Annotated in this window: 55 protein-coding genes (1 of these 55 only partly in view); 29 read left to right on the forward strand and 26 right to left on the reverse strand. The window is 68.1% G+C overall.

Going from position 1 to position 56,262, the window contains the following annotated elements; genetic code table 11:
• Positions 1-152 precede the first annotated feature (152 nt).
• From ABIB15_RS11510 to ABIB15_RS11550, 9 genes are all read right to left on the reverse strand, one after another.
• Positions 153-878, reverse strand: coding sequence for a TIGR04282 family arsenosugar biosynthesis glycosyltransferase (locus ABIB15_RS11510; RefSeq protein WP_354478539.1), 726 nt, complete (start codon positions 876-878; stop codon positions 153-155).
• A 43-nt stretch (positions 879-921) separates the two neighbouring features.
• On the reverse strand, positions 922-1,917 hold the full coding sequence (locus ABIB15_RS11515; RefSeq protein ID WP_354478542.1) for an Rv1681 family radical SAM protein: 996 nt from the start codon (positions 1,915-1,917) through the stop codon (positions 922-924).
• A gap of 44 nt (positions 1,918-1,961) precedes the next feature.
• Positions 1,962-2,774 carry an Rv1680 family SBP-like protein gene (locus tag ABIB15_RS11520; RefSeq protein WP_354478545.1) on the reverse strand — a complete coding sequence of 271 codons (813 nt, stop codon included), beginning with the start codon at positions 2,772-2,774 and terminating at the stop codon, positions 1,962-1,964.
• Positions 2,771-3,940 carry an Rv1679 family acyl-CoA dehydrogenase gene (fadE16, locus tag ABIB15_RS11525; RefSeq protein ID WP_354478547.1) on the reverse strand — a complete coding sequence of 390 codons (1,170 nt, stop codon included), beginning with the start codon at positions 3,938-3,940 and terminating at the stop codon, positions 2,771-2,773. The genes ABIB15_RS11520 and fadE16 overlap by 4 nt, the downstream gene beginning before the upstream one ends.
• Positions 3,937-4,338 (reverse strand): Rv1678 family membrane protein, encoded by a 402-nt coding sequence (locus ABIB15_RS11530; RefSeq protein ID WP_354478549.1) that lies wholly within the window; start codon positions 4,336-4,338, stop codon positions 3,937-3,939. The genes fadE16 and ABIB15_RS11530 overlap by 4 nt, the downstream gene beginning before the upstream one ends.
• Complete coding sequence (locus ABIB15_RS11535; RefSeq protein ID WP_354478552.1) at positions 4,335-4,871, reverse strand: DoxX family protein; 537 nt, start codon at positions 4,869-4,871, stop codon at positions 4,335-4,337. The genes ABIB15_RS11530 and ABIB15_RS11535 overlap by 4 nt, the downstream gene beginning before the upstream one ends.
• Positions 4,872-4,985: 114 nt before the next feature.
• Positions 4,986-5,993, reverse strand: coding sequence for a tryptophan--tRNA ligase (gene trpS, locus ABIB15_RS11540; protein WP_354478555.1), 1,008 nt, complete (start codon positions 5,991-5,993; stop codon positions 4,986-4,988).
• A 29-nt stretch (positions 5,994-6,022) separates the two neighbouring features.
• Positions 6,023-6,868 carry an exodeoxyribonuclease III gene (locus tag ABIB15_RS11545; RefSeq protein ID WP_354478558.1) on the reverse strand — a complete coding sequence of 282 codons (846 nt, stop codon included), beginning with the start codon at positions 6,866-6,868 and terminating at the stop codon, positions 6,023-6,025.
• 9 nt (positions 6,869-6,877) lie between these two features.
• Entirely contained in the window at positions 6,878-7,906 is a 1,029-nt protein-coding gene (locus ABIB15_RS11550; protein ID WP_354478560.1) for a YihY/virulence factor BrkB family protein, read from the reverse strand.
• Positions 7,907-8,066: 160 nt separating this feature from the next.
• Here ABIB15_RS11550 and ptsP point away from each other — a divergent pair, with 160 nt between their 5' ends.
• Positions 8,067-9,719, forward strand: coding sequence for a phosphoenolpyruvate--protein phosphotransferase (gene ptsP, locus ABIB15_RS11555; RefSeq protein ID WP_354478771.1), 1,653 nt, complete (start codon positions 8,067-8,069; stop codon positions 9,717-9,719).
• 72 nt (positions 9,720-9,791) lie between these two features.
• Here the strand turns inward: ptsP and ABIB15_RS11560 are convergent, their stop codons facing one another.
• The 5 genes from ABIB15_RS11560 to ABIB15_RS11580 all read right to left on the reverse strand — a co-directional run bounded on the left by ABIB15_RS11560 (position 9,792) and on the right by ABIB15_RS11580 (position 14,590).
• Complete coding sequence (locus ABIB15_RS11560) at positions 9,792-10,547, reverse strand: succinate dehydrogenase iron-sulfur subunit (protein WP_354478563.1); 756 nt, start codon at positions 10,545-10,547, stop codon at positions 9,792-9,794.
• Positions 10,547-12,376: a succinate dehydrogenase flavoprotein subunit gene (gene sdhA, locus ABIB15_RS11565; RefSeq protein ID WP_354478566.1), complete on the reverse strand. Its 1,830-nt coding sequence runs from the start codon at positions 12,374-12,376 to the stop codon at positions 10,547-10,549. Before sdhA ends, ABIB15_RS11560 begins: the two co-directional genes overlap by 1 nt.
• The gene (locus ABIB15_RS11570) at positions 12,373-12,831 is read right to left on the reverse strand and encodes a succinate dehydrogenase hydrophobic membrane anchor subunit (protein WP_354478568.1); all 459 of its coding nucleotides are present in this window, start codon (positions 12,829-12,831) and stop codon (positions 12,373-12,375) included. Before ABIB15_RS11570 ends, sdhA begins: the two co-directional genes overlap by 4 nt.
• 3 nt (positions 12,832-12,834) lie before the next feature.
• Positions 12,835-13,227 carry a succinate dehydrogenase, cytochrome b556 subunit gene (sdhC, locus tag ABIB15_RS11575; RefSeq protein WP_354478773.1) on the reverse strand — a complete coding sequence of 131 codons (393 nt, stop codon included), beginning with the start codon at positions 13,225-13,227 and terminating at the stop codon, positions 12,835-12,837.
• 175 nt (positions 13,228-13,402) lie between these two features.
• Entirely contained in the window at positions 13,403-14,590 is a 1,188-nt protein-coding gene (locus ABIB15_RS11580) for a glycosyltransferase family 4 protein (protein WP_354478571.1), read from the reverse strand.
• 109 nt (positions 14,591-14,699) lie between these two features.
• On the opposite strand from ABIB15_RS11580, the gene ABIB15_RS11585 reads away from it, so the two are divergent.
• From ABIB15_RS11585 to ABIB15_RS11625, 9 genes are all read left to right on the forward strand, one after another.
• Complete coding sequence (locus tag ABIB15_RS11585; RefSeq protein WP_354478574.1) at positions 14,700-15,821, forward strand: mannose-1-phosphate guanylyltransferase; 1,122 nt, start codon at positions 14,700-14,702, stop codon at positions 15,819-15,821.
• Entirely contained in the window at positions 15,821-16,888 is a 1,068-nt protein-coding gene (locus tag ABIB15_RS11590) for a BMP family lipoprotein (protein WP_354478577.1), read from the forward strand. Before ABIB15_RS11585 ends, ABIB15_RS11590 begins: the two co-directional genes overlap by 1 nt.
• 119 nt (positions 16,889-17,007) lie before the next feature.
• Positions 17,008-18,174, forward strand: a complete 1,167-nt coding sequence (locus tag ABIB15_RS11595) for a BMP family lipoprotein (RefSeq protein ID WP_502908956.1) — start codon at positions 17,008-17,010, stop codon at positions 18,172-18,174.
• Positions 18,175-18,280: 106 nt separating this feature from the next.
• The gene (locus ABIB15_RS11600; protein WP_354478582.1) at positions 18,281-19,816 is read left to right on the forward strand and encodes an ABC transporter ATP-binding protein; all 1,536 of its coding nucleotides are present in this window, start codon (positions 18,281-18,283) and stop codon (positions 19,814-19,816) included.
• The gene (locus tag ABIB15_RS11605) at positions 19,813-21,099 is read left to right on the forward strand and encodes an ABC transporter permease (protein WP_354478585.1); all 1,287 of its coding nucleotides are present in this window, start codon (positions 19,813-19,815) and stop codon (positions 21,097-21,099) included. Before ABIB15_RS11600 ends, ABIB15_RS11605 begins: the two co-directional genes overlap by 4 nt.
• Positions 21,096-22,382, forward strand: a complete 1,287-nt coding sequence (locus tag ABIB15_RS11610; protein ID WP_354478587.1) for an ABC transporter permease — start codon at positions 21,096-21,098, stop codon at positions 22,380-22,382. The genes ABIB15_RS11605 and ABIB15_RS11610 overlap by 4 nt, the downstream gene beginning before the upstream one ends.
• The gene (locus tag ABIB15_RS11615; protein WP_354478590.1) at positions 22,379-22,795 is read left to right on the forward strand and encodes a cytidine deaminase; all 417 of its coding nucleotides are present in this window, start codon (positions 22,379-22,381) and stop codon (positions 22,793-22,795) included. The genes ABIB15_RS11610 and ABIB15_RS11615 overlap by 4 nt, the downstream gene beginning before the upstream one ends.
• 10 nt (positions 22,796-22,805) lie before the next feature.
• The gene (locus tag ABIB15_RS11620; protein WP_354478593.1) at positions 22,806-24,107 is read left to right on the forward strand and encodes a thymidine phosphorylase; all 1,302 of its coding nucleotides are present in this window, start codon (positions 22,806-22,808) and stop codon (positions 24,105-24,107) included.
• Positions 24,104-24,424, forward strand: coding sequence for a hypothetical protein (locus tag ABIB15_RS11625; protein WP_354478596.1), 321 nt, complete (start codon positions 24,104-24,106; stop codon positions 24,422-24,424). Before ABIB15_RS11620 ends, ABIB15_RS11625 begins: the two co-directional genes overlap by 4 nt.
• A 114-nt stretch (positions 24,425-24,538) precedes the next feature.
• On the opposite strand, the gene ABIB15_RS11630 is transcribed toward ABIB15_RS11625, so the two are convergent.
• Both ABIB15_RS11630 and uriH read right to left on the reverse strand, forming a co-directional pair.
• Positions 24,539-25,456, reverse strand: coding sequence for a putative endonuclease domain-containing protein (locus tag ABIB15_RS11630; protein ID WP_354478599.1), 918 nt, complete (start codon positions 25,454-25,456; stop codon positions 24,539-24,541).
• Between the two features lie 178 nt (positions 25,457-25,634).
• Positions 25,635-26,582, reverse strand: coding sequence for a uridine-preferring nucleoside hydrolase UriH (gene uriH / locus ABIB15_RS11635; protein ID WP_354478602.1), 948 nt, complete (start codon positions 26,580-26,582; stop codon positions 25,635-25,637).
• Positions 26,583-26,629: 47 nt separating this feature from the next.
• Between uriH and ABIB15_RS11640 the strand changes: the two genes are divergently transcribed.
• The 5 genes from ABIB15_RS11640 to ABIB15_RS11660 are packed head-to-tail and all read left to right on the forward strand — an operon-like array spanning position 26,630 to position 30,410.
• A complete protein-coding gene (locus ABIB15_RS11640) occupies positions 26,630-27,817 on the forward strand; it encodes an adenosylhomocysteinase (protein ID WP_354478605.1) in 1,188 nt (395 codons plus the stop codon).
• Positions 27,817-28,563, forward strand: a complete 747-nt coding sequence (locus ABIB15_RS11645) for an IclR family transcriptional regulator (protein WP_354478607.1) — start codon at positions 27,817-27,819, stop codon at positions 28,561-28,563. Before ABIB15_RS11640 ends, ABIB15_RS11645 begins: the two co-directional genes overlap by 1 nt.
• Before the next feature lie 10 nt (positions 28,564-28,573).
• Complete coding sequence (locus ABIB15_RS11650; RefSeq protein WP_354478609.1) at positions 28,574-29,692, forward strand: adenosine deaminase; 1,119 nt, start codon at positions 28,574-28,576, stop codon at positions 29,690-29,692.
• Between the two features lie 2 nt (positions 29,693-29,694).
• Positions 29,695-30,141: a PTS sugar transporter subunit IIA gene (locus ABIB15_RS11655; protein ID WP_354478612.1), complete on the forward strand. Its 447-nt coding sequence runs from the start codon at positions 29,695-29,697 to the stop codon at positions 30,139-30,141.
• Positions 30,138-30,410: a PTS sugar transporter subunit IIB gene (locus ABIB15_RS11660; protein WP_354478615.1), complete on the forward strand. Its 273-nt coding sequence runs from the start codon at positions 30,138-30,140 to the stop codon at positions 30,408-30,410. The genes ABIB15_RS11655 and ABIB15_RS11660 overlap by 4 nt, the downstream gene beginning before the upstream one ends.
• Positions 30,411-30,769: 359 nt before the next feature.
• On the opposite strand, the gene ABIB15_RS11665 is transcribed toward ABIB15_RS11660, so the two are convergent.
• Positions 30,770-32,437 carry a phospho-sugar mutase gene (locus ABIB15_RS11665; protein WP_354478618.1) on the reverse strand — a complete coding sequence of 556 codons (1,668 nt, stop codon included), beginning with the start codon at positions 32,435-32,437 and terminating at the stop codon, positions 30,770-30,772.
• A complete protein-coding gene (locus ABIB15_RS11670) occupies positions 32,434-33,267 on the reverse strand; it encodes a purine-nucleoside phosphorylase (protein WP_354478620.1) in 834 nt (277 codons plus the stop codon). Before ABIB15_RS11670 ends, ABIB15_RS11665 begins: the two co-directional genes overlap by 4 nt.
• Before the next feature lie 80 nt (positions 33,268-33,347).
• Between ABIB15_RS11670 and ABIB15_RS11675 the strand changes: the two genes are divergently transcribed.
• The gene (locus ABIB15_RS11675) at positions 33,348-34,784 is read left to right on the forward strand and encodes an NAD(P)H-quinone dehydrogenase (protein WP_354478623.1); all 1,437 of its coding nucleotides are present in this window, start codon (positions 33,348-33,350) and stop codon (positions 34,782-34,784) included.
• Positions 34,785-35,174: 390 nt separating this feature from the next.
• A complete protein-coding gene (locus ABIB15_RS11680; RefSeq protein WP_354478625.1) occupies positions 35,175-36,074 on the forward strand; it encodes a hypothetical protein in 900 nt (299 codons plus the stop codon).
• 231 nt (positions 36,075-36,305) lie between these two features.
• Here the strand turns inward: ABIB15_RS11680 and ABIB15_RS11685 are convergent, their stop codons facing one another.
• A complete protein-coding gene (locus tag ABIB15_RS11685; protein ID WP_354478628.1) occupies positions 36,306-38,057 on the reverse strand; it encodes an acetyl/propionyl/methylcrotonyl-CoA carboxylase subunit alpha in 1,752 nt (583 codons plus the stop codon).
• Between the two features lie 96 nt (positions 38,058-38,153).
• On the reverse strand, positions 38,154-38,792 hold the full coding sequence (locus ABIB15_RS11690; RefSeq protein WP_354478631.1) for a Maf family protein: 639 nt from the start codon (positions 38,790-38,792) through the stop codon (positions 38,154-38,156).
• Positions 38,793-38,812: 20 nt separating this feature from the next.
• Here ABIB15_RS11690 and ABIB15_RS11695 point away from each other — a divergent pair, with 20 nt between their 5' ends.
• From ABIB15_RS11695 to ABIB15_RS11710, 4 genes are all read left to right on the forward strand, one after another.
• Positions 38,813-40,084, forward strand: a complete 1,272-nt coding sequence (locus ABIB15_RS11695; protein ID WP_354478633.1) for a class I SAM-dependent RNA methyltransferase — start codon at positions 38,813-38,815, stop codon at positions 40,082-40,084.
• A 113-nt stretch (positions 40,085-40,197) separates the two neighbouring features.
• Positions 40,198-40,902 carry a response regulator transcription factor gene (locus tag ABIB15_RS11700; RefSeq protein WP_354478636.1) on the forward strand — a complete coding sequence of 235 codons (705 nt, stop codon included), beginning with the start codon at positions 40,198-40,200 and terminating at the stop codon, positions 40,900-40,902.
• 154 nt (positions 40,903-41,056) lie between these two features.
• Positions 41,057-42,193, forward strand: a complete 1,137-nt coding sequence (locus ABIB15_RS11705; RefSeq protein ID WP_354478639.1) for a sensor histidine kinase — start codon at positions 41,057-41,059, stop codon at positions 42,191-42,193.
• Positions 42,190-43,242, forward strand: coding sequence for a DUF8320 family protein (locus tag ABIB15_RS11710; protein WP_354478642.1), 1,053 nt, complete (start codon positions 42,190-42,192; stop codon positions 43,240-43,242). Before ABIB15_RS11705 ends, ABIB15_RS11710 begins: the two co-directional genes overlap by 4 nt.
• A 441-nt stretch (positions 43,243-43,683) precedes the next feature.
• On the opposite strand, the gene ABIB15_RS11715 is transcribed toward ABIB15_RS11710, so the two are convergent.
• Together ABIB15_RS11715 and ABIB15_RS11720 are read right to left on the reverse strand one after the other, a co-directional pair.
• Complete coding sequence (locus ABIB15_RS11715; RefSeq protein ID WP_354478645.1) at positions 43,684-43,917, reverse strand: acyl-CoA carboxylase subunit epsilon; 234 nt, start codon at positions 43,915-43,917, stop codon at positions 43,684-43,686.
• Positions 43,914-45,515: an acyl-CoA carboxylase subunit beta gene (locus tag ABIB15_RS11720; RefSeq protein WP_354478647.1), complete on the reverse strand. Its 1,602-nt coding sequence runs from the start codon at positions 45,513-45,515 to the stop codon at positions 43,914-43,916. Before ABIB15_RS11720 ends, ABIB15_RS11715 begins: the two co-directional genes overlap by 4 nt.
• Before the next feature lie 93 nt (positions 45,516-45,608).
• Here ABIB15_RS11720 and ABIB15_RS11725 point away from each other — a divergent pair, with 93 nt between their 5' ends.
• Genes ABIB15_RS11725 through ABIB15_RS11735 form a run of 3 tightly spaced genes read left to right on the forward strand, consistent with a single transcriptional unit; the run spans position 45,609 to position 48,312 of the window.
• On the forward strand, positions 45,609-46,403 hold the full coding sequence (locus ABIB15_RS11725; protein WP_354478650.1) for a biotin--[acetyl-CoA-carboxylase] ligase: 795 nt from the start codon (positions 45,609-45,611) through the stop codon (positions 46,401-46,403).
• A 3-nt stretch (positions 46,404-46,406) separates the two neighbouring features.
• Positions 46,407-46,955, forward strand: coding sequence for a PH domain-containing protein (locus ABIB15_RS11730; protein ID WP_354478653.1), 549 nt, complete (start codon positions 46,407-46,409; stop codon positions 46,953-46,955).
• Positions 46,956-47,004: 49 nt separating this feature from the next.
• Positions 47,005-48,312 carry a UDP-glucose dehydrogenase family protein gene (locus ABIB15_RS11735; protein WP_354478656.1) on the forward strand — a complete coding sequence of 436 codons (1,308 nt, stop codon included), beginning with the start codon at positions 47,005-47,007 and terminating at the stop codon, positions 48,310-48,312.
• On the opposite strand, the gene ABIB15_RS11740 is transcribed toward ABIB15_RS11735, so the two are convergent.
• A complete protein-coding gene (locus tag ABIB15_RS11740; protein ID WP_354478659.1) occupies positions 48,211-48,738 on the reverse strand; it encodes a GtrA family protein in 528 nt (175 codons plus the stop codon). The genes ABIB15_RS11735 and ABIB15_RS11740 overlap by 102 nt on opposite strands.
• A gap of 87 nt (positions 48,739-48,825) precedes the next feature.
• On the opposite strand from ABIB15_RS11740, the gene ABIB15_RS11745 reads away from it, so the two are divergent.
• From ABIB15_RS11745 to ABIB15_RS11755, 3 genes are read left to right on the forward strand one after another with little or no spacing between them, the layout of a single operon-like run.
• Positions 48,826-49,956, forward strand: coding sequence for a 5-(carboxyamino)imidazole ribonucleotide synthase (locus tag ABIB15_RS11745; protein ID WP_354478662.1), 1,131 nt, complete (start codon positions 48,826-48,828; stop codon positions 49,954-49,956).
• Positions 49,957-50,000: 44 nt separating this feature from the next.
• Positions 50,001-50,504: a 5-(carboxyamino)imidazole ribonucleotide mutase gene (purE, locus tag ABIB15_RS11750; protein ID WP_354478665.1), complete on the forward strand. Its 504-nt coding sequence runs from the start codon at positions 50,001-50,003 to the stop codon at positions 50,502-50,504.
• Complete coding sequence (locus ABIB15_RS11755) at positions 50,501-51,838, forward strand: LCP family protein (protein ID WP_354478668.1); 1,338 nt, start codon at positions 50,501-50,503, stop codon at positions 51,836-51,838. Before purE ends, ABIB15_RS11755 begins: the two co-directional genes overlap by 4 nt.
• 24 nt (positions 51,839-51,862) lie before the next feature.
• On the opposite strand, the gene ABIB15_RS11760 is transcribed toward ABIB15_RS11755, so the two are convergent.
• Genes ABIB15_RS11760 through rfbB form a run of 3 tightly spaced genes read right to left on the reverse strand, consistent with a single transcriptional unit; the run spans position 51,863 to position 54,845 of the window.
• Positions 51,863-53,005 (reverse strand): glycosyltransferase family 4 protein, encoded by a 1,143-nt coding sequence (locus ABIB15_RS11760; protein WP_354478671.1) that lies wholly within the window; start codon positions 53,003-53,005, stop codon positions 51,863-51,865.
• The gene (rfbD, locus tag ABIB15_RS11765; RefSeq protein ID WP_354478673.1) at positions 53,002-53,856 is read right to left on the reverse strand and encodes a dTDP-4-dehydrorhamnose reductase; all 855 of its coding nucleotides are present in this window, start codon (positions 53,854-53,856) and stop codon (positions 53,002-53,004) included. Before rfbD ends, ABIB15_RS11760 begins: the two co-directional genes overlap by 4 nt.
• Positions 53,853-54,845 carry a dTDP-glucose 4,6-dehydratase gene (gene rfbB / locus ABIB15_RS11770; protein ID WP_354478675.1) on the reverse strand — a complete coding sequence of 331 codons (993 nt, stop codon included), beginning with the start codon at positions 54,843-54,845 and terminating at the stop codon, positions 53,853-53,855. Before rfbB ends, rfbD begins: the two co-directional genes overlap by 4 nt.
• Before the next feature lie 178 nt (positions 54,846-55,023).
• On the opposite strand from rfbB, the gene ABIB15_RS11775 reads away from it, so the two are divergent.
• Both ABIB15_RS11775 and ABIB15_RS11780 read left to right on the forward strand, forming a co-directional pair.
• Complete coding sequence (locus ABIB15_RS11775) at positions 55,024-56,178, forward strand: CAP domain-containing protein (protein WP_354478678.1); 1,155 nt, start codon at positions 55,024-55,026, stop codon at positions 56,176-56,178.
• A 47-nt stretch (positions 56,179-56,225) separates the two neighbouring features.
• Positions 56,226-56,262 carry the 5' portion of a dTDP-4-dehydrorhamnose 3,5-epimerase family protein gene (locus ABIB15_RS11780; protein WP_354478680.1) on the forward strand. The gene runs 575 nt beyond the window's last position, so the window shows 37 of its 612 coding nt (coding positions 1-37); its start codon is at positions 56,226-56,228; its stop codon lies beyond the right edge, outside the window.

Consider the following 56,262-nt stretch of genomic DNA (forward strand, 5'->3'; position numbering starts at 1 on the left):
CGTCACCAAGACCTTCGACTGGGTCGACGCCGACGTCAACTAACCCACACCCCGCCCCACAGAACAGGACCCCCAGCGGCCGTGTCGACACCCCACCCGGGGAACCCGACACGGCCGCTGCGTGGTGCACAACCCACTAGGCAGGCAATAGGTCAACCGACGTTGCAACGACCGTGTGAGTTCGCGCGGCCCGTGGGCAGTTGTAGATGGCCTTTACCAGTCGTGAACCCGGTCGCGTCGGTCCCTCCCGTCCGCATCGCTCGAAGGGCTGAAGCGAACCGGCTGCGTGGGGCGATGCGGGCGACGGCATCCGCGTCGGCGATCGTATCGACGTCAGTGAGCAGTGGGAGCTGGCGCACGCGCAGTCCGGCGTTCCGCAGGCGGGCGAGCTGGCGGGCGCCGGTGTCGTTGCGCGACATCGGGACGCGGCGGATCAGGTTGCCGCGGGAGACTCCTGGTTGGGGGTTGCCGAGGGCGAGCGCCCAGAACCCGCCGTCTCTCGTGGGGCCGAACCAGGCATCCGTCGCGTCGTCCCAGTCGCTGAAGACCGGCTCAAGCAGGGTCGCCGTCAGCTGTGGGGTGTCCATGCCGACCAGGAGTACCGGCTCCTCGATGGAGTCGAAGACGGCGGCGAGGCGTTCGTCGAGGCCGCCGGACACCTGCGGCAGGATCTCAAAGGCGGCGGCCGTGACGGGGGGCACGACCCCGTCGAAGGCGAGGATGCGTCGGGTCGCGGGGAGTGCGAGCGCGGCGGCAAGGGTATCGTCGAGGCTCGCGGCGGCAAGGGCGGCTGCCTGCTCGTAGGACAGCGCCGGGTGCAGCCGGGTCTTGACGCGACCGGGTACGCACTCCTTGGCGATCACGACGATCGCGGTCATTTCCGGGCCTCAGGCAGCAGCGCGGACATGTCGCCGATCGAGGCTAGGCACAGGGGAACCACTCCGCGGCGCTGTCAGCCGCGCGGCGGTGTGCGACGAACCGGCGGGTGATTTCTGCGATCGCGTCGGCGAGAGGGAAGATGTCGCGCGTCACAAACTGGTCATCGTGATCGGCCGCGACCGGATGCCAGTACACACCGTCGGCGGTGATCGTCACCTCGGGGATGAGCGAGTCGACTGTGAGCTCGATGCCGGAGTCGGCGACACCGCGGTGCGCGAGTGCGCGAATGACCTGATCCTCCCGCGAGATCCCGATGGTGTCGAGGAAGGCGTGGAACGAGTCGAGCTCGTGCATCTGGTCGGCGGGAAGGGTGGCCGCGACCTTCACGCGGAACCCCTCGTCGTGGGCGATGCGGATGCCGGCGACGGCCTTCGCCCATGAGCCGGTTCCCCGGTGACTGTCGTGGATGCCAGGAGCGGCTGAGTCGACGCTCACCTGAAGGGTGAGCCGGGAGCGATCCATTCGGCGCAGGCGCTCGAGTCGTGCCCCGCGGAACAGCATTCCGTTTGTGAGCAGCGTCGTGGGGAGTTCGGCCGTGCAGGAGTTCGCGAGAACATCGATGTCGTTCAGGAGGAACGGCTCGCCTCCCGTGAGGATGAGTTCGTGGACGCCCGCGGCGGCGGCCTCACTCGCGATCTGCTGGAGCCGTTCGGCTCCGATCGCTCGCCGTTCCGCCTTCGGCGACGAGCGAACGCAGCAGTAGTCGCAGGCGAGATTGCAGTCGAAGTTCGTGTAGACCCAGACACGCGACCCGGGCAGCTGGGCGTGGTCGAGCCCCGCGAGCGGGTCGGGGGAGCGCCCGTGGAGAACGGTCACGGTCAAGCCCTCGACCGACACGATCTCGTTGCCGGTTGAGGCGCACCACTGGGCAACGAGGTCGAGCGCGGCATTTCGGTGCGCTTCGACGAGTACTACGGTTGCGGTTCCACCCGTGGGAACTCGTCCTATGCCTTCGATAAGGTCAAGCACAACGCCCATCGCCGAAGGTGCAGCCAACGACAGGTCCACCGGTGAGCTTCGGATCACCATCGCGCGGCAATTCTCTGCTCGCTGACGGCCGCGACGAGGGAAGCGTAGCCCTCGAGCTTCGGCGGAACCCAGGCCCGAAGGCCCTCCATCTCCATGATCGGCCGGTGTTGCGGATTCTCCCAGTCCATGGCGAGCAGATTCGCAACCCACGGATCTGAGCGTTCGCTCGCGAGCGACGGCATCGCGGTGAACGTGCAGTGGCTGTACTCGGGCGAGATCCAGAATGATTCGAAGGCGCCCGGCAGAAGCTCGCCGCGCCCGATCGCCTGCCACGTGTTGATTCCGATCGCCGCGGCATCCGCCCGATCGTCGAGCACTGCGCGAAGAGCGTCGAGCTCACTCCGACCAGTGTCGCCGTGTTTTCCGACGTCACTGTCGATCCGGGTGAGATTCACGTCGCTCTCGCTCAGGCCCGCCTCGCGCAGGAAGTGGACGGGAAGGATCGCCGCCTGTGCCGAATCGCGCGATCCAAGAACGAGGCGGCGACCCCGGAGGCTCTCAAGCGAGGTGAACCCGCTCCCTGTTCGAGCGACGAACACGGTCGTGAAAACGAGATCTGTGTCGCGCGACGCGAGTGCGCGGCACGCGCCATCGGTCTGGCCGACCGTGCGCACCCAGGCGAGATTGGTGTTCCAGGCCAGATCGAGGGAGCCCGAAATGAGAGCATCAACCTGCCTGCCGTAGTGAGAGAACAGTACAAAGTCGATCGGTGTCGAGGTCTGGGCGAAGTAGTCCCGCATTCCTTCCCAGATCGGCACGACGTTGGGCGAATAGGCGACGGAGCCGATGACCAGTGGCGCGGTCATGCCGCGGCCTCAACCGTCTCGGCCTGCCGGGCCGAAGCAGCGGGCGCATCGAAGAGAGGCCTGCCTGTGATCGCCCGACCGTAGAACTCGTAGAGTACGTCGGATGTCGGGGCCATCACGTGTCCTGCTCGAGCGTCGCGGAAGTAGCGGTCGATCTGCAAGTGCTCGGAGAAGGCCGCTCCGCCGCATACGCGCATGGCGACATCGGTGATGCGAAGTGCCGCATCGTTGGAAGAAGCTTTGCTGCCGAGCACGAATAGAGGAGTGTCGTCTTCGGGATCGGCGACCTTTCCCGCTGCCACATCGAGATACGCGCTCGCGTTGGCGAGATCGATCGACATCTTCGCGAGTTGTGCCCGGATGGTCGGCAATGACGACAGGCTCTCATCGAGGTGCTCGAGCCGCGCTCCCATCGTGTGCCGCACCGCGGCATCGACCGCCGCCCGGCTGAGGCCGATCGACACGGCGGAGTTGCCTAGATTGAACCACGGCAGAACGTGCCCCATCATCAGGTCGAATCCCCCACCCGCGGAGCCCAGGCGGAAGTCCTCGGTCGTGTCGACCGCTACGGTCATCGGGCTTGAGGAGTTTCCGCGGAATCCCATGCCGCTCCAGGGGCGATCGATCGTGAGGCCGGCCGATCCGGCCGGGATCGCGAAGAGGTCTACCCCCTCTGTATCCGGTGTACCCGTGGAGATGACGTAGACGTCGGCGTGACCAGCCGACGTGACCCAGCTCTTCTTCGCGGAGACCCGGATGCCCCCTGGCGTCGTTGCAGCGCGCGAAACCGGCGCCCAGAAGTGCGAGCGCGAGCCCGCTTCGGAGAACGCCAGCGAGGCGAGCGAGCGGCCACTCGCGAGATCGGCGAGAAGGCCAGGCATGCCGTCGGGCGGCGCGGCTGCGACCGGCATCGCGGCGCTCACGTGCATGAGGTAGATCATCGCGGTCGATCCGCAGGCACCGGCGAGCGCACTGGCCACCTGCACGAGCTCCCGCGGTCCCCGGCCGAGTCCGCCAACCTCCGTCGGCAAAGTGAGTCCGAGCAGTCCGGATGATCGCAACGCGGCGACCGCTTCTTCCGGAAAGCGTCCCGCGGCGTCGACGTCGTGCGCATGCTCGCGGGCAGTTTTCAATACGGGATCCAGTAGTTCGACGGTGTCGATCACGGGCTGCCTTTCGTCGGGTCGGTCGGCTGGTCTGAGTGAGTTGGCGAGAGCGAGAGCACGAGAAGTCCGATACCGAGGCCGCCGACGACGGCCATAGCGGAGGCGTCACCGCCGAGAGGCCGGATCGAGAGGGCGAGACCCACGAGCTGCACGAGGGCGGCTCCCGTGAGAAGAGCGCCGGCGATCAATCGTGGCAGCCGTCGCCGCATGATGCCGCCTGCGACAGAGCCGACGCCGCCGACCACGAGGATGCCTGCGCCGACCGGTCCGATGTTCACGAACCGAAACTCCGTGGGAAACGCGGCGCTGAACACGAAGACGGCGAGTGCGATCGCAGTCGCCCCGATCAATATCGCCGCGCGGTCGCGAGCAATCGAGGGGCTGGATACGCCTGTCACGACAGCCTCATCATGAGCCGTGATAGGCGACCGGATGAGGCCGACCACGTCTCGCGCAGTACCCCGTCGACTCCGTAGCTGCGCCCGGCCGCAGTCGCGAAGATCGCGAGGTGGGCAAGCCCCATGAGGTAGTAGGACCAGTGCCACTCGTTGGGGGCGAACAGAACCGAGAGGGTGATCGCCACTGTCTGGCCTATGCCGACGACGGCCCAGAACCGAGTGGCGAGACCGATGAGCAGAAAAGCGCCCAGCCCGCCCTCGATAAGCAGCGTGCCCCATCCGAAGACCTCGATGTTCGGCAGCACCACCCCATCGACGAACGCCGAATACGGGGCGAACACCGGATGCTCAACCGCCAGGCTGGCCCAAAAGTACAGGCCGTTGTTATTCGCCCGGCCGAAATCCGGCGGCACCTTCCACGCGACATTCTGTATCCACATGAGCGCGATGCCGCAGCGGAGCACGGCGATCATGACCGCAGACATCCGGGTCACACCCGGCGCATCGACCAGTGGACTAACGGCTGCAGGCATGGGGTCCTCTCGACCCCTCCAGTCAAGCTGTGTTGAGCCTCGAACACAATGACCAACGCACGACTCGCGGTGAAGGCCACCGGCTCAGCCGGCGCAGCGGGGAACGACACTGCGTCAGCGGCGGGGGAGCAGCCCGATCCGGTCGTAGACGTCGGCGAGGGTCGCCTCCGCGATCTCGTTCGCGCGCGCCGCGTTCACCGACAGGATGCGGTCGAGCTCGGCCGGGTCGGCGAGCAGTTCGAGCGCACGCTCCCGGATCGGGCCGAACGTCGAGACGACGGCCTCGGCGACATCCTTCTTCAGATCGCCATAGCCACGCCCGGCGTAACGCTCCTCGAGCACCGGAACGCTGTCGCCGCCGAAGGACGACAGGATGGTCAGCAGGTTCGAGACGCCGGGCTTGCCGCCGCGGTCGAAGCGCACCTCGCGTCCGGTGTCGGTCACCGCAGACTTGATCTTCTTCGCCGTCTTCCCCGGTTCGTCGAGCAGCCAGACAATTCCGCTGTCGGAGACGGCGGACTTGCTCATCTTCGCTGCCGGGTTCTGCAGGTCGTAGATGCGAGCTCCCTCGGTGAGGATCACCGGCTCCGGCACCACGAAGGTCTGCCCGAACCGGCTGTTGAACCGGGTGGCGAGGTCTCGGGTGAGCTCCACGTGCTGCTTCTGGTCGTCGCCGACGGGCACGTGGTTGGTTTGGTAGAGGAGGATGTCAGCGGCCATGAGCACCGGGTAGGCGAAGAGGCCGAGCGAGGCAGCATCCGTCCCCTGCCTGGAGGCCTTGTCCTTGAACTGGGTCATCCGGCTCGCCTCGCCGAATCCCGTGATGGTGTTGAGCACCCAGGCGAGCTGCGCATGTGCGGGAACGTGCGACTGCACGAACAGCGTCGAGGCGGACGGGTCGATGCCCGCCGCGATGTACTGGGCGGCGGTGCGGCGGATCTGCTCGCGCAGCACCTTCGGGTCCTGGGGCACGGTGATGGCATGCAGGTCGACGACGCAGAAGACCGCGTCGTGGGTTCGCTGCATGTCGCGCCACTGCACGAGCGCGCCGACGTAGTTGCCGATGTGGAGCGAATCAGCGGACGGCTGCATGCCCGAGAAGAGGCGCGGTGTGCTGGTCATGTTGGGGGAGGTCCTGTCTCAGGCGGGTGTCAGATGGCGTAGTCGACGACGACGGGGGCGTGGTCCGACCAGCGCGTGTCGTAGGCGTCGGCGCGGTCGACGGTGTAGCCCGTCGCGGTCTCGGCGAGTTCTGCAGTGGCTAGTTGGTAGTCGAGCCGCCATCCGGTGTCGGTGTCGAAGGCCTTGCCGCGCTGACTCCACCACGTGTACGGACCCTCCACTTCGCCCGCATGGCGCCGGCCGATGTCGACCCAGCCGAGGCCCGGGCCGGTCGAGCCGTCGACACCGGCGACCTCCTCGCCGAGCGGGCCGAGAAACCGGTCGAAGTACGCCCGCTCGCGCGGGAGGAAGCCCGCATTCTTGCGGTTGCCCTTCCAGTTCTTGATGTCGAGCTCGCGATGCCCCACATTGAGGTCGCCGACCACGAGCGCGAGCTTCGAGTGGGCCGCGATCTCGGGCAGCCGCACCTCCATCGCATCCAGGAATTTGTACTTCTCCTCTTGCTTGGGGGTGTCGACCTCGCCCGAGTGCACATAGGTGCTCACGATCGTGATGATCTGCCCGCCGACCGTGTAGTCGGCCTCGAGCCAGCGGCCGGCGCTGTCGAAGTCGTCGGCGCCGAGCGAGACCCGGTGGATGCTCGCAACGCCCCGCGAGGCGATCGCGACGCCCGCGCGCCCCTTCGCCGTTGCCGCATCGTGCAGGATGTTCCACTCGGGCCCCAGCAGCCTCTCGAGATCCTCGGTGCCGGCGCGCACCTCCTGCATCGCGAGGATGTCGATCCCTCGCCCGTCGAGCCATTCGCCCATCCCCTTGCGGAAGGCGGCACGGACACCGTTCGTGTTCACGGAGGCGACGCGCAGGGGAGTGGTCATGCGTCAATCCTATTTTGCGCGGTCGGCCTGGTCCTGCCGCGGGTCGAGGCGTCGCAGCAGCCTGGCGAACACGCCGGGCCGACGCGCGTCAGCGGCGATCCGCTCGAGCTCGGCGATCCGCTCCCTCTCCGCGCGGGCGGCCTCGGCGGCCGCGGGATCGGCGGCAATCCCGTTGTCGGCCATGCCCACCGCGATCCAGGCCGCGCTGATCAGAATCACCTGGCAGACGAGGTTGAAGAAGATCAGCAGCCCGATGATGATCGCGAAGGAGGCGAGGAGCGGATTGCTGGTCGCCCCGCCGAGAAGGGCATTCCCGAGGGCCTTGAGGATGCCGAGCCCGACGGCTCCCAGGAAAGCGCCACCGATCAGCCGGTGCCGGGGGATCGGGATGCCGGAGAGGATCCGGTACAGGGCCGCGAGCACGACGGTATCGAGGGCGAGCACCACCACGAGGCCGATCGTGCGGCCGAGAATGGTCGCCACGAGCGAATCGGATCCGACGCCGACGAGGTCGAGGGCGAACCCGATCGCCACGGTGCTCCCGGTGGACAGCGCGGTCGAGACGATGAGCGCAGCACCGAACGCGGCTGCCAGCGCGAGGTCCTTGAGCTTGAGCAGGAAGAAATTCGTCGAGGGGCCAGCAAGGTCGAAGATCCGGCGGATCGCGTCCCGCGCCGAGGCGAGGAACCCCAGGGCGGTGAAGAGGAGACCGGCGAGGGCGAGGGCGCCGGTCCAATTGAGCGCCCCGGCCTCGAGGAGGTCGGCGGGGTCGATCGCGCCCGACCCGTCACCGGGGTCGATGAGGCCGGGAACCGCCGCCGCAATCGTGTCGATGAGCGAGTTGCGCAGCCCGATATCCTGCTGGATCACGAGTCCGATGATCGAGAACCCGACCCAGATGCCGGCGAAGACGGCAAAGATCGCCTGGTAGGAGAGGCCGGACGCCATGAGCGGGCCGCCGCGCGCGGAGTAGTGCGCGACCACCCGCACCGGCTTGGTTTTCGTGGCCCTCGCGACGAGCCCGGTCACCTTCCCCATCAACCCAGTCGAGGATTTGTCCTGGGCGGGTTCTGTGGAGGGCTCGGCCATTGGTCCAGCCTAACAAGCCGAGGATAGGCTGATGCCTGACGAGGTGGTCGTGCGAGGCGACCACGGGAGTTGCGTGCGCAGCGAAAGTGTCGCAGAGGAAGAGCGGATCATGGAACTAAACGGCATTGGAGTCGGCCGGGGCCTCGCGATTGGCCCCATTATGAGGATGCCGGAGCCCCTCGCGGCTCCCGAACCCGGTCAACATGGCGGCGACGCCGACGCGGAATACGCGGCAGCCTCCGCCGCATTCACCGCGGTCGCTGAAGATCTGGTGCAGCGCGGCGCGAAGGCCGGCGGAACGGCTCAGGAGGTGCTCGAGGCCGCCGCGATGATGGCGCAGGACCCCTCCCTCGCCGATGACGTCAAGGCCCGCATCAACGCCGGCACGACCGGCGAGCGCGCCGTATTCGAGGCATTCGCGACGTTCCAGGACATCCTCATCGGCATGGGCGGCTACATGGCCGAGCGGGCGACCGACCTCGGCGACGTGTCGCAGAGGATCATTGCCCGGCTGCGCGGCGTCGCGGCCCCCGGTATCCCCGAGAGCGACGAGCCATTCATCCTCGTCGCCCGTGATCTCGCTCCCGCCGACACGGCACAACTCGACCTCGCCAAGGTGCTCGCCCTGATCACCCGCGACGGCGGGCCGACCAGCCACACCGCCATCCTCGCCCGATCCAAGTCGATCCCCGCCATCGTGGGCGTTGTCAACGCATTAACCATCAAGGAGGGCACGCAGGTGCTCGCCGATGCCTCCACCGGGGTAATCACGATCGAGCCGGGACGCGAACTGCTCGAAGATGCCCGCGCCCGCATCGCCTCGCGCGCGGCCGCCCTGTCGGCCCCGATCACCGATGGTGCCCTCGCCGACGGCACGAGGATCCCGCTGCTGGCGAACCTCGGCAATCCGGCAGATGCGGCGAACGCCGTCGCCCTCGGAGCGGAGGGTGTCGGTTTGTTCCGCACCGAATTTCTCTTCCTCGACTCGAAGTCCGCGCCGACCGTCGAAGATCAGCAGAAGCAGTACACCGAGTTGCTCAGCCACTTCGCGGGCAAGAAGGTCGTCGTCCGCGCGCTCGACGCTGGCGCCGACAAGCCGCTCAGCTTCCTCAACGACGCGCACGAGGAGAACCCGGCCCTCGGACTCCGCGGGCTGCGTGCGCTCAGGGCAAGCGAGCACATCCTGCACGACCAGCTCGTGGCGCTCGCTGCGGCGGCCGCCGAGACCGATGCCGAGCTGTGGGTGATGGCGCCGATGGTGTCCGACTCCGAGGAGAGCGAGTATTTCGTGAACCTCGGCCGCGAACTGGGACTCACGACGGTCGGAGTGATGGCCGAGGTGCCCTCCCTCGCGCTCGTCGCCGACCAGGTGTTCGATTCGGCTGACTTCGTGAGCATCGGAACCAACGACCTGACGCAGTACACGATGGCCGCGGACCGGATGCTCGGAAGCGTCGCCTCCTTCCAGGACCCGTGGCACCCCGCCGTGCTGCGTCTGGTCAAGATGCTCGGCGACGCCGGAGCCGCCGTCGGCAAGTCCGTCGGCATCTGCGGCGAGGCCGCGGCGGACCCCGAGCTCGCGATCGTGCTCGTCGGCCTCGGCGCGACCAGCCTGTCGATGACGCCGGCAGCGCTCGCCGACGTGCGGGCGGCACTCATGGAGGTCACGCTCGACCAGGCGAAGGCACGCGCGGCGCGTGCGCTCGCGGCCCGGTCGGCGGCCGGGGCGAGGGCGGCGGCGGCCGGGCCGGTGCTGGTCTAGCGGGGGAGTGCATAAAAGCGGGGCCGACCGGGTCGGCCCCGCTTTTGTGTCTGCTGTGCAGTGCTGCGCTGGCTACGCCTTGCCGCGCATGATCGCCTGCTTGACTTCGGAGATCGCCTGCGTGACCTGGATGCCGCGCGGGCACGCCTCGGTGCAGTTGAAGGTCGTGCGGCAGCGCCACACCCCCTCCTTGTCGTTGAGGATGTCGAGGCGAACCTGGGCTCCCTCGTCGCGGGAGTCGAAGATGAACCGGTGCGCGTTCACGATGGCGGCCGGCCCGAAGTACTGGCCGTCGGTCCAGAACACGGGGCAGCTCGAGGTGCACGCCGCGCAGAGGATGCACTTGGTGGTGTCGTCGAACCGCTCGCGCTCGGCGGGGCTCTGGCGGCGTTCCTTGTCGGGCTTGCTCGCCGCGATGAGGAAGGGCTGCACATCGGCGAAGCTCTTGAAGAACGGGTCCATGTTGACGATGAGGTCTTTTTCGAGCGGCAGGCCCTTGATCGCTTCAACGTAGATCGGCTTCGACAGGTCGAGGTCTTTGATCAGCGTCTTGCAGGCGAGGCGGTTGCGGCCGTTGATGCGCATCGCATCCGAGCCGCAGACGCCGTGTGCGCAGGAGCGGCGGAACGTCAGCGAGCCGTCCTGCTCCCACTTGATCTTGTGCAGGGCGTCGAGCACGCGGTCGGTCGGGTAGACCTCGACATCGAAGTCTTCCCAGCGCGGCTCCGTGTCCACCTCCGGGTCGAAGCGCCTGATGATCAGCGTCGCGGTGAAGGTGGGGATGACGTCGGCTGCGGAGCTTTCACGCTCGAGCGTTGGAGCGCTCATCAGTACTTCCTCTCCATCGGGGGATAGTTGGTGATGACGACCGGCTTGGTGTCGAGCCGGATGTGCTCACCCGCATCGGCCGACTCGGGATCGCCCGTCAGGTAGGCCATGGTGTGCACGAGGTAGTTCGCGTCGTCGCGAGTCGGGAAGTCCTCGCGGAAGTGTCCTCCACGGCTCTCCTTGCGCGAGCGCGCCGAGTAGACGAGCACCTCGGCGAGGTCGAGCAAGAAGCCCAGCTCGACGGCCTCGAGCAGGTCGGTGTTGAACCGCTTGCCCTTGTCCTGCACAGCGATGTTCTTGTATCTGGCGCGCAGGCGCTCAATGAGCTCGGTGACCTCGCGGAGCGACTTTTCGGTGCGGTAGACCTGAGCGTTGCGGTCCATCGACTCCTGCAGCTCGCGGCGAATGTCGGAGATCCGCTCGGTGCCGTTGCCCTGGCGCACTCCGGCCAGGACGGCGAGGACGCCGGCGGCCGGGTCGACCGGCAGCGGCACGAACTGGGCGGTCTTGACGTATTCGACGGCGTTCTTGCCGGCTCGCTTGCCGAACACGTTGATGTCGAGCAGCGAGTTGGTGCCGAGGCGGTTGGAGCCGTGCACGCTGACGCAGGCGCACTCGCCGGCGGCATAGAGGCCGGGTACCACGGTGGTGTTGTCGCTGAGCACCTCGGCGTTGACGTTGGTCGGGATGCCGCCCATCGCGTAGTGCGCGGTCGGCAGCACCGGAACGGGCTCGTAGTACGGCTCGACACCGAGATAGGTGCGCGCGAACTCGGTGATGTCGGGCAGCTTCGCGTCGATCACCGCAGGCTCGAGGTGGGTGATATCGAGGAAGACGTAGTCCTTGTTCGGGCCTCCGCCACGTCCCTCGCGAATTTCGGTCGCCATGCAGCGCGCGATGATGTCACGCGGCGCGAGGTCCTTGATGGTCGGCGCGTATCGCTCCATGAAGCGCTCGCCCTCGCTGTTGCGCAGGATCGCACCCTCGCCGCGGGCCGCCTCGGAGAGCAGGATGCCCAGCCCGGCGAGACCGGTCGGGTGGAACTGGAAGAACTCCATGTCCTCGAGCGGAAGACCCTTGCGCCAGATGATGCCGACGCCGTCGCCGGTGAGGGTGTGGGCGTTCGAGGTCGTCTTGAAGATCTTTCCGTAGCCGCCGGTCGCGAAGATGATCGCCTTGGCCTGGAACACGTGGATCTCGCCGGTCGCGAGCTCATAGGCGACGACGCCCGACGGCTTGCGGGTCGCCTGGCCCTTCTTCGCTCCGGGCACGTCGGTCATGAGCAGGTCCAGCACGTAGAACTCGTTGAAGAAGTTGATGCCGTGCTTGACGCAGTTTTGGTAGAGAGTCTGCAGGATCATGTGGCCGGTGCGGTCCGCGGCGTAGCACGCGCGCCGCACGGGCGCCTTGCCGTGCTCGGCCGTGTGGCCGCCGAAGCGACGCTGGTCGATCTTGCCGTCGGGGGTGCGGTTGAACGGCAGGCCCATGTTCTCGAGGTCGATGACCGCGTCGATGGCTTCCTTCGCGAGGATCTCCGCTGCATCCTGGTCGACGAGGTAGTCGCCGCCCTTGACGGTGTCGAAGGTGTGCCATTCCCAGTTGTCTTCCTCGACGTTGGCGAGCGCGGCGGCCATACCGCCCTGCGCCGCACCCGTGTGCGACCTGGTCGGGTAGAGCTTGGAGATGACCGCAGTGTTGGCGTGCGGTCCGGCTTCGATCGCCGCGCGCATCCCCGCCCCGCCTGCTCCGACGATGACGACGTCGTGCTGGTGGTAGTGGATGCCGTCGATGACGGTGCCGCGCGTGTTCTCGTCGGTCGCGGCGCTCAAGGTCGACCTGCCGCGCAGAACGACGGAAGGAGATCGGCGGGAGCGCCGACCGGGCAGGGCTCAAAGGTGTAGATCACGAGGGTTCCCAGGATAAGCAGTACAACGGTGGACACGATGAGCGCGCCCGTGAAGATGGTGCGGAGGAGAGCGTTGCTCGCGTAGTCGTTGACGATCGTGCGCATGCCGTTGGCGCCGTGGATGAGGGCGAGCCAGAGCAGGGCGGTGTCCCAGGCGATCCAGAACGGGTCGGCCCACTTGCCGGCGACGAAGGCGAAGTCGATAGCCTTGACGCCCTCGCCGGCGATGAGGTTGACGAAGAGGTGCCCGAAGATGAGCACGACGAGGACCACCCCGCTCGCGCGCATGTAGATCCAGCCCCACTTCTCGAGGTTGACGCCGCGGCGGGTTGCCGCCCCGCGAGGGGCCCTCGGGGATTCGATGTTGACAGTCGACATGTTCTAGCCTCCGAACACGTTCATGAGGTGGCGGGGGGCGAAGCCGATGAGCAGGATGACCCAGAGCAGGATCACGACCACGAACATGAGCTTGTGGTATCGCGGTCCGACGCTCCAGAAGTCGATCAGGATGATGCGCAGCCCGTTGAGGGCGTGGAAGCCGATCGCGACGACGAGGCCGAGTTCACCGAGCCCCATGACGGGCGTCTTGTACGACTCGATCACGACGTTGTAGGCCTCGGGGCTCACCCGCACGAGTGCCGTGTCGAGAATGTGCACGAGGAGGAAGAAGAAGATGGCGACGCCGGTGATGCGGTGCAGCACCCACGACCACATTCCGGTGTTGCCTCGGTAGAGCGTTCCGGCCGGAGCTTTGGGGGCTCGGATCCGGGGCAGCGGGTACTTATTGACCCGGCCAGCGGTGGCGAGGCCTCCCGCGGATTTCTCAGACACGAGTAACCCTCCCTGCGGATGATTGTGGCCCCGACGCCGGGGCAAGCATTCGTTCGTTGGCCGAACGGCTCCAGTCTATTCCCGGGGTGACGGGGCAGGGTGCACCCCAGACGCACAACTAGCTCGACGTCGAGATACTTCCGGCCCCGTCGCGGGCGGGTGCCGCGGAGCGGTGCTCGCGCCCGACGTCGGCGTCCCTGCGTGCGATGGTGCGCGAGTAGTGGCCCATGAGGTCGGCGCACACGCTCTCCCACGACCTGCCGAGCACCGCGCGCCGGCCGGCCTCGCCCATCCGCAGTCGTAGCGCCGGATCAGCGGCGAGCGCCCGGACGAAGGACCGCAGCTCCGCACCGTCGCCCGGCTCGAACAGGAACCCGTCGATCCCATGCGCGACAAGGTCGATGGGTCCGCCGGCTTTGGGCGCGACCACCGGCAGGCCACTGGCGTGCGCCTCCTGCAGGGTCTGCCCGAAGGTCTCCTCTGTGCCGGTGTGCACGAACGCGTCGAAGCTCGCATACGCGGTGGCGAGTTCGGCCCCCGTGAGTACGCCGAGGTAGCTGACCGGCACGCCCCTGAGCGCGCGCTCGACCTGGGGCAGCGCCGGACCGCCGCCGACAATCGCGAGGCGGATGCCGGGCACTCCGCGGAGTGCGGCGAGCTGATCGAGTCGCTTCTCCGGGGCGATGCGACCGACGTACCCGATGATCGTCTCGCCGTTCGGCGCAAGCCGCTGACGAAGCCGGGCAGCGTCGGGGGAGGCGCGGTTTCGCGGGTGGTAACCCGCCAGATCGACCCCTCGTCCCCACCGGACGAGATTGCCCACGCCCGCGGCCGAGAGGTCGGACATGGATGCCGAGGACGGCACGAGGGTGACGTCGGCACCCTCGTGCACCCAGCGCACGAGCCGCCAGGCAATCCCGGTGGCGCGCCCGAGCTTGTTGCGGCGCGCGTAGCCGGCGACATCCGTCTGAAAGATTGCCACGGACGGGATGCCGGCGCGGCGGGCGGCGGCGATCGCCTGGGCGCCGAGCAGGAACGGGGATGCCGCATGGACGATGTCGGGCCGGAAGTCGCCCAGCAGCTTCTGCACGAGCGGGCTCGGGAGCCCCACCGGGAACTGGCGGTATGCAACATAGGGCACGGCGTGCACCGGGAACCCGGCGTAGCTCGCGGGGGCGCCGGCGGCGGGGGCGATTACGATCGCCTCGTGGCCGGCGTCGGCAAGGTGCTCGAGCACTTTGCACACGCTCGTGGTGACACCGTTGAGGGTGGGCAGAAAACTCTCGCTGACGACTGCGACTCGCACGTGGCTCCCCAATCAGGCTCCCGACGCCTGCGAGGCTAGGCGCCGCCGATGGCGTGCCGGTGAACCGCCGATTAAGGGCGTGCGCTGGGCCTCGCGTTAGGCTGACGCCATGACTTCGCAGCGGGATGGACTCGACAGGTTCTACAGCATCATCCCCGCGGGAGGGATCGGTTCGCGCCTGTGGCCGCTGTCCCGCGCCGACGCCCCGAAGTTTCTGCATGACCTCACCGGGTCGGGAAGCACGCTGCTCCGCGCGACGTGGGATCGCCTCGCGCCGCTCTCGGGAGAGGACCGCATCATGGTCGTCACCGGGCGGGCGCATCGAGCGGCGGTCGAGGGACAGCTGCCCAATCTCACCGATCCGAACGTGGTGCTCGAGAGTGAGCCAAAGGACTCGTCCGCGGCGATCGGCCTCGCGGCGGCGATCCTTGAGCATCGGGAGCCCGGCGTCATCGTGGGCTCGTTCGCGGCCGACCATGTGATCGCCGACCAGAAGGCCTTCCGCCGCGCCGTCGTCGCGGCGGTCGCGGCGGCGGATGCCGGCTACATCGCCACTATCGGCATCACGCCGACCGAGCCGGCCATCGGGTTCGGCTACATCCACTGCGCCGGCCAGCTCAACATCGCCGCGTCGCCGACGGCCGTCCGGGCCGACACCTTCGTCGAGAAGCCCGACCTCGAGACCGCGAAGGACTATGTCGAGGACGGCAACTACCTGTGGAACGGCGGCATGTTCATCTCGCGGGCCGACGTGCTGCTCGCACAGCTCGGCGAATCCGAGCCCGCGCTCCTCGCCGGACTCACCGAACTCGCGGAGGCGTGGGACACCCCGCGTCGAGGCGCTGTCGTCGACAGGGTCTGGCCGACACTCAAGAAAATCGCGATCGACTATTCCGTTGCGGAGCCCGCGGCCAAGGCGGGACGCCTCGCCGTCATCCCCGGTGACTTCGACTGGGACGATGTCGGCGACTTCGCGGCCATCGCCAAGCTCCACTCCACTGGCGGGCCATCCAACCTCGCGATCCTCGGCGAGAACGCGAGGGTGCTCGCCGACTCGTCCAGTGGCATCGTCGTCAGCCAGACCGGGCGGCTCATCTCCCTCATCGGAGTCTCCGACATTGTCGTCGTGGACACGCCGGACGCGCTCCTCGTCACGACGAGCGCGAATGCGCAGCGAGTGAAGGCCGTCGTCGACGCGCTCAAGCTCTCCGGCAGCAACGACGTGCTCTGATGTCGAACACTCGCCGCTTCCGCCCCGCCATCGCCGCTCTCTCGCTCGGCAGTATCCTCGTCCTCACCGGGTGCGCGACCCCGCCCGAGCAGGGGCCTGCGACGGAGTCGGATTTCTGCGCGGTCATGGTGACCAACTCGGGAGGCCTCGAGGATCGCTCGTTCAACCAGTCCAGCTGGGTCGGCTTGCAGCAGGCCGAGGAGGACCTCGGCATCGGGGCCCAAGTGCTGGTCTCCACCTCGGAGTCAGACCTGGCCCCCAACGTGCAGGCGGCCGTCGACACCGGGTGCGGCTTGATCCTCACCGTGGGCTACGAACTGGCCCCGGCGACAGCGGAGCAGGCGGAGCTCAACCCCGACGTCGACTTCGCGATCGTCGACGAGCAGATCGATGGGCCCAACGTGAAGCCGATCGTGTTCGACACCGCCCAAGCGGCATTCCTCGCGGGCTACCTCGCCGCCGGGGTCAGCACCACGGGTATCGTCGCGACGTTCGGCGGGGGAAACCAGCCGCCGGTCACCCTGTTCATGGACGGCTTCGTCGACGGCGTCGCGAAGTACAACGAGGTGCACAGCACCACGGTCGTCGCCCTCGGCTGGGACAAGGCGAGTCAGGACGGCGTGTTCACGGGCGACTTCGAAGACACAGGCAAGGGACTCGCCACCACGCGGGCGTTCATCGACCAGGGCGCCGACGTGATCCTGCCGGTCGCCGGACAAGTCGGTGAGGGTGCCGCCGCTGCGGCTCGCGACGCCGACGGTGTCGCGATCATCTGGGTCGACAACGACGGCTTCGAGACCCTCCCCGTCGACTACCGCGACCTCGTGCTCACCTCCGTGCTGAAGAACACTGGCGACGCGGTGGCCGAAATCGCGCGGACGAGCAGCGTGGATGCCTTCACGAATGCGCCCTACATCGGCACTCTCGAGAACGGCGGCGTCGGCCTCGCCCCTTACCATTCCCTCGCCTCGCGCGTGCCCGCCGAGCTTTCCGCTGAGCTCGATGGCCTGCGCGCGGCGATCATCGACGGCTCGCTCGTGATCAGCTCGCCGAGCGCACCGGAGTAGACGCGGGAGAACCTCCCGGTTACACCGGGGTTTCGGCCGGATCCCGGATTTGTAACCATTGGGCGACGGGACCTCAATTGTTGCCTCGTCGTGACGTAACGTGTCGTAACGTTGGCCCAATGCGGCCCGGCATCCGAATTCCGGGCACCACCCTGGAGGACACCTTGAGAAACCCCACCCGAAGGACCGCCTACAGCGGTCTGGCAATCGTCGCCGTCGGCATCCTGCTCGCCGGCTGTGCCGCAGCTCCCGAAGAAGACACCGACAACGGCGGCGCAGCCGAGCCCACCTCTGACTTCCTGCCCTGCATGGTCTCCGACACGGGTGGATTCGACGACAAGTCGTTCAACCAGCTCGGCTTTGAGGGCCTCCAGGCCGGTGCCGAGGCCGTTGGATCCGACTTCACCGAGGTCGAGTCGAACACCGATGCGGACTACGCGCCCAACCTCGACAACCTCGCCGCCGAGGGCTGCAACCTCATCGTCACGGTCGGCTTCAACCTCGCCGCCGCGACCGTCGAAGCCGCGAACGCGAACCCCGACATCGACTACAGCATCATCGACGACGTCGCCGACACCGACTTCGACGGAACAACAGACGCCGAGAACATCAAGCCGATCGTCTTCGACACGGCGCAGGCTGCGTTCCTCGCCGGCTACGCGGCCGCGAGCTGGACCACCTCCGGCATCGTCGGAACGTTCGGTGGCATGAACTTCCCGACGGTGAGCGTCTTCATGGACGGCTTCGCCCAGGGCGTCGAGTACCACAACGAGCAGAAGGGCACCGACGTCAAGGTCCTCGGTTGGGACACCGCAGCTCAGGATGGAACGTTCATCGGCGGCTTCGAGCCCGGAACCGACGCCCTCGCGGCGGCGAACAACCTCATCGACCAGGGCGCCGACGTGCTGCTCCCCGTCGGTGGACCGATCTACCAGAGCGCTGGCGAGGCGATCAACGCAGCCATGACGGCCAACCCTGACCGCAAGATCGCGATGATCGGTGTTGACGCGGACCTGTACGTGAGCGACCCGACGTACTCCACGCAGTACCTCACGTCGATCCTGAAGGGCATTGACGTTGCCGTTGCGGACGTCGTGGAGGCGTCGGGCAACGACAACTTCGACAACACCCCGTTCCTCGGCACCCTCGAGAACGACGCGGTCGGGCTCGCCCCGTTCCACGACTACGAGGGCGAGGTGTCCGACACGCTGCAGGCCGAGCTCGACGAGATCAAGGCCGGCATCATCGCCGGTGAGATCACGGTTGCGTCCTACCTCGCCGGCTAGTCCCGGATAGCAGTACCGAGAACGGGGAAGCCAGTGAATCTGGCTTCCCCGTTCTGCTTCAGCGCCGCATCAGGATTGGCCTTTTCTGCCCAGTAGATTGGACCCCATGAAACTCGAACTTCGCGGGATCACGAAGCGATTCGGATCCTTCGTGGCGAACGACCACATCAGCCTCACCGTCGAGCCTGGCGAGATCCACGCGCTCCTCGGCGAGAACGGTGCCGGGAAGTCGACCCTGATGAACGTGCTCTACGGTCTCTACCGGGCTGAGGAGGGCGAGATCCTGCTGGACGGCGCGGAGCAGCGCTTCGCCGGCCCCGGCGACGCGATGAACGCCGGGATCGGCATGGTGCATCAGCACTTCATGCTCATCCCCGTCTTCACCGTCGCCGAGAACGTCATGCTCGGCCATGAGAAGACCACCTTCGGTGGTCGGCTCGACCTCGCATCGGCGCGCAAGACGGTGCTGGACATCTCATCGAGATTCGGATTCCATGTCGATCCGGATGCGCTCGTCGAGGACCTTCCCGTGGGTGTGCAGCAGCGGGTCGAGATCATCAAGGCACTCTCCCGCGACGCCAAGGTGCTCGTGTTCGACGAGCCGACGGCCGTGCTCACCCCGCAGGAGACCGACGAGCTCATCGTCATCATGAAGCAGCTGCGCGAGGCCGGCACGTCGATCGTGTTCATCACCCACAAGCTGCGCGAGGTTCGCGAGGTCGCTGACCGCATCACCATCATCCGTCTCGGCAAGGTCGTCGGCGAGGCTCTGCCGACCGCGAGCAACAAGGAACTCGCGTCGCTCATGGTCGGGCGCGCCGTCGAGCTCACCGTCGAGAAGGACCCGGCCAAGGTGGGAGCGGCCGCCCTCGTTGTCGACAACCTCTCCGTCGTCGACATCCACGGCCAGATTGTTGTCAACAAGGTGAGCTTCGAGGTGCACTCCGGCGAGATCCTCGCGATCGCGGGCGTGCAGGGAAACGGCCAGACCGAGCTGACCGAGGCGCTCCTCGGCCTCCAGGAGCGGGTCACCGGCACGATCAGCCTCGACGGCACGCGGCTCACCGGACTGAGCGTGCGAAAGGTGCTCGACGCCGGCGTCGGGTTCGTGCCAGAGGACCGGCAGGAAGACGGACTCGTCGCCGAGTTCACCATTGCCGAGAACCTCATGCTCGACCGCAGCACCCGTGAGCCGTTCGTCAAGGCGGGATCGCTGCAGCTCGCCAGCCTCGCCGAATTCGCCGAGAAGAAGATCGTCGAGTTCGACATCCGCGCCCAGGGAATCACGACCAACGTCGGCCGCCTCTCCGGGGGCAATCAGCAGAAGGTCGTCCTGGCCCGCGAGCTCAGCCGCGACCTCAGGCTGTTCGTCGCGGCCCAGCCGACGCGCGGACTCGATGTCGGGTCGATCGAGTTCGTCCACACGCGCATCGTGGAAACCCGCGACGCCGGCACACCGGTCATCGTGGTCTCGACCGAGCTCGACGAAGTCGTCGCGCTCGCCGACAGGATTGCGGTCATGTACCGCGGAGGGATTGTGGGAATCGTGCCAGGCGATACTCCGAGAGAGGTGCTCGGGCTCATGATGGCCGGAGCCAGCCACGCAGAAGCAACGGGCGAATCGGCGGTGCACACCGCATGAGCGAACAGATCCCGTCCCGCGGACAGGTCGATCCCGTCGCCGTCGAGGAGGCCACCGCGCCGGCCCCGGGCGAGACGCCCCCAGACGAGCCGCGCTCGTCCGCTTTCCTCCGCGACCTGATGGGCGGAAGTGCCGCGATCTCAGTGCTCGCCGTCGTTCTCGCGCTCGCCGTCGGTGGTGTGCTCATCGCCCTGACGAACGAAAACGTTCAGAGCGCAGCCGGCTACTTCTTCTCCCGCCCCTCCGACATGTTCCAGGCGATCTGGGATGCCGTGTTCGGCGCCTACCGCGCATTGTTCCAGGGATCCGTCTACGACTTCCGGCGTGACACCTTTGCCGCCGGCATCCGCCCCCTGACAGAGACGCTCACCTTCGCCACCCCGCTCATCGCCGCCGGCCTCGGTGTCGCGCTCGCCTTCCGCGTCGGACTGTTCAACATCGGCGGGCGCGGGCAGATGCTCATCGCCGCCGCGTGCGCCGGCTGGGTCGGCTTCTCGCTCGAACTGCCGTATGGCGTTCACCTGTTCGTGGCGGTGCTCGCCGGCGTTCTCGGCGGGGCCGTCTGGGGTGGCATAGTGGGTCTGCTCAAGGCCAGGACTGGCGCCCACGAGGTCATCGTGACGATCATGCTCAACTTCGTCGCCCTATACCTGGTGTCGTTCCTCCTCCGCACCCCCGTGCTCCAGGCCCCCGGCAGCAACAACCCCAAGACGCCACCGATGGCGGACACCGCTGTCTTCCCGCCGCTCCTCGGGTCCGGGTACAACGTGCACGCCGGCCTCCTGTTCGTGATCGCCGCCACCATCTACGTCTGGTACCTCCTCGGCCGCTCGAGCATGGGGTTCCAGTTCCGCGCCGTCGGCGAGAACCCCAACGCCGCACGGGTCGCGGGCATCAACGTCAAGAACGTCTACGTGACCGCGATGCTCATCTCAGGCGGCCTCGTCGGGCTCGCCGGTGTGTCCCAGGTGCTGGGCACGATCACAACCGGCTTCGGCTCCGGCATCGACGCCGGCATCGGCTTCGATGCGATCACGGTGGCGCTTCTCGGCCGGTCCAAGCCCTGGGGCGTGTTCTTCGCCGGAATCCTCTTCGGGGCGTTCAAGGCGGGTGGATTCTCGATGCAGGCCGCCGAGGGCATCCCCGTCGACATCGTGCTCGTCGTGCAGTCGCTCATCGTGCTGTTCATCGCGGCGCCGCCGCTCGTGCGGACGATCTTCCGTCTCCCCACGCCAGGCCAGCCCGCAGCTGCGCGATCGAAGAAGAAGGCGGTAGCGAAATGACGACCGTGACCCGAGCGCAGGACGCCCAGTCGCGCATCGTGCTGGAGAAGGCCGAGATCCGCAGCTGGAAGGCGCCGATCGCGCTCGCCGTCTTCGTGCTCATCGGCGCCGTCGTCTTCATCGCCTTCGGCCGCGACGGGGAGTCGACGTTCGTGCTGTCCCGACGCGTCGACGTCATCCAGCTGGCCGACATCGTCCTCCCCACACGAGTCGCCTGCGTCGTGATCGTGGTGCTTCTCGCCGCGATCACGCTCTGGAGCGCGTACCTCGCCTACCGTGCGCGAAAGACTCCGGTCTGGGCGCTCGGCGTCTTCGGCTTCCTGTTCGTCGTCGGGTTCCTCACCTGGGCGGCCGCGGGAGCCAGCATCCCGGTCAGCGGGCTGCTCATCGGCACCCTCGGCATCAGCGTCCCGCTCATCTTCGGTGCGCTCGGCGGTGTCATCTCGGAACGCGCGGGTGTGGTCAACGTCGCGATCGAGGGCCAGCTTCTCGCGGGCGCCTTCGTCGCCGCTGTCGTCGCGTCGATCACGAGGCAACCGCTCCTCGGGTTGGCAGCAGCCATGCTCGCAGGGGTGCTCGTGTCGTTCGTCCTGGCCGCGTTCGCGATCAAGTACCTCGTCGACCAGGTCATCGTGGGTGTCGTGCTCAACGTGCTCGTCGCGGGGCTCACGAGCTTCCTGTTCTCCCAGGTTCTCACCGAGGACACCGCGCTTCTGAACTCGCCGCCCGGGTTCGACCCGATCAACATCCCGATCCTGTCGGAGATCCCCATCCTCGGGCCGGTGCTCTTCCGGCAGACGATCATCGTCTACGTCATGTATGTTGCGGTCGCCGCGGTCTGGTTCGGCCTGTACCGCACCCGCTGGGGCCTCCGTGTGCGGTCAGTGGGCGAGCACCCGCAGGCCGCCGACACCGTCGGCATCAACGTCGCGAGCACGCGCTTCTGGAACGTCTCGCTCGCGGGGGCCATCGCCGGGTTCGGCGGGGCGTACCTCACGCTCGACGCCGTCGGGTCGTTCAACAAGGAGATGACGGCCGGAGCCGGGTTCATCGCCCTCGCGGCCGTGATCTTCGGCCGCTGGGATCCGATCAAGGCGACGCTCGCCGCGCTCCTGTTCGGGTTCGCGACGAACCTGCAGAACGTGCTGAGTATCATCGGGTCGCCGGTGCCGAGCGAGTTCATGCTCATGCTCCCGTACATCGTCACGATCTTTGCCGTGGCGGGGCTCGTGGGCAAGTCGAGGCCGCCGGCCGCCGACGGCAAGCCGTATATCAAGTCATGAGTGCCGAGCGGCCGGACCCCATCGACTGGGACGCACTGCGCGCCATCGCGCTCGAGGCCATGGGTCACGCCTACGTGCCGTACTCGAAGTTTCCGGTCGGTGTCGCGGCGATCGTCGACGACGGCCGGGTCATATCGGGCTGCAACGTCGAGAACGCCTCCTACGGCCTCACCCTGTGCGCCGAGTGCGCGTTGGTGTCGAGCCTGCACATGACCGGTGGCGGCAGGCTCGTCGCCTTCACCTGTGTCGACGGAAACGGCAATGCGCTCATGCCGTGCGGGCGCTGCCGACAGCTCCTGTTCGAACATTCCGCGCCAGGCATGCTTCTTGAGACCGTCTCCGGCATCCGCACGATCGACGAGGTCATCCCCGACGCGTTCGGGCCGCGCACGCTAGAGGAGTACCGCCAGTGAGCACCGTTCTATGAGCACCGTTGAGCCGTTCGACGTCGTCGATCTGATCCGCACGAAGCGCGACCGGGGGGAGCTCGGAACCGCGCAGATCGACTGGATGATCGACGCCTACACGCGCGGCTACATCGCCGACGAGCAGATGGCCGCGATGACGATGGCGATCTTCCTCAACGGCATGGAGCGGCGCGAGATCCGCGACCTCACGCTCGCGATGATTGCGAGCGGCGAGACGATGAACTTCGACTCCCTCTCGAAGCCGACCACCGACAAGCACTCCACCGGCGGCGTCGGCGACAAGATCACGCTTCCGCTCGCACCCCTCGTCGCCTCGTTCGGCGTCGCTGTGCCGCAGCTGTCGGGGCGCGGCCTCGGTCACACCGGCGGCACCCTCGACAAGCTCGAGTCGATCCCGGGCTGGCGCGCCGACCTCACCAACGACGAGTTCTTCGCCCAGCTCGAGAGCGTGGGATCGGTCATCTGCGCCGCGGGCGCCGGCCTGGCCCCCGCCGATAAGAAGCTCTATGCCCTGCGCGACATCACCGGCACCGTCGAGGCGATCCCGTTGATCGCGTCGTCGATCATTAGCAAGAAGATCGCCGAGGGTACCGCCGCGCTCGTGCTCGACGTGAAGTTCGGCTCGGGCGCGTTCCTGCAGGATCAGGCTCGCAGTCGTGAGCTCGCCGAGACCATGGTGCGCTTGGGAACGGATGCCGGTGTCGCGACGGTGGCGCTGCTCACCAACATGAACGTGCCGCTCGGTCTCGCGATCGGCAACGCGAACGAGGTGCGCGAGTCGGTCGACGTGCTCGCCGGAGGAGGACCGGCCGACGTGATCGAACTCACCGTAGCCCTCGCCCGCGAGATGCTCGCCCTCGCCGGCCAGCCCGACGCCGACGTCGAGAGCGCGCTCCGGGATGGCCGCGCGATGGACACTTGGCGGGCGATGATCGCCGCCCAGGGCGGGGACCCGGATGCCGCGCTCCCCGTCGCCCGGGAAACGCACGTCGTGACCGCCCCGCGCTCCGGCGTGCTCGTGGAGCAGCAGGCACTCCCCTTCGGAATCGCCGCCTGGCGCCTCGGCGCCGGTCGTGCCCGCAAGCAGGACCCGGTGCAGCACGCATCCGGGATCGACCTGCACGCCAAGCCCGGCGACACCGTCACGGCGGGCCAGCCGTTGTTCACGCTCAGCGCCGACGAGCCGGAGCGGTTCGCCCGGGCCCTCGAGTCGCTCGAGGGATCCTGGCGGATCGGCGACGACGGCGACGAGGTGCTTACGGGCGGACCGCTCATCGCGGATCGCATCGGGGCGTGAGCTCGTTCCGCCGGTCGGGCTCGCCACGCCCGCCCGCCCGCCGGACATTCGACTGGATGTTCCGCAGCCGCGTCGACGGCCGCGTCGTCATGGGTCAGGCGCCGAACCTCGCGATCCTGATCTTCACGGGAGCTCTCATCCTGGCGTTCGTGCTGCCGCCGCGCGCCGCAGTGGTGTTCGGCGTGATCGCCTACGGCTCCCTTGCATGGTGGGCGTACGACGAGCTGTTCTTCGGCGTGAACCCGTTCCGCCGAATGCTGGGTGCCGCGGCTGTCGTGGGCCTCGCGGCCGCGGCGGTCGCCGCCATCCGGGCCTGAGCGGCGGATTTCGGCGCCCCCGCCCCTCGCCCACCCGGCAGTGGCGCTGAGAGTACGCACTTTGGCTGTTGCGCGGCCGCAGGGAGAGCCGAAACACGTACTCTCGCGCCCGTCTCACCAGTGGCGGATCGGCCTGCCGTCCCATCCGCCCGCCATCAGCGCCGTGCGCAGCCTGCCAATTAGCCCGGCAGGGTCGCGGTAGTCGGGCGAGTGGGCGCGGATCGCGATCCAGTTGATGAGCTGCAGGGCGTTGATGCGGCGGATGTCTTCGGCCCACTGGATCCGGTCCCTGCGGTGATGATCGCCCTCGTATTCGAGGGCCACCCGAAACCTTCGCCACGACAGGTCAGGCCTCGCGACAAATTGGCCCACAGCATTCCTGACCGGCTCATTCACGTCGGGAGACGGCAGGCCAGCCTGGAGTATGGCGATGCGGATCTCGCTTTCGGGTGGGGAATCGGACCGCTCGGAGAGCAGGGGAAGCGCCAGGCGAAGCATCCGCGGGCCCCGTCGGCCGGGGAAACGCGCCACCGCGGTCTCGAGCCGCACGAGGGAGGTGGCCGGATTCCGCCGCCATAGGAGGAAGTCTCCCGCGCCGACGAGCTGCGGCAGGGTGAGTGACCCTGCGAGGTCGCACCACGTGCGCTCGGGCGAGGTCAACGCGAGGCCCGCCGAGAAGGCCAGATCGCCCTCGAGGAGGGTGAGGTGGTGCGAGCGGATGCCGGTGGCTTCGACCCGCCTCTCGCCCGCGCGGACACCGATGTGCAGGGGGAGCCAGGGGTGGCCGACAGGGAGGGGGATCCGCAGCAGGCCCGCCGCCGTCGGCCCGCAGAAGAAGGACCGGGGCGGCATCCGCAGGGCGAAGGCCAGGCACAGCCGGAGCAGGCTCGCCTCGGCCGTCGCGAGGTCGCGGGTTCCGGCGAACGGCGCGGTGAGGTCCCGTCCCCGCAACCGCCCGCGCGCGAGCATGGCGTCGCGCGCCAAGAAGGGACCCGTCAGGAGGGAGGACGGGAGCGGATGCCGTGGAGCCATCGAACGAGAGTGCACCGGTGGCCGGGCCCAACGGGCGGACTCTCCACAGCCGAGGAGGCTTCGACCGTGAGAGCACGCGAAACGGCGCTTTCGGGGACTCCCGAGCAGCCCAAACGCGTGCTCTCGCGATCCGGCTGAGTCTGGCGGGCCACGTGCGACTTTGACGACGCCCGCGGGCTTACAGCTCGACGTCGCCGATCCGCTCGAGAGCATCCACGATGAGCGCCCAGAACCTGGCGTGGTCGAGGTCGGTCGCCGCGTGCGTCGTGCAGTCGGCCGGCGCCGGGGAGCGGAAGTCCGCGACGGTCATGCCGAGCGTCAGGGTGCCGGCGAGCTCGACGTCGAGAGGTACCTTCACGACCGTCATCACCGAGGGATCGATTACGAGGGCGACGGCGCAGGGGTCGTGCACCGGCGGGAACTCGAAGCCCTGGGTCTCTCGGTAGGTCTGGCCGAAGAACTCGAGCAGTTCGAGCACGAACCGGGCCGGGCCCGTTCCGACCGCGGCGACCTTGGCCACGACATCCGGGGTCGCGACGGCCTGGTGGGTGAGATCAAGGCCGACCATCGTGAGCTTCCACGACTCGTTGAAGACGATGTGAGCGGCCTCGGGGTCGATCACGATGTTGAATTCGGATGCCGCGCTCCAGTTGCCGACGTGGTAGCCGCCGCCCATGAGCACGACCTCCTTGACGCGACCGGCGATGCGCGGCTCCTTGCGCACCGCGAGCGCGATGTTGGTGAGCGCGCCCGTCGGCACGAGCGTGATCGTGCCGGGTTCGGCAGCCATCACCGTGTCGATGATGAGGTCGACGGCGTGGCGCCCGTCGACAACGAGGACCGGCTCCGGCAGCACCGGTCCGTCGAGTCCCGACTCGCCGTGGATCGACTCCGCGACCTCCGCCGCCCGCACGAGCGGCCGGGCTGCGCCGGCGGCGAAGGGCACTCCGGTGATCCCCGCGATGCGCGCGACCGCGAGCGCATTGCGTGTGACCTTCTCGATCGTCTGGTTGCCGTGCACGGTCGTGACGGCGACGAGCTCGATCTCCTTGCTGCCGTGCGCGAGCAGAAGCGCAATCGCGTCGTCGTGGCCGGGGTCGCAGTCCAGAATGATCTTCGTCGCCATCGGGCAAGCATATATGAAAGTGACATTCATAGGCGTAGGGTGTCGGCATGGATGATCAGACAGCAGAACTCGTCAACCGTGGCCGCAAGCGCATCGAATGGATCCGTTCGCGGATGCCGCTGCTCGCGGCGGCACGCGCCGAACTCGCTGTCTCGAAGCCGTTCGACGGCCTGCGCATCGGCATGTCGCTGCACCTCGAGCCGAAGACCGCGGTGCTGCTGGAGACCCTCGCCGCTGGCGGCGCCGAGATTGTCGCGACCGGAAACCACGGCTCCACCCAGGACGACATCGTGGCCGTCCTGCGCGCCAACGGCATGACCGTCTTCGGTCGCAGAGACGACAGCGTGGAGCGGCACCGCGAGAACATTTCGGCCGTACTCGATGCCGCCCCGGCCATCCTGCTCGACAACGGGGGAGACCTCGCCGCGGGTGCCGTCGCGCGTGGCATCGAGTCCAGCATCCTCGGCGGCACGGAGGAGACCACCTCCGGTGGCGATAGGCTGCGCGGCGAGCTCGCCGGGCGCGTGCCGTTCCCCGTGATTGTCATCAACGACAGCCGGCTCAAGGCCATCGGCGAGAACCGGCATGCGGTCGGGCAGTCGGTCGTCGAGAGCTTCATGCGGATCACGAACATGATGATCCCCGGTCGTCGTTTCGTCGTGGCCGGCTACGGCTGGTGCGGCAGCGGGGTCGCCCACTACCTCCGGGCGCTCGGCGGCAAGGTCGCCGTCGTCGAGGTCGACGAACTCACGGCATTCGAGGCCGCGCTGGACGGCTATCGGGTTGATTCGCTGGAGAACCTCGCGGGCTGGGGCGAGGTGTTCATCACCGCGACGGGCCACCCCGGAGTCATCAGCGCGGAGATCTTCCCGCTGCTCGCGGACGGGGCGGTGCTCGCCAACTGCGGGCACTTCCCGTGGGAGATCGACGTGCCGGCGCTCACGGCAGCGGCGACCGGCATCCATCCCCTCGACGAGGCGATCGACCGGATCGATTTCGCCGACGGCCGGCACGTGATCCTCCTCGCCGACGGACGGATGATGAACCTCGCCGGCCGCGAGCCCAAGGGCAACTCGCTCGAGTCGATGGACCTCGGGTTCCTGCTCCAGGTGCTCTCCCTCGAACGCGTCGCGACCGCCGCCACCACCCTCGTCGCCGGCGCCCAGCCGGTGCCCGACGACCTCGACCGACTGATCGCCCGGCGCATGCTCGCGGCAATGGCCGCGGACCGCTGATGCCCGACCGCCCCGAACCGGTCGACGCGGCCGACGAGGCTGCCCCGGCGACGGATGCTGCGCCGACCGCAGAGTCCCCGGAATATGCTGTGCCCGCCCTCGACAAGGCCCTCGACGTGCTCGAGTTGCTCGCCGACCAGAGCGGCGGACTCACCCAGGCCGCCATCGCGACCGCCGTCGGACGCTCGGTGAACCAGATTTTCCGGGTGCTGCAGCGGCTCGAGCGGCGTGGGTGGATCTACCGCGATCGCCATTCAGGCCTGTACTTGCTCTCGACCAGGATGCTGGACCTCGCACACCGGCATCCGCCGCTACGGGGCCTCGTCGAGCTTGCGCTCGGCCCCATGCGCCGGCTCGCCGAGGCGGCACGCCAGTCGTGCAACCTCAGCGTGCTCGACGCCGTCCGGGTGCGCGTGATCGCGCAGGTCGAGAGCCCAGCCGACTTCGGCTTCCGGGTGCGCGTGGGTGCGGACTTCCCGATCGAGTCGACCGCGGCGGGCATCACGCTCACGGGCGGCGCTGCGGCCGGTTTCCTGCGGCGTGACGATCCCATGCAGCCCGGTATCACCGACCTCGTCGTGCCCGTGCTCGGCCGCGATCGCCAGGCCGTTGCCGCGCTCACGATCCCGTACGTCGCCACGAGCTTCAGCGAGATCGGCGTCGACGCGGTGCTTCGCGAGCTGCTCGAGGCCGGTCATGCGATCTCCGCCCGCCTGCAGGGGGCTGGACACGACGTCACCCGGTAGATTTGACCCCATGACCACATCCCCAGAGGACTACCGCCTCCGAGGCGGCGCGAATGTCAGCGCCCTCCCCAAAATCTCCCTCCACGACCACCTCGACGGCGGCCTGCGCCCGCAGACGATCATCGAACTGGCCGACGCCGTCGGCTTCGCCCTTCCCGAGACGGACTCCGGCGACCTCGCCCGATGGTTCTCCGAGAAGTCCGACTCCGGCTCCCTCGTCGAATACCTGAAAACCTTCGACGTGACGACGGCCGTCATGCAGACGCGCGAGGCGCTCAGCCGGGTCGCACGCGAGTTCGTGCAGGACCTCTCGAAGGACGGCGTGATCTACGGCGAGATCCGCTGGGCCCCCGAGCAGCACCTCACCGGCGGGCTCAGCCTCGACGACGCCGTCGAGGCTGTGCAGGACGGCATCGACGCGGGCGTCGACGACGCGCAGAACGCCGGATCCCGCATCCGGATCGGCCAGCTCGTGACGGCGATGCGCCACGCCGACCGTGGCCTCGAGATCGCCGAGCTCGCCGTGCGCCACCGCGACCGCGGCGTCGTCGGCTTCGATATCGCGGGTGCCGAGGCCGGGTTCCCCGCGAGCCGGATGCGCGAGGCGTTCGACTACCTCGCCCTGCACCTGTTTCCGGTCACGGTGCACGCCGGCGAGGCCGACGGGATCGACAGTATCCGCAGCGCACTGTTCGACGGCCGCGCCCTCCGGCTCGGCCATGGCGTGCGCATCGCCGAAGACATCGTGGTCGATCGCGAGACCGACGAGAGCAGCTATGTCACCCTGGGCTCGGTTGCCCAGTGGGTCAAGGATCGGGAAATCCCGCTCGAGCTGAGCCCGTCGTCGAACCTGCAGACCGGGGCGATCGCCGCGTGGGGCGACGACCTCGTGGACCACCCGTTCGACCTGCTCTATCAGCTCGGTTTCCAGGTGACCGTCAACACCGACAACCGGCTCATGAGCAACACCTCGTTGAGCAAGGAGCTCGTGCTGCTCGGCGACGCGTTCGGCTACGACCTGAGCGACTTCGAGGTCTTCCAGCTCAATGCCGCCGCGGCGACCTTCCTGCCGCTCGAGGACCGTGAGGAGCTCGTCGACCAGATCATCGCTGGCTTCGAGCAGGCCTGAGAATGCCGCTTCCGCCCCTCCCGGAGGAGGCCATCACCATCGGTGCGGATGCCCGGACCTGGCGTGAGGCCGTGCGCCTCGCTGGCGCGGGGCTCGAGGCATCGGGGGCAGCACGCTCGGGCTATTCCGATGAGATGATCCGCATGATCGAGGAGCACGGCCCCTACGTGGTCATCGCTCCCGGCCTCGCACTCGCGCACGCCCGTCCCGGGCCGGAGGTGATCAAGGACGGCCTTGCGGTCGTGACGCTGAGCACGCCCGTTGCCTTCGGGCATCCCCACAACGACCCGGTCAGCGTCGTGCTGGGGTTGGCCATCCTGTCGATCGAGGGGCACCTCGCCTCGGTCGCCGAGCTCGCGAACGTGTTCAACGATGCGAGTGCGATCCCTGCGATCGCTGCGGCGAAGGACGCCGCGACGGTCATCGCCATTATGACGAGGCAACAATGAAGATCGTCGCGATCTGCGGCGCCGGAATCGGCAGCTCCAGCATTCTCAAGGTCAACACCGAGCGTGTCTTGGCCAACCTCGGGCTTGAGGCCGAGGTCACAGCGGCCGATATCACTTCGGTGCGCACCGTGGCGGCGGACGCCCAGGTGATCCTCACCTCGGCCGAGTTCGTCGAGGCGATCGGCAAGACCTTCGCCGACGTGATCGTGATCGAGAACTACTTCGATCTGCAGGAGCTCACGGAAAAGCTGGAGAAGTCGCTGGGCTGAGCCTGCTGCCGCTGGGTGAGTAGGTCGCTCGGGTCGCGCGGCGACCGTGTCGAGACCGTGCGGTGGCCTGAGCATCCGCCCAGCCGCACCACACCGCTAACCCCCGGCACCATCAGGAGCCACAACGCGCGTCCTCAGTGGTGTCCCGCACTCGGCACGCCGCGGTGTCCCGCACTCGGCACGCCGCGGTGTCCCGCACTCGGCACGCCCAACTTCGTGCCGACTGTGCCCAATCGCGCCGAGAGTGCGCGTTCGAACAGGCACACTCGGCGCTAACAGGCACACTCGGACTTCGACACGGCCGCGCCAGAGCGCGCTGCTCAACCGGCAGATCGATCAGCCACCGTGTCGAAAGAGCGTCAGGCCAGGATCGCGCGGATTCCCGCGTCAAGCTCGTCGACGACGGCCTGCGCCGCGGCCTGCCGCTCCGCGCCGGTGCCCTCGGTGCTCGACGAGTCGATGTAGACCTTCACCTTGGGCTCGGTGCCGCTCGGGCGCACGATCACGCGCGCGCCGTCGGTGGTCCAGAAGCGCAGGATGTCGCTGGCCGGGAACGATCCGAATCCGCCGGAGAAGTCCTCGATGCGGTCCACGCGAATCGATCCGATCTCCCGCAGCGGGGCATTCCGCAGCTTCGTCATGATGCGCGGAACCTCGGCGAGGTCGGTCACGCGCACCGAGATCTGAGCCGACGCGAACGCGCCGAATTTCTCGGCGAAGTCGAGCAGGTGGTCGTCGATCGTCTTGCCGGCCGACTTCAACTCGGAGACGAGGGTGAGGAAATCGACGGCGGCCGAGATGCCATCCTTGTCGCGCACCTTGTCTGGATCGACGAGGTAGCCGAGGGCCTCCTCGTAGCCGAACGCGAGCCCGCCGGCGCGGGAGATCCATTTGAATCCGGTGAGGGTCTCGGCGAAGTCGAGGCGGTATTCGCGAGCGATCTCCCGCAGGGCGGGGGAGCTCACGAGGGAACAGGCGAGAGTACCGTCGGCGCCGGACTCAGCGAGCCGCTCCGCCGCGCGCCAGCCCAACAGGGAACCGACCTCGTTGCCGCTCAGCCGCCGCCAGCCGCCAGCCGCCGGGATCGCGACCGCGAGCCGGTCGGCGTCGGGGTCGTTGGCGATGATGAGTTCGGCGCCCGCCGTCGTCGCGGTCGCCATCGCGAGGTCGAGAGCACCGTACTCCTCGGGGTTGGGGAACGCGACCGTCGGGAACGCGGCATCCGGCTCCTGCTGCTCGCGCACCGAGACCGGTTCGCCGAACCCGGCATCGACGAACACGCGGCGGGCCGTGCGCCAGCCGACGCCGTGCATGGCGGTGTAGACGAAGGAGACCGGCGCCGGCACCGCCGGGGCGAGGGCAGCGGTCAGGCGCACGTAGTCGTCGACGACAGCCTCGCCCGCGGTCTCGAAGTCGGCGCTTCTGGGCAGGTCGGTCGCGAGCGAGCCGGCCGCGACGGCGCGGATTTGCTCGGCGATCTCGGCATCCGCGGGGGCGACGATCTGCGCGCCGCCGTCCGCGCCGCCCACGTAGACCTTGTAGCCGTTGTCGGCGGCAGGGTTGTGGCTCGCGGTCACCATGACCCCGGCGCTCGCCTCGAGCTGGCGCACGGCGAACGCGAGCACGGGCGTCGGGAGGAGGCGGGGGAGCAGGATGGCGCGCACTCCCGCGCCGGCCATGATCTCCGCCGTGTCGATCGCGAACACCCGTGAGTTCGTGCGGCCGTCGTAGCCGATCACGACGCTCGGGGCGCTCTCGCGAGAGAGCAGCCAGGCGGCGAATCCCGCCGCGGCCTGGCTGACGAGCACGCGGTTCATGCGGTTAGAGCCCGCGCCAATCGCCCCGCGCAGGCCAGCAGTGCCGAACTCGAGGCGAGTGTCAAAGCGGTCGTGCAGGTCGGCGACCGCCGATGGTGCGCCGCCCTCGGCATCCGCGACGACCGCCTCGAGCTCGGCCCGCGTCTCGGCGTCGGGGTCTTGGGCGATCCAGTCCCGGGCGACACGGATGAGGTCGTGCGTGGCCGTCACAGCGCGTCGACGATCTGGGCGAGGAGAGCACTGATGACCGGCTCGGCGTCGCGGCCAGCCTCGAGAACCTCGGCGTGGCTCAGTGGGGATGTCTGGATGCCCGCGGCAAGGTTCGTGATGAGCGACATGCCCAGCACCTCCATGCCCGCCTGGCGTGCGGCGATGGCCTCGAGGGCCGTCGACATGCCGACGATGTGCCCGCCGATCGCCTTCGCCATCTGCACCTCGGCCGGGGTCTCGTAGTGCGGCCCGCGGAACTGGGTGTAGACGCCCTCGTCGAGGGTCGGATCGATGCCCTTCGCGATGGCCCTGAGCCTCGACGAGTACAGGTCAGTGAGGTCGACGAACGTGGCGCCCTCGAGCGGGGAATCGAAGGTGAGGTTGATGTGGTCGCTGATGAGCACGGGCGTTCCCGGCGTCCAATGCGACTTGATGCCGCCCGCGCCGTTGGTGAGGATCATGATCCTCGCGCCGGTTGCCGCGGCGGTGCGCACACTGTGTACGACCCGTCGCACGCCGTGGCCCTCGTAGTAGTGGGTGCGCGCGCCGATCACGAGGGCGCGCTTGCCGCCGGGCAGCAGGATCGAGCGGAGCGAGCCGACGTGGCCTTCTAGGGCTGGACGGCTGAACCCCGTCACATCCGTCGCCGGGATCGTCGCGACCGTCTCGCCGATGAGGTCGGCCGCTTTCGCCCAGCCCGATCCGAGGGTCAGTGCGATGTCGTGGTGGTCGACACCGGTGAGGCGCGCGATGTCCGCCGCGGCGGCTGCAGCGACCTCGATCGGATCCGTCATCGGATCATCCAGCACATGGCTCTGCGTTGTCGACATAGACCCCACCCTATTCACTTGGGCGGGCGCCGCCGCGCCTTTCGTTTGGGAGGGTCGCGGCGGTAGGCGAGAATGAAGCCATGTCCTATGAGTTCGAGCGAAAGCAGCGCATTGCCATCCTCGGGGGAGGGCCGGGTGGATACGAGGCGGCCCTCGCCGGTGCCCAACTGGGAGCCGACGTCACCCTCGTTGAACGAATCGGTGTCGGCGGCTCCGCCGTGCTCACCGATGTCGTGCCGTCGAAGACGCTCATCGCCACCGCCGAGGCGTCCAACTCCATCGGCGAGGCCGCCGATCTGGGCGTGCAGTTCTTCACCCGCGGCGACTCCGGGCGGCCCGTGCGCCCCGAGGTCGCGGTGAACCTCTCCGCCGTCAACGCCCGACTGATGAGGCTGGCCCGCCAACAGTCGGAGGACATGAAGTCCGGCCTGATCAAGGCGGGCGTGCGCATCGTGCAGGGCGACGGCCGGCTCGACGGACCACAGCGGATGATCGTCTCGACCGGCCGAGGCAAGGGCGCCACGGACTTTGACGAGATCGACGCCGACACCGTGATCGTCTCGGTCGGCGCGAGCCCGCGCATCCTTCCCACCGCCAAGCCCGACGGTGAGCGCATCTTCACCTGGACCCAGCTCTACACGCTGAAGGCGATCCCCGAGCACCTCATTGTCGTCGGCTCCGGCGTGACCGGGGCCGAGTTCGCCTCGGCCTACACCGCGCTGGGCTCGAAGGTCACGCTCATTTCGAGTCGTGACCAGGTGCTCCCTGGTGAGGATGCCGACGCCGCGCGGGTGATCGAGGACGTTTTCAAGCGCAACGGCATGACGGTGCTCTCGAAGTCGCGGGCCGAGTCGGTCAAGCGCACCAAGGAGGGGGTCGTCGCGACCCTCGCCGACGGGCGCACCGTCGAGGGCACCCACTGCCTGCTCGCCGTCGGCTCGATCCCGAACACCGCCGGTATCGGACTCGAGGATGCCGGCATCCAGCTCACCGAGTCCGGCCACATTCGGGTCAATCGGGTGGCGCGCACCTCGGTGCCGAGCATCTACGCGGCCGGCGACTGCTCCAATTTCCTTCCGCTCGCCTCGGTCGCCGCGATGCAGGGTCGCACGGCGGTGTACCACGCGATGGGGGACGCCGTGAACCCCACCGAGTTGCGCAATGTGACCTCGAACATCTTCACGCAGCCCGAGATCGCGACCGTCGGCTGGACGCAGAAGCAGATCGAAGACGGACTCGCCCAGGGCGACATCTACAAGCTGCCGCTCGCCTCGAATCCGCGCGCGAAAATGCAGGGCATCAAGGAGGGCTTCGTGAAGCTCTTCGCCCGCACCGGGTCGGGCACCGTGATCGGCGGTGTGATTGTCGCGCCGCACGCGTCCGAGCTCATCCTGCCGATCGCGATCGCGATCGAGCACCGCCTGACGGTCGACCAGATCGCGCAGGCCTTCGCGGTGTATCCGTCGCTGTCGGGCAGCATCACGGATGCCGCGCGGGCGATGCACATCGTCGCGTAACCGGCTTCTTCGCTGTCATTATTCAGGAGTCAGGGCCGGGTGACCCTTTCAGAATTCAGGAGTTGGGGCTGGGTGACCCTTTCGGAATTCAGGATCGATGACCACTCCCGCCCTGTTTTTTTGTGGGATTCATCTACGGTTGCGGCGCGGAATTGTGACTGAGTGCCTGATTTCGGGCGGGTGGCTGCAGGGCATCCTGAATGATGCGGAGCCCCGGCAGCGATGACTCCTGAATGATGAAAGTCGACCCGAGCCGCAACTCCTGAATGATGAGAGCAGCGGGCGAACGCGTCGGCGGATGCTGTCCTCCCCAGCGGCAGCGCGGCATCCGGTTCGACGAATGTCCGGGTTCACGAGCACCATGCACTTCCGCTGGCCCATGCTTCCCGCATGAAATCGGTCCAGACAACGGTGGCCGCGTTCGGCGGCATCGCCACCCGGCAGCAACTTATCGATGCCGGCCTCAGCGGGTTCGACCTGACGATCGCGGTCAAGCGGGGCGAGGTGCGACGCGTGCGCCAAGCCCGCTACGCGACGGCGGAGGCGACCTTCGACGCACTCGCGGCGGCCCGAGTCGGCGGACTCCTCGCTGGCACGTCCGCCGCGAGGAGCTACGGCCTCTGGGCGGGATTCGACACGCGGCTGCATATTTCGGTCGGGGCCAATTCGGCGCGGCTTCGCACCAACTACCCTCCAAGTTTCAGCGTGCGTCCGGTCGAACTCACTCCCGATACCTCCCGGCGGCGGATTGTGCTGCACTGGCTCAAGGACGGTGCCGTACCCGAGCTCGGACCAGAATGCTGGCGGGTCTCGCTGCTCGTCTGTCTCAGGCAGGTGGTCGCCTGGTGCGACAGAGAGACGGCGGTGGCCTGCGTCGACTCTGCGCTGACGCTCGTCCCCCGAGAGGTGCTCACCGAGGCCTTCTCGGAGGCGACGATCGCGCACCAGCGTGTTGTCGACGAGTGCCGCCCCGGGAGCGATTCAGGATATGAATCGATCGTCCGGCAGCGGCTGGCGGCGATCGGAATCGTCCTGATCCAACAGGTCCATCTCCCGGGTGTCGGGAGAGTGGATGGGCGGATTGCCGGGACCAGAGTGATCGTTGAGATCGACGGCCGCAAATATCACGACGACCCGCAGGCGGTCGAGGAGGATCGCCGACGCGGTGCTGAGCTCGCAGCTTTGGGCTACACGCGAGTGCAGCTCAGCACAACGAAGATCACCAGCGACTGGCCGTGGTGCGTGCGCATGGTTCGCGGCGCGATAGCCCGGTTCCCCGATGCCGCGTAGTGGCTCTCCAACCCGCGAGTTGCCTCGACCGACGGCTTTCATCATTCAGGAGTTCAGCCGGACGACGAGATTCAGAATTCAGGAGCATTCGGGCGGCGGATGCTGATTTCCCCAGCATCCGTTCCCGATTGCAGCGATTCCCGCCGAAACTCAGCCCACACTCCTGAATGATGAAAGCCGCCAGTGACCGGCACCACCCCACACTCCTGAATAATGAAAGGCATCGGCCGATCAGGTCTGGATATCCAGCAGAAGGTGCCCGGACGAAACCGTGAGGCCGACCGTCGCGTTGAGGTTGGCGATCATGCCGTCCTTGTGCGCGGTGAGCGGTTGCTCCATTTTCATCGCCTCGAGCACGAGGATGAGGTCGCCCTTGACGACGCGTGCCCCGTTCTCGACCGAGAGCTTCACGATGGTCGCCTGCATCGGCGCCTTGACCGAGTCGCCCGTCGCGGTGACTACCGCACCCGAGCCGCGGCGCTTCGGGGCTGGCGGCGCGACCGGCCCGGCGCCGGCGGCACCGAGGCGGGCAGGCAGCCCGACCTCGACGCGCTTGCCGTCGACCTCGACGACGACGCTCGTGCGCACCGATGCCGGCTCCTGCTCAGCGAGCGACCCGCTCCACGGTTCGATGTCGTTGACGAATTCGGTCTCGATCCAGCGGGTGTAGATGCTGAACGGCTCGGAGGTGAACGCGGGGTCGCGCACGATCGCGCGGTGGAACGGCAACACGGTCGGCAGACCGGCGAGCTCAAACTCGTCGAGCGCCCGGCGCGAGCGCTCGATCGCATCGGCGCGGGAGGAGCCCGTGACGATGAGCTTGGCAAGCAGGGAGTCGAACGCGCCGCTGATGACGTCGCCGGTCGTGACGCCGCTGTCGACTCGCACGCCGGGCCCACCGGGGAAGCGCAGAACGTGCACGGGACCGGGGGAGGGCATGAAGTTCAGACCGGGGTCCTCGCCATTGATGCGGAACTCGATCGAGTGGCCCTGCGCGACGGGGTCGCCGTAGCCGATGGCCTGGCCCTCGGCGAGCCGGAACTGCTCGCGCACGAGGTCGATGCCCGTGACCTCCTCCGATACCGGATGCTCGACCTGCAGCCGCGTGTTGACCTCGAGGAACGAGACGGTGCCGTCCTTCGCGACGAGGAACTCGCAGGTTCCGGCGCCGACGTAGCCGACCTCGCGCAGGATCGCCTTCGACGCGGTGTACAGCAGTTCATTCTGTGCGTCGGTGAGGAATGGCGCGGGTGCCTCCTCGACAAGCTTCTGGTGTCGGCGCTGCAGCGAGCAGTCGCGGGTCGACACCACGACGACCGTGCCGAAGACGTCGGCGAGACACTGGGTCTCGACGTGGCGCGGCTGGTCGAGGTACTTCTCGACGAAGCACTCGCCGCGACCGAACGCGGCGACGGCCTCACGGGTCGCGGAGTCGAACAGCTCCGGCACCTCCTCGCGGGTGCGCGCGACCTTGAGCCCGCGCCCGCCACCGCCGAACGCGGCCTTGATCGCGACGGGCAGGCCGTGCAGGTCGACGAAGTCGAGCACCTCGGATGCGCCGGAGACGGGGTTGAGCGTGCCGGGTGCGAGCGGGGCGCCGACGCGCTCGGCGATGTGGCGAGCTGAGACCTTGTCGCCGAGCTGCTCGATGGCCTCCGGCGACGGTCCGATCCAGATGAGGCCGGCGTCGATGACGGCCCGTGCGAACGCCGCGTTCTCGGCGAGGAAGCCATAGCCGGGGTGCACGGCGTCGGCGCCGGACCGGCGGGCGATCGACAGGAGCTTTTCGATCACGAGGTAGGTTTCCGCCGAGGTGGAGCCGTTCAGCGCGTACGCCTCGTCGGCGAGCTTCACGTGGCGGGCGTCGCGATCCTGGTCGGCGTAGACGGCCACCGAGGCGATGGAGCTGTCGCGCGCCGCCCGGATGACCCTGACGGCTATCTCTCCACGATTGGCGATCAGAACCTTAGTTATCCGGGGCATAGTGCCCAACTCTATTGCCGCACAGCACGGTCGAATTGGCCACGACCCACAAAAAAGTGTCGTGTCGCAGCGAGACCTTCTACAAAACGGCGATGGTCAGCGGTTCCAGAGCGCCGGCCAGCTGACGTCGAAACCGCGGAAAAGGCCACGCAGCGCGGCCAGCGAGAGCCCGACGACGGCGTGCGGATCGCCCTCGATCGAGGTGATGAAGGGAGCTCCGAGGCTGTCGATGGTGAAGGCGCCGGCGACGGCGAGCGGCTCCCCGGTTGCGATGTAGGCATCGATTTCGTGATCGGTGATGTCCGAGGCGAACGTGACCGCCGACGTCGTCACCGAACCGGCTCCCCGGGCGGCGACCCCGGCGCGGTGGTCGATGAGCCAGTGCCCCGAGTGCAGGTGGCCGGTGCGTCCGCGCTGCAGCAGCCAGCGTTCCCGGGCGACGTGCGGCAAGTGCGGTTTGCCGTAGATGATGCCGTCGAGCTCGAACGCGGAATCGCCGCCGAGGATGAACCCGTCGATCTCCTGCCCATCGGGTGTGCGCCCCACGACGGCCTCGGCCTTGGCCCTGGCAAGCAGCTCGACCATCTCGGGGGCCCCGATCGGCCCGTGTTCCCCCACCCACGACGCGACGGCCGCATCCTCGTCGACGAGCGAGTCGATGACGACGGGCTCGATGCCCGCGGCGCGCAGCGTCGCGAGCCGCGCGGGAGAGGTGGAGGCCAGATAGAGGCGCACGGTGCTCCTATGCTCGATGGATGGGTGACATGCAGGGCGAACGCGTCGAGGTCGAGATTACAGGCGTTGCACATGGCGGAATCTTCGTTGCGCGGCACGAGGGGCGGGTCATCTTCGTCAGCGATGCGATCCCCGGCGAGCGGGTCATCGCGCAGATCACCGATGATGCGAAGTCGTCATTCTGGCGGGCCGACACCGTCGCGGTGCTCGACGCCTCGCCGCACCGCCGGCCCCACGTCTGGGACTCGGCCGCCCTGGACCGGGAGCCGGCCCAGCGCGCGGGAGGCGCGGAGTTCGGCCACATCCTTCTCGAGCACCAGCGCGAGCTCAAGCGACAGGTGATCGTCGATTCGATGAAGCGGATGGCGAAGCTCGACGTCGCAGTCGACGTCGCGGCGCTGCCATCCGGCGAGCTGGCCGGCGAGGCAGTCGCCGATGGGGACGGCACGGGATGGCGCACCCGGCTGCGGCTGCACGTCGGTGACGACGGCACACCCGGCCCGTATGCGGCCAGGTCGCACCGGGTGATCGAGGTGACCGAGCTTCCGCTCGCCGTGCCCGAGGCCCGAAAGGTTGCGCCGCTCGGCGAGAAATTCACCGGAGCGGACTTCGTCGACATCGTCGTGCCGTCGACAGGCGCCCCTCTCGTGCTGGTTGACGATGCGGCATCCGGTCCCACGAAGCACTCGAACCGCATCATCGAACGGGTCGGCGACCGCGATTTCCGACTCGACGTCCGCGGGTTCTGGCAGGTGCACCGGCATGCGGCCCAAGCACTGACCACGGCGGTGCAGCAGGCGATCGACGAGTCGCTCTTCGACGCGCGGGCCGCGAACCTCGACCTCTACGGCGGCGTCGGGCTCCTCGCGGCCGCGGTCGGCGACAGGTTCGGCCGGGCCGTGCGCATCACGAGCGTCGAGAGCGACGCGGGGGCGACCGACCACGCCGCCGAGAATCTCGTCGACTGGGTCGGCGCCGCAGCCGTCACGGCGCGAGTCGAGCGCTACCTTCGCCAGGTCGGTACCGAGGCGCGCGGCGCCGACCGGTCTCGGCTGCGGGCGGCGACCGTGGTCCTCGACCCGCCGCGGGCCGGGGCGGGCAAGGCGGTCGTCAGTGAACTCGTGCGGCTGGAACCGGCCCAGATCGTCTATGTCGCCTGCGACCCCGTTGCCCTCGCGCGTGATGTCGCCCTGTTCGCAGCCCAGGGCTACGAGATGTCCCGGCTGGTTGCCTTCGACCTGTTCCCGAACACCCACCACGTCGAGGCCGTCGCGACGCTTGTGCGGCGCTGACGGGCCCGGATTCTGACCGGCACGCCGCAGCAACCCACGCTGGCGCCTCGCGCCGCGTTAAGCTAGGCGGTGAGGCCGTCGTGGACGGCGGTCTGCAGGAGACAAGGATCACCATGGCCCAGCCAACAACGCACGTTCCCGTTGCGGGAGCGCCGGCGACGACCGTGCGCGTCTCCGTCGTGGACGACCACGAGTCGGTCAGGCTCGGGCTCAAGGCCGCCTGCACCGACGCGGGATTCGAGTTCATCGTCGCCGCGGCATCCGTCGACGAGCTGATTGCGCAGCTGGGCGGCCGGGAGTGCGACGTTGTCGTGCTCGATCTCTCGCTCGGCGACGGCTCGACCGTCACGGAGAATGTCAAGCGCGTGCAGGCCGTCGGCTCCGCGGTGCTCATCCACAGCATCGCCGACCGGGTCGCCTCGGTGCGCGAGGCCCTCGCAGCGGGCGCGGCAGGTGTCATCCCGAAGTCGTCCGCGACCAAGACCGTGATTTCCGCCGTCGAGACCGTCGCTCGGGGCGATGTGCTCAACAACCTCGAGTGGGCGACGGCCATCGACGCCGACAGCGACTTCGCCAAGGCGCAGCTGGGTCGCCGCGAGCGCGAGATCCTGCACCTGTACGCCTCTGGGTTCCCGCTCAAGCTCGCCGCGCAGCAGCTTGGCATCGGGTACTCCACGGCCAGGGAATACCTCGACCGTATCCGGGTGAAGTACGTGGAGGTGGGCCGACCGGCGCCCACCAAGGTCGACCTGCTCCGCCGAGCGGTCGAAGACGGCATCCTTCCGGGGCTCGACCCGGAAGCCGGTGATGGCCGCTAACGAACCACCCCACGGCGGGATGGGGCAGCCGCGAACATCTCGGAACCCGATCAGCCGTCGCCAGATCGAAACAGTCATCTCCCGGTCGACGGGGGTCTTCGGGCTGGTGTTCGGCGCTCAGACGGTGCCAGTCTTGCTCGCGCAATCCTCGTTTATGATCCCTGAGTGGTCGTTGTTCGCCCAAGGACTCCTCTTCGGAGGGCTGCTGCTGTCGGTCGCCGCCTCGATCCTGAAGCGGTGGGTGCTGATCGTCAACGGTTTCGTCGCTGTGGCCTGGTTCGTCGTGATGGCGACCTGGCCCACCGGGGTCGCCGATGTGGCCGTCGTGTCGGACGAGCGCCCCTGGCCGTGGTTCATCTGCACGGTGGCGACCGCCGCCGCCGCCGTCGCCTGGCCCGTGTGGGCCGCCGTCGTGGCGCTCGTGGTAGCGCCGCTCACCTACGGCATCGTGCGGGTGACGCCGGCCGGAGGGGCTGCACCGCTCGACCTCGCCGCCTACGACGTGATTTATGCGATCATCCTCGGCGGCACTGTTCTCATCATCATCACGATGCTCCGGCAGGCGGCGGCATCGGTCGACCTCGCCCAGTCGACCGCACTCGATCGCTACTCCTACGCTGTGCGCCAGCACGCCACCGAGGTCGAAAGGGTGCAGGTCGACGCGATCGTGCACGATAGCGTGCTCACGACCCTCATCTCGGCGGCGCGGTCGCACGCCCCGGAGGCCGAGGCGCTGGCCGTACGGATGGCGAGCAACGCGATGGGCTACCTGCGGGACGCCGCGGCGTCATCGCCGGATGACGCGACGAAGGTGAGAGTGGGCGATCTCGCCGTGCGGATCCGGTCGGCGGCCGACGCCGTCTCGGTTGCGTTCGAGTACCGGCCGGGCGAGATCAGTGACTGGGACCTCCCGTCGCAGGCCGCGGAGGCCGTGTACTCGGCCGCCGTGCAGTCGATGGTCAACAGCACCCAGCACGCTGGTTCCGATCCGAACACCACGAGGTGGGTCGGAGTGCGCTGTGCGCCCGGCGGCGGAGTGGTCGTTGTCGTCGGGGACACCGGCGCCGGATTCGACCCTCAAGCCGTGCCGACCGCGAGGATCGGGCTGAGGATCTCGATTCTCGAGCGGGTCAGTAATGCCGGCGGGCACGTCGACGTGGATTCGCGCCCCGGAGAGGGCACCGTCATCACGATCCGCTGGCCGGCCGCTGAGAGCGTCTGGCCCGGGTCTGGCCCGGATGCCGGCGAGGGTGCTGTGCCGGTTGCCGCCGGCGAGGGCGCGACATCGTGAGCATCTCGATTCCCCGCTATCTCATCGTGATGCTCGCGGCGGTGTTCTCGGCCTATCACCTGCTGCTCGCGGCGGTATCGATCGATGTCCCGGTGCGGAACGGCCCCTACATCGCAGCGATGGTGCTGTACGCGATCGCGACCATCGCGAGCCTGTGGCCGACGAAGTCGACCCGGATGCCGATCTGGATGGCGTCGTTCAACGTCGCAGTCTCGCTTGCCGTCGCACTCCTTGTGACGAGTCAGCTGCCAGCCGGACCGGGCAACAGCTACGCAGCGTGGCACACGGCCGCGATCGGCACGCTGATGGTCATCACGTCGACCCGGCGGCGCCAGTCGCTCGCCTGGATCGGCGTCGGCGCCCTCGCTGTCCAGACCGTTGCCTGGCAGGGCTTCGGCGCCCTACTCGAGGTCGGGACCCTCGGGAGCATCATCTGGGTCGCGATCTCCCACGCACTCGCCTACTCCCTCGCCTCTGCCGGACGCGACGCTCGCCACTACGCCCTGGCCGAGCGGGAAGCCGCCGAGTGGCGCGCGGCGCAGGAGGCGCATGTGTTCGAGCGCCAGTTCAGGCTCGGTCAGACCAGTCGCATGGCTGTTCCCATGCTGCGGGAGATTGTCGCGAGCGGAGGGGACCTCACGGACGCCCAGCGTGAGGAATGCCTGCTCCTCGAGGGGGCGATCCGTGATGAGATCCGCGGGCGCAAACTGCTCAACGACCGAGTGCGACACGAGGTCATGGCCTCCCGCAGGCGCGGCACGACCGTCACGCTGCTCGACGAGGGCGGAATTGACGACCTTTCCGAGGGTGAGCTGGATCGCGTGCTCAACCACCTCGCGAAGGCGATCGGCGGCTCGAAGGCCGACCGGATCATCGCGCGGACCGTGCCCCACGGATCCGAGACGGCCGTGACGGTCGTCGGGCTCAGCTCGGGCAGTGACGGCACCAGCTCCGCGCTCGGCCAGGAGTCAGACGACGAGGACGACGACGAGATCGACTTGTGGCTTGAGATTCCGCGAGTCGTCGAGCGTGGCGCACACGCCCTGTAAGCGGCGGGCTTAACGAGAAATAGGACCGGCCACCGGCCGGTCCTATCCAAATCCCCGAGTCAGGGCGATAACCCGAATACCGCCCTGACTCGCCCCCAATGCATTAGCCCGCTTACCCTAGTCGGCTAATGATTGGCGGTGTGCTCATTGAGCAACACCTAGCAAGAACAATCATGCAACGAACCGGGGGTCCCCGAAAGTCATCTCTTTAGGGGACTTCCGGGGGACAATTTTGTACCCTGTCACCCGTTTGGGGTGCCCACGGACCGATAACGGCGGGAGGTGCACGACGGATAACGGGGTACATTTCGCCTGTCACGGCGCATTAGCGCTGCCGGGTCGGCCGGCTACGACGAAATCCGTGACGAGTGTTGCGAAATCCGAAGGTGTGCTCGTTCCCAACGACGGAATCGGCGGAAACGCCCCCCGTTGTGGGGGGTGTTAGCCCGAGAACGAGCGCCAGGCGCCCGACCCCGGCGCGAGCGGCTGGCGCAGGGCTCGCTGGCTCCGCTGCCAGGCGCTCCGGGGCGTGGAGGTCTCGAGGAGCGCATCGTCGGAGAGCTCCTCGGCGAGCGCCGTGACAACGGCGGTTATTGCGGCGAGCTCCGCGGCGGAGGGGTCACCGGCGAGGATGGTGATCTCGGCGTCGGCTTCGCCCTCGGGCACCGTGATCACAGCGGGATGTTCCCGTGCTTCTTCGGTGGCAGCGACGCGCGTTTCGTGCGCAGCGCGCGCAGCGCCTTGACGATCGCGACGCGTGTCGCGGCCGGCTCAATGATTCCGTCGAGTTCGCCGCGCTCCGCCGCGAGGAACGGTGACGCGACGTTGTAGGTATACTCGCTTGCCAGCCGCGTGCGCACCGCGGCGACGTCCTCACCGTCCGCCTCCGCCTGCTTGATCTCTGCCCGGTAGAGGATGTTGACCGCGCCCTGGCCGCCCATGACGGCGATCTCGGCGGTCGGCCAGGCGTAGTTGAGGTCGGCGCCGAGCTGCTTGGACCCCATGACGATGTAGGCGCCGCCGTAGGCCTTGCGGGTGATGACCGTCACGAGCGGAACCGTGGCCTCCGCGTAGGCGTACAGCAACTTGGCCCCGCGGCGGATGACGCCGGTCCATTCCTGCTCCGTGCCCGGCAGGTAGCCGGGAACGTCCACGAGGGTGAGGATCGGGATCGAGAAGGCGTCACAGAAGCGCACGAATCTCGCGGCCTTCTCGCCGGCCTCGATATTGAGCGTGCCGGCCATGGCGCTCGGCTGATTGGCGACGATGCCGATGGCGCGACCCTCGACGCGGCCGAAGCCGACAACGATGTTGGGTGCGAAGAGCGGCTGCGTCTCGAGGAACTCCCCGCCGTCGACGATGTGCTCGATGATGAACTTCACGTCGTAGGGCTGGTTGGGGCTGTCGGGGATGATCGTGTTGAGCTTGCGGTCGGCATCGGTTATTTCGAGCTCGACATCGCTCGCGTACAGCGGATGCTCGGCGAGGTTGTTGTCCGGAAGATAGCTCAGCAGGGCGCGCGCGTAGTCGAGGGCATCGTCCTCGTCGCTCGCGAGGTAGTGCGCGACGCCGGACTTCTGGTTGTGGGTGAGCGCGCCGCCGAGCTCCTCCATGCCCACATCTTCGCCCGTCACGGTCTTGATGACGTCGGGCCCGGTGACGAACATCTGGCTCGTCTTGTCGACCATGATCACGAAATCGGTGAGTGCCGGAGAGTAGACGGCGCCTCCCGCGGCGGGGCCCATGACGATGGAGATCTGTGGGATGACTCCGGATGCCGCCGTGTTGCGCCGGAAGATCTCGCCATACTTTCCGAGCGCGACAACGCCTTCCTGGATGCGCGCGCCGCCGGAATCGAGCATTCCGATGATCGGCACGCCCGTCTTGAGGGCCAGGTCCATGACCTTGATGATCTTCTCGCCCGCCACCTCGCCGAGCGAGCCGCCGAAGATGGTGAAGTCCTGCGCGTACACCGCGACCTGGCGGCCGTGGATGGTGCCGGTGCCGGTCACGACCGCGTCACCGTATGGCCGGGACTTCTCCATGCCGAAGGCGTGAGTGCGGTGCCGCACGAACTCGTCGAGCTCGACGAAGGATCCGTGGTCGAGCAGCTGCTCGATACGCTCGCGGGCGGTCTTCTTGCCTTTCGCGTGCTGCTTTCGGATCGCGGCGTCTCCGCTCGCGGTCACCGCTTCGTGGTATCGGACCTTGAGGTCGGCGAGTTTGCCCGCTGTCGTGTACAGGTCAGGTTCGGCAGTGTCGTCAGAAGTCACGCTTTCACCTTACCGACGAACCGGGGGCCGGGACGTTGTCGGTACCCCACAGCATCCGGGCGCCGCCGTGCGCCGAAACCGTACCCTTGGGGAATGCACCTTCCCCGCAGCTCGGCCATCGCACGCCTCGCCGTGCTCGAGGAGACGCCGTCGACCAACGATGCTCTGCTCGCGCTCGCCGATTCCGCCCCCGAATTCACGGTCGTCGCGACGGCGAACCAGACCGCCGGTCGCGGCCGCCTCGGGCGCGAGTGGATCGCGCCGCCCGGCCAGACGCTTGCCGCCTCCGTGCTGCTGCGCCCTCGGCTTCCCGCGGGGGAATCGCTCGAACTCAGTCATTGGGGCTGGATCCCGCTCATCGCCGGCCTCGCCCTGGCGAGATCGATCTCCGCGCTGCTGCCGTCGGACGGCGCCGAGCTCAAGTGGCCCAACGACGTGCTCGTACATGGCCGTAAGGTATCCGGGATCCTCGCGGAACTTCTGCCCGGCGCCGACGGCCTCGTTCTCGGTGCCGGTATCAACCTGGCGATCCCGGCGGACGGCCTCCCGACGCCCACCTCGACTTCTCTCGGCATCGAGGGGGCGACCCTGTTCGGCGACGAACTCGCCGACGCGGTCCTCGTGGGGTGGCTCACCGCGTTCCGCCCGCTGTACCGGGAGTTCCTCCACCTCGGCGGCGACGCCGACGGCAGTGGCATCCGCGAGCAGGTCTCCGAGTCGTGCAGCACGCTCGGGAAGCGCGTGCGGGTGCACCTTCCCCGCGGAGACGACCTCTCCGGCGCCGCGATCGACATCGACCGCTCCGGGCGGCTCTGTGTCAAAAGCGAGTCGGATGGCCGGGTTCAGGCTGTCGCCGCCGGCGACGTGACACATCTGCGGTATGAATGAAGCATGTCATCGGAGCCCGGCCAGCCTGGCCCTGAACCAGAGCGTATTGTCGCGAGCCTCCGGCCGCACGGGCGCGCGATGTTCTGGCCCTCGCTCGTCCTGATCGGCGGGGTCGGGTCCATCGCCTACTTTTACGGGCGCTTCGACGAGGAGTGGCAGAACCTCGCCGTGCTCGGTGGCGGCGCCGCGGTGATCGTGCTGCTGTGGATGCTTCCGCTGCTGTTCTGGCTCGCGAAACGGTACATCATCACGACGCGGCGCATCGTGCTGCGCTACGGGCTGTTCGTGCGCACGAGGCAGGAGCTCCTGCACAGCCGCGGTTACGACGTCTCCGTGCGCAAGAACGCCCTGCAGAGCCTGTTCCGCAGCGGTGATGTGATCATCAACACGGGGCTCGAGAACCCGGTTGTCATGAAGGATGCGCCGAGTGCCGACCTCGTTCAGGGAGCCCTGCACGACCTCATGGAGAAGAGCCTCAACCCCATCGCCGCCAGGCGCCAGGCCGAGCAGTCGGGTGCCTCGGACGAGACAACCGCGTGGGGCGTGCGATGATCGGTGCCCGATTAGGCTGGGGCTTCCGCCGACGCGAATGAGAAGGCCCATGAAAGTTTCCATTATCGGCTGCGGTTACCTCGGTGCCGTCCATGCCGCGTGCATGGCGGACCTCGGGCACGAGGTCATCGGCGTCGACGTCGATGCCGCGAAGATCGCCCTGCTCGCCGCAGGCACGCCACCCTTCTTCGAGCCCGGGCTCCCCGAGCTGCTGAAGTCGGCCATCGCCTCGGGCCGGCTGACGTTCACGACGGACATCTCGCAGGTGAGTGGGGCTGCCGTGCACTTCATCGCGGTGGGAACCCCGCAGCTCGGCGAGAGCAATGCCGCCGATTTACGCTACGTCGACGCGGCGGTGACGGGCCTGCTGCCCCACCTGCGTGACGGCGACCTCGTCGTGGGCAAGTCGACGGTGCCGGTCGGCACCGCCGCGCGCCTCGCCGAGGTCGTACGCTCGGCCGGCAGCGGGGCCACGCTCGCCTGGAATCCCGAGTTTCTGCGGGAGGGGTTCGCCGTGAAAGACACCCTCACCCCCGATCGACTCGTCTACGGGCTTGCCCCCGGCGACAACGTCGGTGAGAAGCTCCTTGACTCGGTCTACGCCTCCGCCCTCGCGCTGGGCACCCCCAAGGTCGTCACCGACTTCTCCACCGCCGAGCTGGTCAAGGTCGCCGCCAACGCGTTCCTCGCCACCAAGATCTCGTTCATCAACGCGATGGCGGAAGTGGCGGAGGCGACTGGCGCCGACGTGACCCAGCTCGCCGACGCGATCGGCTACGACGCGCGCATCGGCCGCAAGTTCCTGAATGCCGGACTCGGCTTCGGCGGCGGGTGCCTGCCGAAGGACATCCGCGGATTCATGGCGCGCGCGGAGGAGCTCGGCGTCGACCAGGCGCTCAGTTTCCTGCGCGAGGTCGACAGCATCAACCTGCGCCGTCGCGGCCGGATGGTGGACTTGGTCACGGAGGTCGTGGGCGGCGACGTCGCAGGCAAGCGAATCGCCGTGCTCGGCCTCGCGTTCAAGCCGGATTCCGACGATGTGCGGGATTCCCCCGCGCTCGACGTCGCGGTGCGCCTCGCCGCGCTCGGCGCAGATGTCGTGGCGACCGACCCCGAAGCCATCGAGACATCGCGCCGCCGCTTCCCCGACCTCAACTACGTCGCATCCGTCGACGACGCGGTGCGGGGTGCGGATGCCGTGGCCCTGCTGACCGAGTGGAGGACGTACCGCGCGCTCGACCCGACGGTTGTCGGTTCAGCGGTTGCGACCCGCGCCATCGTAGACGGGCGCAACTGCCTCGACCCCGTCCAATGGCGAGACGCCGGCTGGTTGTATCGGGCGCTCGGCCGCCCCTGACGCGATCGCGGGCGCAAACACCCAGGTGCGGTAGAGCCAGAAGCGGAACGCGGTGCCGAGGCCGAGGCCCACGACGTTGGCGGAGATGTTGTCGGCGATGGCGCTCTGCAGCCCCAGCACGTAGTGCGAGAACCAGAGGCAGCCGAGCGCGATGAGCATCCCGCCCACGCTGACGATCGCGAACGCAACCCCCTCGCCGAGCGCTTTGGCGCTGCGGTGGAGTCGGAACGTCCAGTACCGGTTGCCGGCCCAGTTCGCCGCAATCGCGAGCGACACGGAGATCACCTTCGCCAGAAGAGGACCATCGCCGTACGCGTCGGGGGAGAGCACCGTTGCCCGGAGGAGATTGAAAACCCCGATGTCGATCACGAGGCCGACGATGCCGACCAGACCGAAACGGGTGAACTGCCCGATGATGCTTCGCATGCGCCCTCCCGGTCGATAGGCAAAGATGGGGACCACGCCGATTCGGCAGTCTAATCGCAGCAATCCCAATGTTCCTGAAAGAAAACAATGACTCCCATCGTTGGTGTAATCGGCGGCGGACAGCTTGCCAGAATGATGATCCCCGCGGCTCTCGGCCTCGGAATCGAGATCCGGGTCCTCGCCGAGATCGACGGTAGCCCCGCCGGCCTCGCCGCCACGACCGTCGGCGACTACCGCGATGAGGGCACGGTCCTCCGGTTCGCCGAGGGTGTCGACGTCATCACGTTCGACCACGAGCACGTGCCCCAGGCGATCCTGTCCACGCTCGTCGAGCGCGGCGTCGCGGTGCGCCCAGGACCGCACGCGCTGCTGCTCGCCCAGGACAAGATCCTGATGCGCGAGCGCCTGAGCGCGCTCGGTCTCCCCGTGCCGGACTGGGCCCGCGTCGGCACGGCCGACCACCTCGCCGCATTCCTCGACAACCACGGCGGCACCGCAGTGCTCAAGACTGCGACCGGCGGCTACGACGGCAAGGGCGTGAGGATCGTGACGGATGCGGCCGATGCGGCCGACTGGCTCGGCAGCGGCACGCCGCTGCTCGTCGAAGAGCTCGTGCATTTCCGTCGCGAGCTCGCCCAGCTCGTCGCACGGCGCCCATCGGGTGAGATTGTCGGCTGGCCCGTCGTCGAGAGCGTCCAGCGCGATGGCGTGTGCGCCGAGGTCATCGCCCCGGCACCAGCATCCGCCGGCAAAATTTCCGATGTCGCCTTCGACATCGCGACGACGGTGGCGCGTGAGCTCGACGTCACGGGTGTGCTCGCGGTGGAGCTGTTCGAGACGACCGACGACCGCCTGCTGGTGAACGAGCTCGCGATGCGCCCGCACAACACCGGGCACTGGTCGATCGACGGGTCCACCACCAGCCAGTTTGAGCAGCACCTGCGGGCGGTGCTCGACCTCCCGCTGGGAGCCACGGGATGCCGCGACGTGTGGTCGGTCATGGTCAATGTGCTCGGCGGTCCGGTGACCGGTTCGCTCACCGACCGCTTCCCGGCCGCGCTCGCCGACCAGCCGACGGTCAAGCTGCACGCGTACGGCAAGGACCCTCGGCCCGGACGTAAGATCGGGCACGCCACGGCCGGCGGAGACGACCTCGACGAGGTGGTCTGGCGCGCGCGCTCGGCGGCGGCGCTGCTCGGGAGCGAGGCGGCGGGCTAAGACACGCTCGGGCGCGGCGCCAGGGCTCGCCGGGGCAAACTACGATGGTGTGCATGCCTGAGCCCCTCGTTGCCGTGGTCATGGGGTCGGACTCCGACTGGACCGTGATGCGCGCCGCCGCCGATGTACTCGCCGAATTCGGCGTCGCCGCAGAGGTGGAGGTCGTCTCGGCGCACCGGACCCCGGAGAAGATGATGAGCTTCGGCAAGGAAGCCGCAGGTCGCGGCATCCGCGCCATCATCGCCGGCGCCGGCGGGGCGGCCCACCTCCCCGGCATGCTCGCCTCGGTGACGACCCTGCCCGTGATCGGCGTTCCCGTTCCACTGTCGACGCTCGACGGGCTCGATTCGCTGCTCTCGATCGTGCAGATGCCCGCCGGCGTTCCCGTCGCGACCGTGTCGATCGGAGGTGCGCGCAACGCCGGCCTCCTCGCGATCCGAATCCTCGCGTCGTCCGACGCCGACCTCACCGCCCAGCTCGCTCAGCACGCCCGGGACCTCGAGACCCTCGTCGCCGAGAAGAACGCCGCGCTCAAGTCCACCCTGTGAGCATTGTCAGCCCGGTGAGGCACCCCGACCTGAAGTCGCCAGGCACGATGACCAAGCGTGGCTGGTGGCTCGTCGGGCTGAACATCCTCATCCCCGGCTCGGCCCAGCTGCTCGCGGGAAGCCGCCGTCTCGGGCGCATCGGGGTCTCGATGACCTTCGTGCTGTGGGGCATCGTCGCCGTCGCGGCCATGCTGTTCTTCGCCTGGCCGACCGCCATCTACTGGGTCGCGTCGAACGTCGTTGCCCTCACCGTCGTGCAGGGGGTTTTGATCGCCTACGTCGTCCTGTGGGTCATCCTGACGCTCGACACGCTGCGCCTCTCGCGGCTGGTGCGGGCTCGACCGAAAGTCCGCCCGTTCATCGCCGGGCTCGCCGTGCTCGCCCTCGTGCTCACCGCGGGAACCGCGAGCTACGCCGCGATGGTCGCGGGGGTGACCCGCACCACCCTCACCGAGCTCTTCGCGGACGGCAGTTACAAGGAGCCCGTGGACGGGCGTTACAACATCCTGCTGCTGGGCGGCGACGCCGGCCCCGACCGCACGGGTTTGCGCCCCGACAGCATCTCCCTCGCGAGTATCGACGTCGAAACGGGCGCCACGACGATGATCGGAATCCCGCGCAACTTCGAACGGGCGACGTTCTCTGATGGCTCGCCCCTCTGGGGACCGTACCCGGACGGGTACGACTGTGGCGACGAGTGCCTGATCAACTATCTGTACACCTACGGCGTGGAGCATCCGGAGCTCTATCCCGACGCCACCGCGGGTGGGAGCACCCCCGGCATCGAGGCGACCCGCGACGCCGTGTCCGGGGTCACCGGGCTCGAGATCCAGTACTTCGTGCTCATTGACATGCAGGGATTCGCGCAGCTCGTGGACTCGCTCGGCGGCGTCGAGATCGATGTTCCCGTGCGTACCCCGATCGGGTCGATCACCAACACCGAGCCCGACTACTGGATCGAGCCGGGAGTGCAGCGCTTCAACGGCGCTGGTGCGCTCTGGTACGGCCGGTCACGCTTCGCTGCGACCGACTACGACCGGATGGAGCGCCAGCGCCAGGTGCAGGAGGCGATCCTGACCCAGTTCGAGCCCGCCAACGTGCTCGGCAAGTTCCAGGGCATCGCGGAGGCGGGGGTGCAGGTCGTCAAGACGGATATCCCGTCGGTGATGCTCCCCCGATTCGTCGACATCGCCAGTCGGGCACGGGCGACGCCGATCACCAAGCTCGAGCTGGTGCCTGGTGTCGTGGACACGCTGGACCCCGACTACGCGATGATCCACGAACTCGTGCGCGCGACACTGGCGGGCTCGCTCGTCCCGGTCGAGGACGAGTGACGCTGGCCGCGGCGCGCGGCGCGGTTACAGGTCGGCGTGCAGCTGCCACACCTGTTGCGCGGAGTCGCGCCAATTGAACGCGGCGGCCCGGTCGATGCCCGAGAAGCGCAGCCGCTCGGCGAGCGTCGCGTCGGCGAGCACGGAGGCGATCGCGGTAGAGAGGCGCCCCGGGTAGCCGTCGTCGTCGGCGAGCGGAACCGCGACACCGGCGCCCGCGGCGACCTCGACGACGGCCGGGGCGTCCGAGTGCACCACGGGGGTGCCGAGGCTGAAAGCCTCGATGAGCGGCAGGCCGAAGCCCTCGGCGAGGCTCGGAAAGGCGAAGACGGATGCCCGACCGATGGCGACCGCGAGGTCGCTGTCGGAGAGCACACCAAGGCGACGCACCCGCGACGGGTCCAGGCCGGCCTCGGCCGCGATGGCGTCGAGGTCGGGAGCGTTCCAACCCTCGGGGCCGGCGACGAGCAGCGGAATACCGGTGTCGTGCTCGCTCGCGAGCGAGCGGACGAGCGGCTCGAGCCCCTTGCGCGCGTCGATCGTGCCGGCGCTCAGAATGTAGCGGCCGGGCAGGTCCAGCTCTGTGGCGCGGTCCTCGGCGTCGACGGGGAGGGCGAGCCGCGGGCTCACCGCTCCGCCGACCACCCGGATCCGGTCGCCGAAGTTGTAGACCTCGGCGAGATCGTGTGCAACGGCGTGGGTCGGAACGACGACCGCGTCCGCGTACTTGAAGGCGCGCTTGGCCAGCGCCCTCTGCCAGGAAGCCCGGCGCGGGCTGATGAGTCTCGGATGCGTCCAGGCGATGGCGTCGTGGATCGTGACGACGGTCTGTCCGCTGGGGTCGGCCGCCTGATCCCGCCTGCCGAGGGGAGCGAGCAGGCTTGGTGAGTGGATCATCCCGCCGCCGGGGAGCTTGGTGACGCCGTGCTGCCAGGCGAGGTGGAGCTCGCGCCGCGCGAGGGCGCTCTTGAACAGGTCGGACAGGCCCGGAAGCAGCGTCTGCAGGGTGTCGTAGTCCGACTCGGGGGAGGCCGACACGACGCCGCTGACCTCGCATCCGGCCGGGGCGGTACGGATGAGCTCGCGCGTGAGTTCCTCGGCATAGCGCCCGGCACCACCCGACCCGGGGGCGATGATGTCGTCCACGATCACCCGAAGCGTTGTCGTCACTGCGTCTTCACAACTCCCTGGCTCATGGCATCCCCCAGCGTTTCCCGCCAGTCGCGCATCGGGGCGAGGCCGGCGGAGCGCCAGGCTTCGTGCCCGAGAACAGAATAGGCGGGGCGGGGAGCCGGACGCTGAAAGGACGAGCTGTCCGTCGGCTGTACCCTCTCGGGGTCCAGTCCCGCGTTCGCGAATACCGTGCGGGCGAAATCGAACCAGCTCCCCTGCCCTGAGCTCGTGCCGTGGTAGATGCCGAACGGGGCACCAGCATCCACGAGCTCGACGATCTTATGAGCGAGCTCGAGGGTCCAGGTGGGTTGGCCGATCTGGTCGTCGACGACCGACAGCTCGTCGCGCTGCGCCGCGAGCTTCAGCATCGTCGCGGCGAAGTTGGGGCCACCAGCGCCGTACAGCCACGCGGTGCGAACGATGTAGCTGCGGTCGGGGTTCTGCCGAGCGACGAGCCGCTCGCCCTCCGCCTTGGTGCGCCCATAGGCGGACACCGGACGAAGCGGGGTGTCCTCCGCGTAGGGGGTCGTTTCGGTGCCGTCGAAGACGTAGTCGGTCGACACCTGCACGAGGATCGCGCCCGCCTCCGCGGTCGCCGTCGCCAGGTATCCGGCGGCGGTCGCGTTCACCGCGAACGCCGACTCCTCGTCGGACTCGGCATCATCCACTTTCGTGTACGCCGCCGCATTGACCACGACGTCGTGGCCGGCGACCGCGGCGCGGACGGCGTCGAGATCGGTCACGTCGAGGTCGGAGCGCGACAGGGCGGTCACCTCCCGGCCGGCGAGGGCGGTGAGGAGGTCCTGGCCGAGCATCCCGCCGGCGCCGGTGACGAGGAAGCGGGTCACAGTGCGCTCAGGGCGGCGCGCTCCTTGAGAGGCTCCCACCACTGCCGATTGTCACGGTACCACTGGACGACGTCGTTCAGACCCTGCTCGAACGGGACGAGCGGCTCGTAGCCGAGTTCGGTACGGATCTTGCCGATGTCGACCGAATAACGCAGGTCGTGGCCGAGGCGGTCCTGCACGCGGTCGACGTACGACCAGTCGGTGCCGGTCGCGTCGAGAAGCAGCTGGGTGAGCTCCTTGTTGGTGAGCTCGGTGCCGCCACCGATGTTGTAGATCTCGCCGGCCCGGCCGCGCGTCAGTACCATCGCGATGCCGCGGGTGTGGTCGTCGACGTGGAGCCAGTCCCGGATGTTGTTGCCCTCGCCGTAGAGCGGAACGTGCTTGTCGTCGATCAGGTTGGTCACGAACAGCGGGATGACCTTTTCGGGGAAGTGGTACGGGCCGTAGTTGTTCGAGCAGCGCGTGATCGAGACGTTGAGTCCGTGTGTGCGGTAGTAGCTGCGGGCGAGCAGGTCGCTCCCGGCCTTCGACGCCGAGTAGGGGGAGTTGGGTTCGAGCGGGCGCTGTTCATCCCACGATCCCTCGGCTATCGAACCGTAGACCTCGTCTGTCGAGACGTGCACGAAGCGCCTCACCTCATGGCGCAGCGCCGCGTCGAGCAGCTGCTGCGTGCCGAGCACGTTCGTCTCGACGAAGACCGACGCGTCACGCACCGAGCGGTCGACGTGCGACTCGGCGGCGAAGTGCACGATCGCGTCGATGCTGGGGAAGAGCGTGTCGAGCAGGGCGGCATCGCGGATGTCGCCGTGCACGAAGGTGTAGCGCGGTGAATCGGCGACCGGGACGAGGTTCTCCAGGTTGCCGGAATAGGTGAGGGAGTCGAGGACCACGACCTCGGCGCCCTCGAGCCCCGGGTACGCGTCCTGCAGGGTGCGCCGAACGAAGTTCGAGCCGATGAAGCCAGCGCCGCCAGTAACAAGGATTCTCATGAAGTGCGTTCTTTCCGGCTCGCGAACAGTGGCGCTGACGATTCTACCCAGTGACCGGACACCGTGACCGGATTGTGTGCCCGGGGCCCCGCGACCGGTGACCAGCATTGCCCGGCGCTGGCGATTGCGCGCTTGCTAGGGTGACCGAAGGGAAACCACAGATTCGGGGGAATCGACCATGCAATCCCTTCTTGCAATCGGCGCTCGGGTGTCCGCACTACTGCTCCTCTCTGTGCTGCTGGTGTCGGCGGGGGCCACCAGCGCGTCAGCCGACATCAACCACGACCAGATCGTGGCCGCGACGAACGCGGAGCGCGCCAAGGTGGGGCAGCCGGCGCTTGCCCGCAACTCCCGCCTCGACGCTGCTGCGCAGGAGTGGGCTCAGACCATGAGCTCCAGCGGGAACTTCGTCCACAGCACGACGACCTGGCGGTCCACCCGGGTCGATGCGGGGTGGACCGGCATGGGCGAGAACATCGCCGCCGGGTACCCCGCGGCAGGCGCGGTAATGATCGGCTGGATGAACTCGCCCGGCCACAGGGACAACATTCTTCGATCGAGCTACACCCACATGGGCGTCGGCTTCGTCGCCCGGGGCAACTACTGGGTGCAGCTGTTCGCGACTTACCCGCGCGCGGACGCCGGCCCGTGGCCCATCATGCGCCCGGCCCACCTGTCGACGATCTACGAGCTGGTCTCGGCCGACGGCGCGGTGACTCCGACCGCGCTCTCGTTCGAGCGGTGGACCACCGTGTACAACTCCCGCACGCCGCTCGTCGCGCCGACACGGTTCGTCAAGTACGCGTGGTCGCCCTCGGTGTACGCGGTCACCCAGTGGCCGGGAGGCGAAAGCAGCTGGCAGTGGGAGCACCTCGCCTTCGACCAGTGGAGGCACGCGGGATTCCCCAACGCGGTGATCACCGGATGGATCGCCGGGAGCAGCATCTACAAGTGGGACACCGGTTCGGAGCTGTTCCTGAGCGGGGCGGACCGCACCGTCCGCAAGCTCACCCCCGCCGAGTGGGCCGCCACCGGCACCCGGCCGTTCGAGAACCGATCGGGTCAGGGCTACCTCAAGCTCTCCTGGAATCCCACCATCGTCTACTCTCCCGATACCTCGTCACTCCAGAGCCAGTCCGTCGACTACGCCTCGTGGAAGGCGGCAGCGTTCCCCACCCCGCAGCAGAGGTCCCGGTTCCCCGGTGACGCGTTCTACAAGTTCGCGGGTTCACCGGACATCTTCTACACCGGGCCGACCCTCGACCGAGCCATTACCTTCCAGGAGTGGTCGGGTGCCGGATGGCCGGTGCCCGAGCTTCGTCCGGCCGGGTGACCGGCGGCCTCGACATTGCGGAACGGCTCCCGGGCTAGACTTCCGACGTGCTAATCCGCGAGCTTTCCATACCGGACTCCTACG

It is taken from the genome of Marisediminicola sp. UYEF4, from assembly GCF_040546025.1.
In the GTDB taxonomy this organism is placed as follows: domain Bacteria; phylum Actinomycetota; class Actinomycetes; order Actinomycetales; family Microbacteriaceae; genus Marisediminicola.

Bases quoted from the DNA above. Each gene is read 5' to 3' on its own strand.
- ABIB15_RS11545 (WP_354478558.1), bottom strand. From the start codon at position 6,868: ATGACCACTCCCCTGCGCGTCGCCTCCGTGAACACGAACGGTGTCCGT.
- ABIB15_RS11560 (WP_354478563.1), bottom strand. From the start codon at position 10,547: ATGAGCGCTCCAACGCTCGAGCGTGAAAGCTCCGCAGCCGACGTCATC.
- ABIB15_RS11670 (WP_354478620.1), bottom strand. From the start codon at position 33,267: ATGTCGACAACGCAGAGCCATGTGCTGGATGATCCGATGACGGATCCG.
- ABIB15_RS11700 (WP_354478636.1), top strand. From the start codon at position 40,198: ATGGCCCAGCCAACAACGCACGTTCCCGTTGCGGGAGCGCCGGCGACG.
- ABIB15_RS11605 (WP_354478585.1), top strand. From the start codon at position 19,813: ATGAGCGAACAGATCCCGTCCCGCGGACAGGTCGATCCCGTCGCCGTC.
- ptsP (WP_354478771.1), top strand. From the start codon at position 8,067: ATGGAACTAAACGGCATTGGAGTCGGCCGGGGCCTCGCGATTGGCCCC.
- ABIB15_RS11585 (WP_354478574.1), top strand. From the start codon at position 14,700: ATGACTTCGCAGCGGGATGGACTCGACAGGTTCTACAGCATCATCCCC.
- ABIB15_RS11730 (WP_354478653.1), top strand. From the start codon at position 46,407: ATGTCATCGGAGCCCGGCCAGCCTGGCCCTGAACCAGAGCGTATTGTC.
- ABIB15_RS11735 (WP_354478656.1), top strand. From the start codon at position 47,005: ATGAAAGTTTCCATTATCGGCTGCGGTTACCTCGGTGCCGTCCATGCC.
- ABIB15_RS11610 (WP_354478587.1), top strand. From the start codon at position 21,096: ATGACGACCGTGACCCGAGCGCAGGACGCCCAGTCGCGCATCGTGCTG.
- ABIB15_RS11515 (WP_354478542.1), bottom strand. From the start codon at position 1,917: ATGGGCGTTGTGCTTGACCTTATCGAAGGCATAGGACGAGTTCCCACG.
- ABIB15_RS11705 (WP_354478639.1), top strand. From the start codon at position 41,057: ATGATCCCTGAGTGGTCGTTGTTCGCCCAAGGACTCCTCTTCGGAGGG.
- ABIB15_RS11640 (WP_354478605.1), top strand. From the start codon at position 26,630: ATGGATGATCAGACAGCAGAACTCGTCAACCGTGGCCGCAAGCGCATC.
- ABIB15_RS11535 (WP_354478552.1), bottom strand. From the start codon at position 4,871: ATGCCTGCAGCCGTTAGTCCACTGGTCGATGCGCCGGGTGTGACCCGG.
- ABIB15_RS11645 (WP_354478607.1), top strand. From the start codon at position 27,817: ATGCCCGACCGCCCCGAACCGGTCGACGCGGCCGACGAGGCTGCCCCG.
- ABIB15_RS11725 (WP_354478650.1), top strand. From the start codon at position 45,609: ATGCACCTTCCCCGCAGCTCGGCCATCGCACGCCTCGCCGTGCTCGAG.
- ABIB15_RS11685 (WP_354478628.1), bottom strand. From the start codon at position 38,057: ATGCCCCGGATAACTAAGGTTCTGATCGCCAATCGTGGAGAGATAGCC.
- ABIB15_RS11570 (WP_354478568.1), bottom strand. From the start codon at position 12,831: ATGTCGACTGTCAACATCGAATCCCCGAGGGCCCCTCGCGGGGCGGCA.
- ABIB15_RS11680 (WP_354478625.1), top strand. From the start codon at position 35,175: ATGAAATCGGTCCAGACAACGGTGGCCGCGTTCGGCGGCATCGCCACC.
- ABIB15_RS11520 (WP_354478545.1), bottom strand. From the start codon at position 2,774: ATGACCGCGCCACTGGTCATCGGCTCCGTCGCCTATTCGCCCAACGTC.
- purE (WP_354478665.1), top strand. From the start codon at position 50,001: ATGGTGTGCATGCCTGAGCCCCTCGTTGCCGTGGTCATGGGGTCGGAC.
- ABIB15_RS11590 (WP_354478577.1), top strand. From the start codon at position 15,821: ATGTCGAACACTCGCCGCTTCCGCCCCGCCATCGCCGCTCTCTCGCTC.
- ABIB15_RS11695 (WP_354478633.1), top strand. From the start codon at position 38,813: ATGGGTGACATGCAGGGCGAACGCGTCGAGGTCGAGATTACAGGCGTT.
- ABIB15_RS11775 (WP_354478678.1), top strand. From the start codon at position 55,024: ATGCAATCCCTTCTTGCAATCGGCGCTCGGGTGTCCGCACTACTGCTC.
- ABIB15_RS11650 (WP_354478609.1), top strand. From the start codon at position 28,574: ATGACCACATCCCCAGAGGACTACCGCCTCCGAGGCGGCGCGAATGTC.
- ABIB15_RS11550 (WP_354478560.1), bottom strand. From the start codon at position 7,906: ATGGGGAAGGTGACCGGGCTCGTCGCGAGGGCCACGAAAACCAAGCCG.
- trpS (WP_354478555.1), bottom strand. From the start codon at position 5,993: ATGACCAGCACACCGCGCCTCTTCTCGGGCATGCAGCCGTCCGCTGAT.
- ABIB15_RS11595 (WP_502908956.1), top strand. From the start codon at position 17,008: ATGCGGCCCGGCATCCGAATTCCGGGCACCACCCTGGAGGACACCTTG.
- ABIB15_RS11740 (WP_354478659.1), bottom strand. From the start codon at position 48,738: ATGCGAAGCATCATCGGGCAGTTCACCCGTTTCGGTCTGGTCGGCATC.
- ABIB15_RS11615 (WP_354478590.1), top strand. From the start codon at position 22,379: ATGAGTGCCGAGCGGCCGGACCCCATCGACTGGGACGCACTGCGCGCC.
- rfbB (WP_354478675.1), bottom strand. From the start codon at position 54,845: ATGAGAATCCTTGTTACTGGCGGCGCTGGCTTCATCGGCTCGAACTTC.
- ABIB15_RS11510 (WP_354478539.1), bottom strand. From the start codon at position 878: ATGACCGCGATCGTCGTGATCGCCAAGGAGTGCGTACCCGGTCGCGTC.
- ABIB15_RS11600 (WP_354478582.1), top strand. From the start codon at position 18,281: ATGAAACTCGAACTTCGCGGGATCACGAAGCGATTCGGATCCTTCGTG.
- uriH (WP_354478602.1), bottom strand. From the start codon at position 26,582: ATGGCGACGAAGATCATTCTGGACTGCGACCCCGGCCACGACGACGCG.
- ABIB15_RS11660 (WP_354478615.1), top strand. From the start codon at position 30,138: ATGAAGATCGTCGCGATCTGCGGCGCCGGAATCGGCAGCTCCAGCATT.
- ABIB15_RS11675 (WP_354478623.1), top strand. From the start codon at position 33,348: ATGTCCTATGAGTTCGAGCGAAAGCAGCGCATTGCCATCCTCGGGGGA.
- ABIB15_RS11655 (WP_354478612.1), top strand. From the start codon at position 29,695: ATGCCGCTTCCGCCCCTCCCGGAGGAGGCCATCACCATCGGTGCGGAT.
- ABIB15_RS11745 (WP_354478662.1), top strand. From the start codon at position 48,826: ATGACTCCCATCGTTGGTGTAATCGGCGGCGGACAGCTTGCCAGAATG.
- ABIB15_RS11620 (WP_354478593.1), top strand. From the start codon at position 22,806: ATGAGCACCGTTGAGCCGTTCGACGTCGTCGATCTGATCCGCACGAAG.
- ABIB15_RS11630 (WP_354478599.1), bottom strand. From the start codon at position 25,456: ATGGCTCCACGGCATCCGCTCCCGTCCTCCCTCCTGACGGGTCCCTTC.